This is a genomic window from Rahnella sp. JUb53 (genome assembly GCF_004346065.1).
In the GTDB taxonomy this organism is placed as follows: Bacteria; Pseudomonadota; Gammaproteobacteria; order Enterobacterales; family Enterobacteriaceae; genus Rahnella; species Rahnella variigena.
The window spans coordinates 1-57,671 of sequence record NZ_SLYT01000009.1 but is presented as its reverse complement, the minus strand read 5'-3'; the positions used below and the strand labels follow the sequence as shown (position 1 = coordinate 57,671).

Annotated in this window: 48 protein-coding genes, 3 tRNA genes and 1 other annotated feature (1 of these 52 running past the window's edge); of the genes, 19 read left to right on the top strand and 32 right to left on the bottom strand. The window is 51.8% G+C overall.

Features of this window, described 5'->3' with window-relative positions; translation table 11 throughout:
* The 3 genes from thrA to EC840_RS19285 form a co-directional block, all read right to left on the bottom strand.
* On the bottom strand, positions 1-2,081 hold the 5' portion of the coding sequence (thrA, locus tag EC840_RS19295; protein ID WP_112288870.1) for a bifunctional aspartate kinase/homoserine dehydrogenase I. It extends 379 nt beyond the left edge of the window; 2,081 of the gene's 2,460 nt are visible here — the first part of the coding sequence; it begins with the start codon at positions 2,079-2,081; the stop codon falls past the left edge of the window.
* A 34-nt stretch (positions 2,082-2,115) separates the two neighbouring features.
* Positions 2,116-2,232 (bottom strand) — a sequence feature (Thr leader region).
* On the bottom strand, positions 2,171-2,239 hold the full coding sequence (gene thrL, locus EC840_RS19290) for a thr operon leader peptide (protein WP_071823645.1): 69 nt from the start codon (positions 2,237-2,239) through the stop codon (positions 2,171-2,173). (Overlaps the previous feature by 62 nt.)
* Before the next feature lie 216 nt (positions 2,240-2,455).
* Positions 2,456-3,142 carry a tRNA/rRNA methyltransferase gene (locus tag EC840_RS19285; RefSeq protein WP_132966647.1) on the bottom strand — a complete coding sequence of 229 codons (687 nt, stop codon included), beginning with the start codon at positions 3,140-3,142 and terminating at the stop codon, positions 2,456-2,458.
* A 663-nt stretch (positions 3,143-3,805) separates the two neighbouring features.
* On the opposite strand from EC840_RS19285, the gene arcA reads away from it, so the two are divergent.
* Positions 3,806-4,522, top strand: a complete 717-nt coding sequence (gene arcA / locus EC840_RS19280; protein WP_112168192.1) for a two-component system response regulator ArcA — start codon at positions 3,806-3,808, stop codon at positions 4,520-4,522.
* 103 nt (positions 4,523-4,625) lie between these two features.
* Here the strand turns inward: arcA and creA are convergent, their stop codons facing one another.
* Positions 4,626-5,108 carry a protein CreA gene (gene creA, locus EC840_RS19275; protein WP_113876305.1) on the bottom strand — a complete coding sequence of 161 codons (483 nt, stop codon included), beginning with the start codon at positions 5,106-5,108 and terminating at the stop codon, positions 4,626-4,628.
* A 208-nt stretch (positions 5,109-5,316) separates the two neighbouring features.
* Here creA and robA point away from each other — a divergent pair, with 208 nt between their 5' ends.
* Complete coding sequence (gene robA, locus EC840_RS19270; protein ID WP_095924588.1) at positions 5,317-6,180, top strand: MDR efflux pump AcrAB transcriptional activator RobA; 864 nt, start codon at positions 5,317-5,319, stop codon at positions 6,178-6,180.
* Positions 6,181-6,192: 12 nt separating this feature from the next.
* Here the strand turns inward: robA and gpmB are convergent, their stop codons facing one another.
* A complete protein-coding gene (gene gpmB / locus EC840_RS19265; protein WP_113876304.1) occupies positions 6,193-6,840 on the bottom strand; it encodes a 2,3-diphosphoglycerate-dependent phosphoglycerate mutase GpmB in 648 nt (215 codons plus the stop codon).
* Positions 6,841-6,891: 51 nt separating this feature from the next.
* Between gpmB and yjjX the strand changes: the two genes are divergently transcribed.
* On the top strand, positions 6,892-7,425 hold the full coding sequence (gene yjjX, locus EC840_RS19260) for an inosine/xanthosine triphosphatase (RefSeq protein ID WP_112288874.1): 534 nt from the start codon (positions 6,892-6,894) through the stop codon (positions 7,423-7,425).
* Positions 7,426-7,448: 23 nt separating this feature from the next.
* On the opposite strand, the gene trpR is transcribed toward yjjX, so the two are convergent.
* Both trpR and sltY read right to left on the bottom strand, forming a co-directional pair.
* Positions 7,449-7,784, bottom strand: coding sequence for a trp operon repressor (trpR, locus tag EC840_RS19255; protein WP_112288875.1), 336 nt, complete (start codon positions 7,782-7,784; stop codon positions 7,449-7,451).
* A 54-nt stretch (positions 7,785-7,838) separates the two neighbouring features.
* The gene (gene sltY, locus EC840_RS19250) at positions 7,839-9,758 is read right to left on the bottom strand and encodes a murein transglycosylase (protein WP_181955513.1); all 1,920 of its coding nucleotides are present in this window, start codon (positions 9,756-9,758) and stop codon (positions 7,839-7,841) included.
* A gap of 594 nt (positions 9,759-10,352) precedes the next feature.
* Between sltY and EC840_RS19245 the strand changes: the two genes are divergently transcribed.
* The 3 genes from EC840_RS19245 (at position 10,353) to ettA (ending at position 15,957) form a co-directional block, all read left to right on the top strand.
* Positions 10,353-13,091 (top strand): cation-transporting P-type ATPase, encoded by a 2,739-nt coding sequence (locus tag EC840_RS19245; protein ID WP_132966645.1) that lies wholly within the window; start codon positions 10,353-10,355, stop codon positions 13,089-13,091.
* 318 nt (positions 13,092-13,409) lie between these two features.
* The gene (gene rcsA, locus EC840_RS19240) at positions 13,410-14,090 is read left to right on the top strand and encodes a transcriptional regulator RcsA (RefSeq protein ID WP_112288877.1); all 681 of its coding nucleotides are present in this window, start codon (positions 13,410-13,412) and stop codon (positions 14,088-14,090) included.
* A gap of 199 nt (positions 14,091-14,289) precedes the next feature.
* Positions 14,290-15,957: an energy-dependent translational throttle protein EttA gene (ettA, locus tag EC840_RS19235; protein ID WP_112288878.1), complete on the top strand. Its 1,668-nt coding sequence runs from the start codon at positions 14,290-14,292 to the stop codon at positions 15,955-15,957.
* 64 nt (positions 15,958-16,021) lie between these two features.
* Here the strand turns inward: ettA and EC840_RS19230 are convergent, their stop codons facing one another.
* Positions 16,022-16,930, bottom strand: a complete 909-nt coding sequence (locus tag EC840_RS19230; protein ID WP_112288879.1) for a LysR family transcriptional regulator — start codon at positions 16,928-16,930, stop codon at positions 16,022-16,024.
* 100 nt (positions 16,931-17,030) lie between these two features.
* Between EC840_RS19230 and EC840_RS19225 the strand changes: the two genes are divergently transcribed.
* Complete coding sequence (locus EC840_RS19225) at positions 17,031-18,032, top strand: zinc-binding alcohol dehydrogenase family protein (protein WP_132966643.1); 1,002 nt, start codon at positions 17,031-17,033, stop codon at positions 18,030-18,032.
* 66 nt (positions 18,033-18,098) lie between these two features.
* On the opposite strand, the gene EC840_RS19220 is transcribed toward EC840_RS19225, so the two are convergent.
* The 5 genes from EC840_RS19220 to serB all read right to left on the bottom strand — a co-directional run bounded on the left by EC840_RS19220 (position 18,099) and on the right by serB (position 24,647).
* Positions 18,099-18,956 carry a DUF2950 domain-containing protein gene (locus EC840_RS19220; protein ID WP_129639687.1) on the bottom strand — a complete coding sequence of 286 codons (858 nt, stop codon included), beginning with the start codon at positions 18,954-18,956 and terminating at the stop codon, positions 18,099-18,101.
* A gap of 17 nt (positions 18,957-18,973) precedes the next feature.
* On the bottom strand, positions 18,974-20,557 hold the full coding sequence (locus EC840_RS19215; RefSeq protein ID WP_132966641.1) for a DUF3300 domain-containing protein: 1,584 nt from the start codon (positions 20,555-20,557) through the stop codon (positions 18,974-18,976).
* 348 nt (positions 20,558-20,905) lie between these two features.
* Positions 20,906-22,165 (bottom strand): multifunctional transcriptional regulator/nicotinamide-nucleotide adenylyltransferase/ribosylnicotinamide kinase NadR, encoded by a 1,260-nt coding sequence (gene nadR / locus EC840_RS19210; protein ID WP_112289022.1) that lies wholly within the window; start codon positions 22,163-22,165, stop codon positions 20,906-20,908.
* Positions 22,166-22,266: 101 nt separating this feature from the next.
* Positions 22,267-23,649 carry a DNA repair protein RadA gene (gene radA, locus EC840_RS19205; protein ID WP_113876300.1) on the bottom strand — a complete coding sequence of 461 codons (1,383 nt, stop codon included), beginning with the start codon at positions 23,647-23,649 and terminating at the stop codon, positions 22,267-22,269.
* Positions 23,650-23,678: 29 nt separating this feature from the next.
* The gene (gene serB / locus EC840_RS19200) at positions 23,679-24,647 is read right to left on the bottom strand and encodes a phosphoserine phosphatase (protein WP_113876299.1); all 969 of its coding nucleotides are present in this window, start codon (positions 24,645-24,647) and stop codon (positions 23,679-23,681) included.
* Between the two features lie 246 nt (positions 24,648-24,893).
* On the opposite strand from serB, the gene EC840_RS19195 reads away from it, so the two are divergent.
* Complete coding sequence (locus EC840_RS19195; RefSeq protein ID WP_112289025.1) at positions 24,894-25,682, top strand: YtjB family periplasmic protein; 789 nt, start codon at positions 24,894-24,896, stop codon at positions 25,680-25,682.
* Between the two features lies 1 nt (position 25,683).
* Here the strand turns inward: EC840_RS19195 and yjjJ are convergent, their stop codons facing one another.
* The 15 genes from yjjJ to EC840_RS19120 form a co-directional block, all read right to left on the bottom strand.
* Positions 25,684-27,030 carry a type II toxin-antitoxin system HipA family toxin YjjJ gene (yjjJ, locus tag EC840_RS19190; protein WP_132966639.1) on the bottom strand — a complete coding sequence of 449 codons (1,347 nt, stop codon included), beginning with the start codon at positions 27,028-27,030 and terminating at the stop codon, positions 25,684-25,686.
* Positions 27,031-27,226: 196 nt separating this feature from the next.
* Entirely contained in the window at positions 27,227-27,946 is a 720-nt protein-coding gene (deoD, locus tag EC840_RS19185; RefSeq protein WP_013577098.1) for a purine-nucleoside phosphorylase, read from the bottom strand.
* Between the two features lie 83 nt (positions 27,947-28,029).
* Positions 28,030-29,253: a phosphopentomutase gene (deoB, locus tag EC840_RS19180; RefSeq protein WP_112289027.1), complete on the bottom strand. Its 1,224-nt coding sequence runs from the start codon at positions 29,251-29,253 to the stop codon at positions 28,030-28,032.
* A gap of 88 nt (positions 29,254-29,341) precedes the next feature.
* The gene (gene deoA, locus EC840_RS19175) at positions 29,342-30,670 is read right to left on the bottom strand and encodes a thymidine phosphorylase (RefSeq protein ID WP_112289028.1); all 1,329 of its coding nucleotides are present in this window, start codon (positions 30,668-30,670) and stop codon (positions 29,342-29,344) included.
* A gap of 90 nt (positions 30,671-30,760) precedes the next feature.
* On the bottom strand, positions 30,761-31,540 hold the full coding sequence (deoC, locus tag EC840_RS19170) for a deoxyribose-phosphate aldolase (RefSeq protein ID WP_112289029.1): 780 nt from the start codon (positions 31,538-31,540) through the stop codon (positions 30,761-30,763).
* Between the two features lie 548 nt (positions 31,541-32,088).
* On the bottom strand, positions 32,089-32,874 hold the full coding sequence (locus EC840_RS19165; RefSeq protein ID WP_132966637.1) for a TatD family hydrolase: 786 nt from the start codon (positions 32,872-32,874) through the stop codon (positions 32,089-32,091).
* Positions 32,871-34,100: a patatin family protein gene (locus EC840_RS19160; RefSeq protein WP_129639683.1), complete on the bottom strand. Its 1,230-nt coding sequence runs from the start codon at positions 34,098-34,100 to the stop codon at positions 32,871-32,873. Before EC840_RS19160 ends, EC840_RS19165 begins: the two co-directional genes overlap by 4 nt.
* A 211-nt stretch (positions 34,101-34,311) precedes the next feature.
* Positions 34,312-34,473, bottom strand: coding sequence for a DUF1328 domain-containing protein (locus EC840_RS19155; protein ID WP_013577105.1), 162 nt, complete (start codon positions 34,471-34,473; stop codon positions 34,312-34,314).
* Between the two features lie 347 nt (positions 34,474-34,820).
* Entirely contained in the window at positions 34,821-35,411 is a 591-nt protein-coding gene (osmY, locus tag EC840_RS19150) for a molecular chaperone OsmY (protein WP_112289032.1), read from the bottom strand.
* A gap of 435 nt (positions 35,412-35,846) precedes the next feature.
* Complete coding sequence (locus EC840_RS25690; protein WP_132966635.1) at positions 35,847-38,402, bottom strand: glycosyl hydrolase family 18 protein; 2,556 nt, start codon at positions 38,400-38,402, stop codon at positions 35,847-35,849.
* Positions 38,403-38,814: 412 nt separating this feature from the next.
* Positions 38,815-40,404 (bottom strand): peptide chain release factor 3, encoded by a 1,590-nt coding sequence (gene prfC, locus EC840_RS19140; protein WP_112289034.1) that lies wholly within the window; start codon positions 40,402-40,404, stop codon positions 38,815-38,817.
* 163 nt (positions 40,405-40,567) lie between these two features.
* The gene (locus EC840_RS19135) at positions 40,568-41,827 is read right to left on the bottom strand and encodes a type II toxin-antitoxin system HipA family toxin (protein WP_132966633.1); all 1,260 of its coding nucleotides are present in this window, start codon (positions 41,825-41,827) and stop codon (positions 40,568-40,570) included.
* A 2-nt stretch (positions 41,828-41,829) separates the two neighbouring features.
* Complete coding sequence (locus EC840_RS19130) at positions 41,830-42,135, bottom strand: helix-turn-helix domain-containing protein (RefSeq protein WP_120161979.1); 306 nt, start codon at positions 42,133-42,135, stop codon at positions 41,830-41,832.
* 103 nt (positions 42,136-42,238) lie between these two features.
* Positions 42,239-42,682 (bottom strand): ribosomal protein S18-alanine N-acetyltransferase, encoded by a 444-nt coding sequence (gene rimI / locus EC840_RS19125; RefSeq protein ID WP_129639680.1) that lies wholly within the window; start codon positions 42,680-42,682, stop codon positions 42,239-42,241.
* Positions 42,651-43,064 carry a DNA polymerase III subunit psi gene (locus EC840_RS19120; RefSeq protein ID WP_112289038.1) on the bottom strand — a complete coding sequence of 138 codons (414 nt, stop codon included), beginning with the start codon at positions 43,062-43,064 and terminating at the stop codon, positions 42,651-42,653. The genes rimI and EC840_RS19120 overlap by 32 nt, the downstream gene beginning before the upstream one ends.
* Before the next feature lie 139 nt (positions 43,065-43,203).
* Here EC840_RS19120 and rsmC point away from each other — a divergent pair, with 139 nt between their 5' ends.
* Positions 43,204-44,250 carry a 16S rRNA (guanine(1207)-N(2))-methyltransferase RsmC gene (rsmC, locus tag EC840_RS19115; protein ID WP_112289039.1) on the top strand — a complete coding sequence of 349 codons (1,047 nt, stop codon included), beginning with the start codon at positions 43,204-43,206 and terminating at the stop codon, positions 44,248-44,250.
* A 4-nt stretch (positions 44,251-44,254) separates the two neighbouring features.
* Here rsmC and EC840_RS19110 read toward each other — a convergent pair whose 3' ends face one another.
* Positions 44,255-45,247, bottom strand: a complete 993-nt coding sequence (locus EC840_RS19110) for an aldo/keto reductase (RefSeq protein WP_113876292.1) — start codon at positions 45,245-45,247, stop codon at positions 44,255-44,257.
* A gap of 124 nt (positions 45,248-45,371) precedes the next feature.
* Between EC840_RS19110 and EC840_RS19105 the strand changes: the two genes are divergently transcribed.
* From EC840_RS19105 to EC840_RS19090, 4 genes are all read left to right on the top strand, one after another.
* Positions 45,372-46,310, top strand: coding sequence for a LysR family transcriptional regulator (locus tag EC840_RS19105; protein WP_129639678.1), 939 nt, complete (start codon positions 45,372-45,374; stop codon positions 46,308-46,310).
* A 193-nt stretch (positions 46,311-46,503) separates the two neighbouring features.
* Positions 46,504-46,589 (top strand) — tRNA-Leu (locus tag EC840_RS19100).
* A 36-nt stretch (positions 46,590-46,625) separates the two neighbouring features.
* Positions 46,626-46,711: transfer RNA gene (locus EC840_RS19095), tRNA-Leu, on the top strand.
* Between the two features lie 45 nt (positions 46,712-46,756).
* Positions 46,757-46,843: transfer RNA gene (locus EC840_RS19090), tRNA-Leu, on the top strand.
* A 133-nt stretch (positions 46,844-46,976) separates the two neighbouring features.
* Here the strand turns inward: EC840_RS19090 and EC840_RS19085 are convergent.
* Positions 46,977-47,258: a DUF1435 domain-containing protein gene (locus EC840_RS19085; RefSeq protein WP_132966631.1), complete on the bottom strand. Its 282-nt coding sequence runs from the start codon at positions 47,256-47,258 to the stop codon at positions 46,977-46,979.
* Between the two features lie 302 nt (positions 47,259-47,560).
* Here EC840_RS19085 and EC840_RS19080 point away from each other — a divergent pair, with 302 nt between their 5' ends.
* Positions 47,561-48,652: a GGDEF domain-containing protein gene (locus EC840_RS19080; protein ID WP_113876291.1), complete on the top strand. Its 1,092-nt coding sequence runs from the start codon at positions 47,561-47,563 to the stop codon at positions 48,650-48,652.
* Positions 48,653-49,250: 598 nt separating this feature from the next.
* The gene (rhaT, locus tag EC840_RS19075; protein WP_112289043.1) at positions 49,251-50,285 is read left to right on the top strand and encodes an L-rhamnose/proton symporter RhaT; all 1,035 of its coding nucleotides are present in this window, start codon (positions 49,251-49,253) and stop codon (positions 50,283-50,285) included.
* Between the two features lie 46 nt (positions 50,286-50,331).
* Here the strand turns inward: rhaT and rhaR are convergent, their stop codons facing one another.
* Both rhaR and rhaS read right to left on the bottom strand, forming a co-directional pair.
* Positions 50,332-51,204, bottom strand: coding sequence for an HTH-type transcriptional activator RhaR (gene rhaR, locus EC840_RS19070; RefSeq protein WP_113876290.1), 873 nt, complete (start codon positions 51,202-51,204; stop codon positions 50,332-50,334).
* Between the two features lie 81 nt (positions 51,205-51,285).
* A complete protein-coding gene (rhaS, locus tag EC840_RS19065; protein ID WP_113876289.1) occupies positions 51,286-52,113 on the bottom strand; it encodes an HTH-type transcriptional activator RhaS in 828 nt (275 codons plus the stop codon).
* Positions 52,114-52,453: 340 nt separating this feature from the next.
* Here rhaS and rhaB point away from each other — a divergent pair, with 340 nt between their 5' ends.
* The 4 genes from rhaB (at position 52,454) to fucO (ending at position 57,483) form a co-directional block, all read left to right on the top strand.
* Complete coding sequence (gene rhaB, locus EC840_RS19060; protein ID WP_132966629.1) at positions 52,454-53,938, top strand: rhamnulokinase; 1,485 nt, start codon at positions 52,454-52,456, stop codon at positions 53,936-53,938.
* Positions 53,935-55,191 (top strand): L-rhamnose isomerase, encoded by a 1,257-nt coding sequence (locus EC840_RS19055; RefSeq protein WP_112289046.1) that lies wholly within the window; start codon positions 53,935-53,937, stop codon positions 55,189-55,191. The genes rhaB and EC840_RS19055 overlap by 4 nt, the downstream gene beginning before the upstream one ends.
* A 71-nt stretch (positions 55,192-55,262) precedes the next feature.
* Positions 55,263-56,087, top strand: coding sequence for a rhamnulose-1-phosphate aldolase (gene rhaD / locus EC840_RS19050; RefSeq protein ID WP_129639675.1), 825 nt, complete (start codon positions 55,263-55,265; stop codon positions 56,085-56,087).
* Between the two features lie 247 nt (positions 56,088-56,334).
* The gene (gene fucO / locus EC840_RS19045; protein ID WP_129639674.1) at positions 56,335-57,483 is read left to right on the top strand and encodes a lactaldehyde reductase; all 1,149 of its coding nucleotides are present in this window, start codon (positions 56,335-56,337) and stop codon (positions 57,481-57,483) included.
* Positions 57,484-57,671 lie beyond the last annotated feature (188 nt).

Below are 57,671 nucleotides of genomic sequence, written 5' to 3'. Positions count from 1 at the left end.
AGTTTGTAACCGGCTTCACGCGCCAGGATCAGCAACTTACGCGCCACGTCCATACCGGACAAATCATCACGGGGATCCGGTTCGGTATAGCCCATTTCCTTCGCCTGCAAGGTCGCGGCGGACAGCGACATGCCTTCGTCCAGCTTACCAAAGATGAAGGACAGAGAACCGGACAGAATACCGGAGAAACGGAGCAGTTCATCACCGGCATTCAGCAGGTTTTGCAGGTTTTCAATAACCGGTAAACCCGCGCCGACATTGGTGTCGTAAAGGAACTTACGGCGTGAACCATCAGCCGCTTTGCGCAGCTGATGGTAGTAGTTCATTGAAGACGTGTTGGCCTTTTTGTTTGGCGTGACCACGTGGAAACCGTCGGCGAGGAAATCGGCATACTGATCGGCCACTTCCTGACTGGACGTACAGTCGACGATCACCGGATTCAGCAGGTGATATTCTTTCACCAGACGGATCAGACGCCCCAGATTTAGCGGTTCTTTCGCAGCAGCGAGTTCATCACGCCAGGTTTCCAGTGCAATACCGTGAACGTTGGTCAGTAACGCGCGGGAGTTAGCGATGCCACACACGCGCAGATCGATGTGTTTGGTTTTCAGCCACGCCTGCTGACGGCGGATCTGTTCGATCAATGCCCCGCCCACACCGCCGACGCCGATCAGGAATACTTCGATCACCTGATCGGTATTGAACAGCATCTGATGGCTGACGCGCACGCCGGTGGTCGCATCGTCATTATTGACGACCACGGAGATAGAACGTTCGGAAGAGCCCTGAGCGATCGCCACAATGTTGATATTGGCGCGGGCCAGAGCCGAGAAAAATTTCGCTGAAATGCCGCGCAGCGTGCGCATACCGTCGCCGACCACGGAAATCACCGCCAGCTTTTCCATGACGTCCAGCGGCTCGAGCAGGCCGTCTTTCAGCTCAAGATAGAACTCGTCTTCCAGCGCTTTACGGGCGCGTTGCAGCTCGCTTTGCGGCACACAGAAACTGATGCTGTATTCGGAAGAAGACTGCGTGATCAGCACCACGGAAATGCCGGAACGGGACATCACGGCAAACACACGCGCTGCCATGCCGATCATCCCTTTCATTCCCGGACCGGAAACGTTGATCATCGCCATGTTATTCAGATTAGTGATGCCTTTTACCGGCGTGCTGTCATCAAGGCTTTCGCTGCCAATCAGGGTACCCGGCGCCTGCGGGTTTGTGGTGTTTTTAATCAGGCAAGGGATCTGGAACTGGGCAATCGGCAGGATGGTACGCGGGTGAAGGACTTTCGCGCCAAAATACGAAAGCTCCATCGCTTCCTGATACGACATCGATTTCAGCAAGCGGGCATCGGGTACAGTGCGCGGGTCACAGGTATAAACGCCATCGACATCAGTCCAGATCTCGCAACAGTCAGCGCGTAAACAGGCAGCCAGTACGGCGGCTGAATAGTCGGAGCCGTTACGGCCCAGCACCACCAGTTCGCCCTTTTCATTACCGGCAGTGAAACCGGCCATCAGCACAATGTGATCGGCAGGGATGGCGCTGGCGGCGATACGGCGGGTGGATTCGTTGATATCCACGGTGGATTCAAGGTAATGCCCCTGTGCGAGCAACTTTTCAACCGGATTGATGACGGTGACGCCGAAGCCTTTCGCCAGAAATACCGCTTCCATGATGGCAATGGAAAGTTTTTCACCACGACAGATAATGGACGCATTCACACTGTCCGGACATTGGCCCAGCAGGGTAATGCCATGCATCAGTTGTTTGAGCTGAGCGAATTCGTGATCGACAAATGCTTTCACCTTTGGCAAATCAAAACCCGGCTGCGCCGCTGCCAGACCGGTAATCAGCTGACCAAAAATGTTTTCTGCATCGCTCATGATGGTTTGAATGTCCTGTCCTGCGACAGTTCGCTCAATCATGGCCACCAGATAGTTGGTAATTTTGGCAGGCGCGGATAAAACCGTTGCGACCTGTCCCTGACGCGCATTGCTTTCCATAATGTCCGCAACCCGCAAGAAGCGTTCTGCGTTTGCTACCGAGGTCCCGCCAAATTTCAACACTCGCATTTCTGGTACTCTCCTGAAGCTCTCGTTTAAATGTAAAAAAAAAGCCCGCACTGGTTAGGTGCGGGCTTTTTTTCTTTTTCCTGTACGCGTCAGCCCGCCCCGTTACCTGTGGTATCGGTGGTGGTAATAATTGTTGTATTCAGGCTGATGATTCGCATTTTTATTTTCTGTCTGTCTTAGGGTTTGTACTCTGTCTGCCTCTATTAGCTAAAGCATAAGGCACGACAAGTCAATTTTTTTCTATCTTTCACCGCTTAGTCACGGACAAAATCAACTGTATAATCGTCTGCCTTTAAAACCCTTTCCAGTGTGATCGCCACCTGTGTTCCCATCACGCCGGATATCGAACTGTTCAGGCCGAAAATCCCCTCACATCATGAGGTCAGCTTTTTTTCGATGTCATGCAGCAAAGTATGCAGCATTGCGGCGTCACGCTGCTGCAAAAGACCCAGGCGCTGATGCAACCAGTCGGACAATTTCTGGTCATCTTCTGCCCCGACATTTTCAAGCAAACGCCCGACTCTGGCACGCAACGCGGAAAGCTGTCCTGCTTCGGCAATTTCAGGTTTTGCCGAGGTCACATGATTCAGCGAAGATAGCTGATAACAGAACACCATCACCGCCTGCCCCAGATTGAGTGACGGATAATCGGCCACCATCGGTACGCCGGTCAGCACATCCGCCAGTTCCAGCTCTTCATTCGTCAGACCGGAATCTTCACGACCAAAGACCAGCGCGGCATGATTGACCCACTGGCTCTTTTCTTCGAGCTGCACCTGCAATTCCTGCGGCGTGCAGTAATAGTGAAATTTAGCCCGGCTGCGGGCAGTTGTGGCTACCGTAAAATCGATATCAGCCAGCGCATGCTCAAGCGTATTAAAATGGAGAGCATTTTGCAGGATCTCCTGCGAACCATGCGCAACCCAGCCAGCTTCCGGCCTGAGATGCGCCTCACTGTCGACAATACGTAACGATGCGAAACCCATGGTTTTCATTGCACGAGCTGCCGCACCGACATTTTCCGGGCGAGCCGGCGAAACTAAAATAATATGAAGTTGCATATCGGGCCTTTGCAAAAGGGAAAGAATTGACGTCAGTATTTAAGCGATGAAATTTTACCCTGCTCCAAATCTATTCATGGCTTATATTCTTCACAAGAACTTAACAGTCGGCTGAATATATTCCTTTATTTTATCGGAAAACCTTACCTTGCAGGTAAAAAAGGTGCTGGCCCGATTAAGCAAACAGGAAAGAAAAATTTATCATTATTTTTCATATGGATATATAATAAGGAATCATCACCATTTTGCATTTATCTCCCGATTCTTAATCATTTGCTGAATCGTGTACAATAAATGCTGAAATGTGACTCAAGCGTGCATTCTTGTAAGTGTTTTTCACTGTTCTGTTACCGTGCTACAATTGAACTTGATATATGTCAACAAACCGTAATTTTGTTGAGTGGTAATTTCGGCACTCGCTGTTATATTGCTGTTAATAGGGTTAGGATATGCGCCGCTTTAGGACCCCGTGGAACTGCAGAAAGTGGAATCCCTGACCGAGCTTGCGATGTTGTTGTCGTTGATGGAAATTGCATCGAGAACGCGTTTACGTACTTTAGTCATGTAACGAGTGAGATGCCCAATAAAGCATCAAAATTCTCTGGGATAACAAGGACTTCTGTACTCCTATTTTCTATTTGTTGGCAATCTTAGGTAGCAATCATGCAGACCCCTCACATTCTGATCGTCGAAGACGAGTTAGTGACACGTAATACGTTAAAGAGCATTTTTGAAGCAGAAGGCTACATGGTACATGAAGCTAATGATGGCGCAGAAATGCACCATATTCTGTCCGAAAATGACATCAATCTGGTTATCATGGACATCAACCTGCCAGGCAAAAACGGCCTGCTGCTGGCACGCGAATTACGCGAACAAGCCAGCGTTGCTTTGATGTTCCTGACTGGCCGCGATAACGAAGTTGATAAAATTCTGGGTCTGGAAATCGGCGCTGATGATTACATCACTAAGCCTTTCAACCCACGCGAACTGACTATCCGCGCACGCAACCTGCTGTCCCGCACCATGAATCTGGGCACCACCGGCGAAGAACGCCGTCTGGTTGAAAGCTACAAATTCAATGGCTGGGAACTCGATATCAACAGCCGTTCGCTGGTGAGCCCGCAAGGTGAGCAGTACAAGTTACCGCGCAGCGAATTCCGCGCCATGCTGCACTTCTGCGAAAACCCGGGCAAGATCCAAACCCGTGGCGATTTGCTGAAGAAAATGACCGGCCGTGAGCTGAAGCCTCATGACCGTACCGTTGACGTCACTATCCGTCGCATCCGTAAACATTTCGAAGCGACGCCTGATACCCCGGAAATCATCGCCACCATTCATGGTGAAGGCTATCGTTTCTGCGGTGATCTGGAAGACTGATACAGAAGGTTGCCAACCGCACTGCATCCGGTGAGACGGTACCCAAACAAACGTTAAAGGCCAGCGAAAGCTGGCCTTTTGTTTTTTGCGCAGTGCTGAGAACTCACGGAGCGGTGTGCGCCCACGGAATAATCGGTACCGCGCTCAATGCGTTTTTCGGTGAACCATCCACCACTTTATCGGAGTAGCTCAGATAAATAAGTGCGTTGCGATTCGCGTCATAAAAACGGACCACCTGCAGCTTTTTAAACACCAGCGATGTGCGTTTCTGAAAAACAACCGTTCCTTTGTCTTTGCCTTGCTTAATCTTGTCGCTCAACTCAATCGGGCCCACCTGCTGACAGGAAATCGCGGCATCAGCAGTATCTTCTGCCAGCCCTAAACCGCCCTTGATGCCACCGGTTTTCGCACGACTGATATAACAAGTTACATTTTTAATATCAGGATCATCAAAGGCCTCGACGACAATTTTATGGTCGGGACCGAAGAGTTTGAAGACGGTATCGACCGAACCCACCTGCTCTGCATGTACCGCTGAAGAACAAAAAGCAAACATCGAAAAAACAAAAATCCAACATCTATTCATTAAGTTACTCCACGTCATCAGCATGACGTTGTTTTGCAAAGAAACCCTGCGGGGAAAGCGTGTATTCACACTTTCGGAATGAAATACTCTGTAACACAGGCAAATAGCACAGATAGCCAAAAAAATCTTAGGAAGTCTTATCGGTAAAAAGTTGCTATTATGCCGCCCATCATTCTGTGCATTTATCTTAGTTCAACGAGGACGATCTATGGATCAAGCAGGAATCATTCGTGACCTTCTTAGCTGGTTAGAAACCCATTTAGACCAGCCCTTGTCACTCGACAATGTCGCAGCCAAGGCCGGCTATTCCAAGTGGCACCTGCAGCGCATGTTTAAAGATGTCACTAATAATGCCATTGGCGCTTATATTCGTGCCCGCCGTTTGTCGAAAGCGGCCGTTGCCTTGCGTCTCACCAGTCGCCCGATTTTAGATATCGCCCTTCAGTATCGTTTTGATTCTCAACAAACATTTACCCGGGCATTCAAAAAACAATTTGCACAAACACCGGCACTGTATCGTCGTGCTGAAGACTGGCATTCGTTTGGAATTTGTCCGCCAATCCGTCTGGGCGCTTTTATTCTGCCGCAGCCGGAATATATCTCACTGCCGGAACAACATCTGGTCGGGATGACACAGAGTTACGCCTGTACGCTGGAGCAAATCACCACGTATCGAAACGAGATGCGTCGTCATTTCTGGCGTCAATATATTGGTGAAGCAAAAACGCTGCCACCAATACTTTATGGCCTGCACCATTCGCGTCCAAGCCAGGAAAAAGATGACGAGCAGGAAGTATTGTACACGACCGCGCTGGAAGCTCAGCACCTGCCGGAAAACGTTGAAGGTCAGCCGATTGTGTTGCAGCACGGCGAATATGCCATGTTCCACTACAATGGCACGCCGGAGCATTTGCAGGAGTTTATTCTGACGCTGTACAGCACCTGTCTGCCGACATTGAAACTGACCCGCAGAAAGGGACAGGATATCGAACGCTTTTACACGAATGGCCGTGCCCCGGGCACTACGCCAACCGAACTACAGTGTGATTACCTGATCCCAATCCGCCGCTAACGCCTTCTGGCGTTAGCGTTGCAACTCGTCTAACGCGGGCAGTTCCAGATGTGATACATCGCCCGCTGTTTCCACAATCCAGCCATTAGCCAGCCATGCACTTTGCTGGTGATCGACACGCGATAAAGAACAGTTACGCAGACGCAGACGACGTTCCGCATAAGCAGGCAGCCCGAGGATGGTACTGATCAGGCAACCCAGTGCAATACCGTGACTGACCAGCAAAGGCTTACTGCCTTCCGGCAAATCCAGACAGCTGTCGAGTGCTGCACGCATACGCTCAGCCAGTTCCGTCATCGTTTCACCTTCAGGAATACGCCCTTTCGGTGAACCATCGACCATCTGCTTACGCCATACTTCTTCCTGCTCTGTCAGGCCGTCCAGAATACGTTCTTCCAGCACGCCCATATGTAATTCGCGCAAACGCGGCTCATTGATCACTTCACACCCGCAGGCATCAGCGATAATCTGCGCCGTATGGCGGGTACGTCCTAAGTCACTGGTGATGACGTGGGTGATCCCTTCATTACGCACACGCTCAGCAACCTGACGCGCCTGATAAAGACCTTTGGCCGTCAGCGGGCTGTCTGATTGCCCCTGAATACGGCGTGCGGCGTTCCATTCTGTTTCGCCGTGACGGACGAGATATACCTGTAACATGAGTGTTTTCCGTTATACTGCGTGAAATTTGCTAAAGGATGCTAAAACTCTATGTACCATGTTGTCGCTGCAACCACTAACCCGGCAAAGATCAAAGCTATCGCCATGGCTTTTGAAGACATTTTCGGCGCTGAGGCATTCCGCATTGAAGGCGTTGACGTCGACAGTGGTGTTCCCAGTCAACCTATCGGCAGTAATGAAACCCGTACCGGTGCGCGCCATCGCGTTATCGGCGCCCGCCAGGTTCGCCCCGAGGCAGACTTCTGGGTCGGCGTGGAAGCGGGTATCGAAGACAATATGACCTTCGCCTGGATGGTGATTGAGAATATGCACCAGCGTGGTGAATCCCGTTCAGCGAGCCTGATGTTACCTGAAATTATTTTACAAGGAATTAACCAGGGCAGCGAACTGGGAGATGAGATGGAAAAACTGACGGGTATCACAGAAGTAAAACGTAAAGGCGGCGCGATCGGAGTCTTTACAGCAGGAAAATTGACCCGCACCAGCGTTTATCATCAGGCGCTGGTACTGGCTTTAGCGCCTTTTCATAATTCGGTGTATCAGGTCAGAACCCAAACACACTAAAATATCAGACGATAACGGACGCTTCAGTCGTCCGTTTTGTCTGTCAGCAGGTGCTCACTCAGCCATTCCTTAAGCTCCGCCGGTGCTGTTTTCAGGCCATTCGATCCACGTGTTATCGTGGCGATACCCGCTCCCAGCTGGCTTTTCAGCTCACGCTGACTCAACTCTCCGCGCATCAGTTCCTGAATAATCCGCACCCGTGTACCCAGCGCCGCACGTTCGTCGGGCGTAAGCAGCAGTTGCAACAAATCCTGATGCAGATTTTCAGCAAAAGAATGCTGCAGCAATGCCAGAAAGCATTGCCAGTCCTCATTGCCTTGTTGGGAAAGAGCAGGGTCATTGATTGGTCGTTGGGTCATGATGGCTGCCATACTATTAAACTAGTACAGCAGCTTACCATAAACGACGAAGGATCAGTAACGCCTCTGCCATTCGGCATCCGTCAAAATCTTGGCGGGTTGATGTAAAAAATAGCGATAAAACGCATCATATGCCAACACATTTTTAACATATCGACGAGTTTCAGAGAAAGGGATACTCTCGATAAACGCCACCGAATCCACCCGGCCCGCGCTGTTACCTAACCAGGTATTTACGCGTGAAGGCCCGGCGTTATATGCCGCGCTGGACAAAATACGGTTGCGCCCAAACATCTGATAGACATATTCCAGATAACTGGTGCCGATCGTTATGTTCATCTGCGGATCCAGTAATTGCCCCGGATTGCTGTAGCCCTGCAACCCAAACATATCGACGGTATGTTGCGCAGTCGCAGGCATCACCTGCATCAGACCGGCTGCGCCCACCGGCGAACGGGCTTTCGGATTCCACGCACTTTCCTGACGGGCAATCGCCATCGCGTAGCTTTGCGTGATGCCCTTATCGTTGGTCGCACGACGGAATTCATCCGGCCACGCCAGCGGGAAACGCTCTTCGAGATAATCCCACAGCTTGCCGGTAATGGTGGCTTGCACGCTGAGATCCGGCCATTTTTGCTCGAACGCATAACGCGCCAGCGCCGACTGCTGCGATTCCGTGCGGCTGCTGACCAGATAACTCCATTCGGTACGCGCCAGATTGTCCATCTGCCAGTACATCAGCTCACGCACACGCGCCACTTCCGGCAATTTCGCAATACTTGAATCTGGCTTAGCCGCGACAGAAATCTGCATCGGATAAGTCACGTTCAGCTTTTGCGCCGCTGCCATCGGATAGAATCCGCGGCCTTTCATTAACGTACGCAGCATCGCTTCGCCCTGCGAGCGCTGACCGTTGTCAATCATCACTGACGCACGCCAGTACTGCCATTCATCTTCCTGCAGGGCATCCGACGGCAAGCGTTGCAGCCACTGGTTCAGCCCCTGGCGATCTCCGGCGGCCAGCGCCATACGGATGCGGCGTTCGACAAGCGTGGTGGAATGGCTGCGCAAAATGACGTTATCGCGCCAGGCGGCCTGTTCCGGTGTGGCGTCGCTGCCCATATAACGCCAGGCAACGGCTTCTTCCAGTTCGAGCCGGTCGCTGTCACTCATCTTCTGCAAGCGCACAAGCACCGGGATCATCGAACGGGCATTCTCGGAATCATCACGGGCAATGCGCGCGAAGGTAATGCTGGTCGCGTTACGGGTAAAATCAGTCGGACCGACATTGCGCGCAAAGCTTTCGAGGGTATTCGGATTATTTTGCAGATCGACAAGCGCATCGCGCATGGTCTGATAATCCGGCGGCAACTGCTTTGCCAGATAACTGACCAGACTGGTGTTCCCCGCTTTCATCGCCAGGCCAATTCGTTGCAGCGTCGTCAGCGCGGTCTGATTGCCTGCGCCCTGCCAGACCGAGAACAATTTATCGCAGGTATTGGGCAGTGATGTGCCGGTCAGCCAGATGTCTTTCGCACCATCAAACGCGGTTTTCTGATCGCCGGTCGCCCATTTGGCGTAATAGTAGTTACAGCGCGCCGCCACCGGTTTCGGCGGTTGCGGGCTGAATGAAAGCAAACTGTTCCAGTCCTGACGGCGCGCCAGTTCATTGACAAAGCGGGCTGGCAAAGAACGCGCAGGCGGCAATGTCGGGTTCGCTTTCACAAATGCGTTCACCTGCGCCGGTGTCGCGTCCCCCAGTTCCTGCGTCAGCTGCCGGTATTCGAGATAAGGATAAAGAGGATAGTCTTCCAGCGTCGGCATCAGCTGGCTGACAACGTCCATCTGATTGTTATCCCATGCCTGTTTAATCTGCATATAGTGCTGGCGCTGTGCGTCCAGCGAGTCCGCTTTCGCCACGCCCGATGCTGTTACCAGCAGCACGCTCAGTGCCAGAGAATGCCATTTGTCCACCTTGACCATACTTACCTTTATCCTCGCGGGTTGTGCCGAAACTGTTCTGCATTGTGTAGACAGCTACTACGCTAATCGATTCATTTTTAAAATTGAAGCGATGCGGAGACAGCATCACAAACTTTACACAGTGTGGTGCAAGCGTCCGGCACTTACCAGACGGCGGCAGATCTATTTTCTGTCACAGAACATCGCGGCAGGAATAATTTGAGCGGACATTATACCCGCAGATAATTAACGGGTATTCACCTGTTAATTACAAATAGATAGCAGCCTTACAATTCGAAATTAAATAGCCACACTGACAAAACTCAGCTTTATTTACATCAATTTACCCAGACAACCACTTCCTAAACAAACGTTAAATAAAATGGGAATAATACGCAAATTCCTAACTCATATAAGCCAATGTTTTTTAATGATTTTCATTATTTAATTAGCTACAAAAAGTATTTATTGGCTCAGATCAAATTTATTTACGCTCAATTAATTATGATTACTCCCTATTGTAAAATTGATTAATTGATATTCGCTATTTCGCCGTCAGGATTGAAATATTAATAACAGCCCAGTTCTTCGCTTATGGAAAAGTATATGACTCATTCAACTTCATCGGTAAAAACGAATGCCAGCCCTTCTTCCTCTGCCGCAGCAGAAAACAAAAACTGGTATCAGATTAGTAGTAACGACGCTATGCAGCGCCTTGAAACCGGCGAAAATGGCCTGACGCGGCAGGAAGCCAGCGAGCGCCTGAATAAATATGGCCCGAACGCATTACCGGAAAAACAATCCAAAAGTGCCCTGATGCGTTTTCTGGCGCACTTCAATGATGTCCTGATTTACATCCTGCTCGCCGCCGCCGTCGTGACCGGTGCTATGGGACACTGGGTCGATACCTTTGTCATCCTGGGCGTAGCGGTGATCAATGCGCTGATTGGTTTTCTGCAGGAAAATAGCGCCGAAAAATCACTGAAAAGTATTCAAAACATGCTGTCCAGTCAGGCCGTAGTGATGCGTGACGGACAAGTTCAAACCATTAATGCCGACCAGCTGGTGCCCGGCGATATCGTGCAACTGCGTCCCGGTGACAAAATCCCGGCAGACATCCGTATCGTCAGCGCGCATAACCTGCAGGTCGAAGAAGCTATCCTCACCGGCGAATCCACCGTCGTCATCAAAAACGCTCAGGTCATCGATGATGACGTCATGATCGGCGATCGCCACAACTTGCTGTTCTCCGGCACCATGATCAGCGGCGGCACCGCCACCGGTGTGGTTTATGCCACCGGTCAGGACACAGAGCTGGGCCACATCAGCCAGATGATGTCAGCGATTAAAGCGCAGCGTACTCCGCTGTTGCAGCAAATCGACAAACTGGGTAAAGGCATCTTCGCGCTGATCCTGCTGATGATGGCTTTCCTGTTTGTGTTCGCTTTTATCCTGCGTGATATGCCGCTGGGCGAACTGCTGCTGTCGCTGATCAGTCTGGCTGTCGCATCGGTTCCGGAAGGTTTACCGGCAATTATCTCGATTATTCTGTCGCTGGGCGTGCAGTCGATGGCGCGTAATCATGCCATTATCCGCAAACTGCCGACCGTCGAAACGCTGGGCTCAATGACCGTCATTTGCTCGGATAAAACCGGCACGCTGACCATGAATGAAATGACTGTGAAAGCGGTGATTCTGGCAGACCGTGCTTACGATGTGGAAGGGGAAAGCTACCAGCCGAAAGGCCGCATCGTGGATGCCCACACGCAGCGCCAGGTGGATGTCATCAGTATGCCGGTGCTCAACACCTTCATCACTGCCGTGGATATCTGTAACGACAGTCAGCTGATGCAGGACGAAAGAGGTCACTGGGGAATTACCGGCGGGCCGACGTCCGGAGCACTGAAAGTGCTGGCAGCGAAAGCCAGTCTGCATACCGGTCAGGTTGAATCTCTGGATAAAATCCCGTTTGATTCCAAACATAAATACATGGCGACCTTGCAGCGCATCGGCGGCAAAACCCAGTTGTTTGTGACCGGCGCACCGGATGTTTTGTTCTCCTTAGCCAAGCTTGAGCTGACCGAAAACGGCGTCCAGCCTTTCCGCCGTGAGTACTGGGAAGAAGAGATGGCGCGCTATGCCCGTCAGGGTCTGCGCATGGTGGCTGCGGCTATCAAAGATGAGCCGGAAATTGCAGGCGATCTGAACCATGACCACCTGCAGGAAGGACTGGTGTTCACCGGGATTGCCGCCATGATGGATCCGCCACGCCCTGAAGCCATTGATGCAATTGCACAGTGTCAGCAGGCCGGGATCCGCGTGAAGATGATCACCGGTGACCATCAGGAAACAGCGATGGCTATCGGCAAAATGTTAGGCATCGGCAACAGCGGTGACTCCATCACCGGTTACCAGCTTGAGCATATGGATGACGCTGAACTGGCCGTCGCTGCCAGCCAGTACGATATTTTTGCCCGTACCAGCCCTGAGCATAAATTGCGTCTGGTCAAAGCCTTGCAGGAAAACGGCGAAGTAGTCGGGATGACCGGCGATGGCGTGAATGACGCGCCAGCGCTGAAACAGGCCGACGTCGGTATCGCAATGGGTATCAAAGGCACCGAAGTCACCAAAGAAGCCGCAGACATGGTTCTGACCGATGACAACTTCGCGACCATCGCCAGTGCGGTAAAAGAAGGACGTCGCGTTTACGACAACCTGAAGAAAACGATTCTGTTTATTCTGCCGACTAACCTCGCGCAGGGGCTGCTGATTATCCTGGCGATTCTGGCCGGTGCGGTGATCCCGCTGACGCCGGTGCAGATCTTATGGATGAACATGGCGACCTCCACCACGCTGTCGTTCGGTCTGGCCTTCGAGCCGGGTGAGAAAGGCATGATGCGTCGCCGTCCTCGCGCACCAGGCCAGCACGTACTGGACCTGCATGCCGTCTGGCGTATCGCTTTCGTCGGTATTTTGATTGCCTGCAGCGCCTTCGTTCTTGAAGCCTGGATGCAGCCGCGCGGCTACAGCAGCGATTTAATCCGCACCGTGCTGTTACAGACGCTGGTTACCGCGCAGTGGGTGTATATGTTTAACTGCCGCGTGATGGACCGCTTCCCGCTGACCCGCGAAGTGTTCGTTAACAAAGGATTGTGGATTGTTTCCGGCGTATTACTGGTGCTGCAACTGGCGCTGATCTATCTGCCAGTCATGAACCAGTTGTTCGGCACCGTGCCGATGCCGCTGAAATTCTGGGGCATCACGCTGGTGGTCGGTGCGATGATCTTCGTGATTGTCGAAATCGAGAAATGGCTGGTTAACCGCTTCATCCGCAAGAAAGTCTGACGATTTATCCTTATGCCGGGTTACCTTCTGTAGCCCGGCGTTTTACGATAAAAAACGTCACAATTCTGAAACTTTACTCTTTTCCGCTCTCAATTCGTCTCAAAGATCTCACAAAACGTTCCAAAACCCATTCTGCTGATTTACATCAATCTCTTACCGCTTTATTACTCTCGCCAGGGGTATCCCTTTACACAGCAATGTTAGTTTTGCCGGCGACCGGCAACTTTCACGAGAATGCCCTATCGCTGTAGGGTCACTTTTATAAAAACGAGCTTCTCTGCACTGCAGTCATACAGAGGCCAAAAACAGGTAAACCCAATGTCATCGCTCATTGTAGATAAGTGTTTTTACACACAGCTGGCATTGCATTCGCTCTTGCAACTTAACGGACAACACCAGAAAGATATTCTTTCGCTCAAGGACATCAACGAACTGCAAGCCACATGCAATTCCCTGACGCCTGAAATCATCTTTGTGAATGAAGATTGTTTTACGTCTGATGCGCCTTCCGGTCACGCCCTCAGGGCGGTGATCGACGCGCATCCCGGCACGCTTTTCTTTGTCTTTATCTCCAGAGAGAATCTCAATTATCAGAACTATGTGCCGATCCGCAAAAACATCATCATTTTGTCGAAATCTGTCAGGACGACCACGATTTATCAGCTGATCGCCCACAACCTGCAGCTCTCGCGTGCGGGTGAAACGGAACAATCACTGGATCTTACGCCGGTCAGCCTGAGCCGGACGGAATCGAGCATTCTGAAAATGTGGATGTCAGGACTGAATACGCAAATCATTTCCGAACATCTCAATATCAAACAGAAAACCGTGGCTTCACACAAAGGTAATATCAAACGTAAGGTGAAGACACAAAATAAACAGGCGATATATCATGTTGTTAAGCTCACCGACATCCTGACTTCCGGCATGTTTGTGGGGCGCGTCCAGCCATTACGTCCGGCGAGTGAACCGGATGAGTTCACTATCCCTTTCGGCTGAAAGCCTCCTCTCCTGTCCGCAGCCGGCAACATTCTTGCCTTACTGTGAACCTGATGGTTGGGTACACGACTGAAACACGCTAAACTTCGCAGTCGGAACCCTTATCAGTCATGCCGCAGTCAGGCGGGGCTGCTTACTATGCCGCAGCGCCTGCCCTTCGCAGAAAGCGCGCGGCCCGCAGAAAGAGGCTCAAAACAACGTGGCTCAATACGTATATTCCATGCATCGCCTCGGCAAAGTTGTTCCGCCGAAGCGTCATATTCTTAAGAACATCTCCCTGAGTTTCTTCCCTGGTGCCAAAATCGGTGTTCTGGGTCTGAACGGTTCAGGTAAATCCACCCTGCTGCGCATCATGGCCGGTATCGATACCGACATCGAAGGTGAAGCACGTCCTCAGCCTGATCTGAAAATCGGTTATCTGCCGCAGGAACCTCAGCTGAACATGGAACACACCGTGCGTGAGTCCGTGGAAGAAGCCGTTTCTGAAGTCGTCGGCGCGTTAAAACGTCTTGATGAAGTCTATGCGCTGTACGCAGAGCCGGAAGCTGATTTCGACAAACTGGCCGCTGAACAGGGCAGACTGGAAGAGATCATTCAGGCGCATGATGGCCATAACCTGAACAGCCAGCTTGAACGTGCTGCTGATGCACTGCGTCTGCCAGACTGGGATGCAAAAGTCGCCACGCTGTCCGGTGGTGAACGCCGCCGTGTGGCACTGTGCCGCCTGCTGCTGGAAAAACCAGACATGCTGCTTCTCGACGAACCGACCAACCACCTGGATGCAGAATCCGTGGCATGGCTGGAACGCTTCCTGCACGACTTCGAAGGTACCGTTGTGGCGATTACCCATGACCGTTACTTCCTCGATAACGTTGCCGGTTGGATCCTTGAGCTTGACCGCGGTGAAGGTATTCCGTGGGAAGGTAACTACTCCACCTGGCTGGAACAAAAAGATGAACGTCTGGCGCAGGAAGCTTCTTCTGAAGCGGCCCGTCGTAAGTCTATTGAGAAAGAGCTTGAGTGGGTTCGTCAGGGTGCAAAAGGCCGTCAGTCTAAAGGCAAGGCACGTCTGGCACGCTTTGAAGAGCTGAACAACACCGAATACCAGAAACGTAACGAAACCAACGAACTGTTCATTCCACCAGGTCCACGCCTGGGCGACAAAGTTGTCGAAGTGAAAAACCTGAGCAAGTCTTATGGTGATCGCGTTCTGATCGACGACCTGTCCTTCTCCGTGCCGAAAGGCGCTATCGTTGGCATTATCGGCCCGAACGGCGCCGGTAAATCAACCCTGTTCCGCATGATGTCGGGTCAGGAAGAAGCCAACGGCGGCACTATCGAGCTGGGCGATACCGTGAAACTGGCGTCTGTGGATCAGTTCCGTGATTCGATGGACAACAGCAAAACCGTGTGGGAAGAAGTATCCGGTGGTCAGGACATCATGCGCATCGGCACCACTGAAATGCCAAGCCGTGCTTACGTCGGCCGCTTCAACTTCAAAGGTGTCGATCAGGGCAAACGCGTAGGCGAGTTGTCCGGTGGTGAGCGTGGCCGTCTGCATCTGGCAAAACTGCTGCAGGTCGGCGGTAACATGTTGCTGCTCGATGAACCGACCAACGACCTCGACATCGAAACCCTGCGCGCACTGGAAAACGCCTTACTGGAGTTCCCGGGCTGCGCAATGGTCATTTCCCATGACCGCTGGTTCCTCGACCGTATCGCGACCCACATCCTCGATTATCAGGATGAAGGTAAAGTCGAATTCTTCGAAGGTAACTTCACCGAATACGAAGAATACAAAAAACGTACTTTAGGTGCCGAAGCGTTAGAGCCGAAGCGCATCAAGTACAAAAAGATGATCAAGTAATCGTCTTTATAAAATCGCTAAGGCCCGGAAACGGGCCTTTTTTATGGCTGTCATTCCCTGAAATTTATCCCGCCAGCGCCTCGCTGTAGCTCTTCGCAAAACCATACTCTTCCAGCATAAACGCAATGAAACAGGCCAGCGCCGGCGAATTCAGTTTCCGCCCCGGATAGACCAGATACAGATCATTGCCCTCGGCTTCCCATTCTGGCAACACGCGCACCAGCGTGCCATTTGCCACTTCGCCGTGACATAAAAAGGCCGGTAACAGCGTGATGCCTGCGCCCGCCAGCGCGCATTCCCGCGCATACAGCAGATTGTCGGTAGTATGCGCGGAAGGCAACAGCCAGCGGTGATAGGTTTCGCCATGATGCAACACCCATTCCGACCAAGCCCGGTGCGCAATGCAGTGATGTGATGCAAGCTGTTGCGGCGTTTCAATCGCCGGATGCTGCGCCAGATACGCCGGTGACGCCAGCAGATAACGCGGACTGTGCCCCAGTTCACGACCAATCAGCGAGGAATCCTGCGGTTTACCGGTACGCAGCGCGATATCAAAACCTTCCTGCACCAGATCCACCATCGCATCGGAAACTGACACTTCCAGCGACACGTCGGGATAGCGTTTCTGAAATTCAACATTCACCCGTGCCAGCAACGTTGCCCCCAGACCGGCGGGACTGGTGATCCGCAAACGTCCGCTCGGGTTATCGCGCAAACGGCGGATGGCCAGTTCAGCCCGTTCGCTGGCCTGCATCATTTCCTGACAGTGGATCAGATAGCGTTCTCCGGCAAAGGTCAGGTTCAGCTGCCGCGTCGTGCGGTTCAGCAACCGCAGGCCGATGGATTTCTCCAGCTGACTGATACGCTGACTGACGCTGGATTTGGGTAATCCGGCCCGGCTGGCAGCCTGCGTGAAGCTGCCGCATTCCGCCACCAGCGCAAAGAGCGCCATATCCTGCAACTGTTTAAACATGATTGTTCACCTCAGCCGAACACTTTGTTAGTTATTGTCCATCTTATCAGCTTACGTCATGACGACTAGACTGTCTGTATACCTAACGGAGGCAGAAAACATGACCATTAAAGCAATCGCAGTAAATCCAAAAGACCCGGCTCACTTTATCGCTGTTGAATTACCACAGCCTGTCGCGAAAGATTACGACCTGCTGGTGGAAGTGAAAGCGGTGTCGATCAATCCGGTCGATACCAAAGTGCACAAAGGCGTGCAGAAAAGCGGTCTGGATGCACCAAAAGTACTGGGCTGGGATGCCAGCGGTATCGTCAAATCCGTCGGCAGCGCAGTGAAAAATTTCAAAGCGGGTGATGAAGTCTGGTACGCCGGGGATATCACCCGTTCTGGCAGCAATGCAACGGAACAGCTGATCGACTCACGTATTGTGTCCGTCAAACCGAAAAGCCTGGACTGGGCACAGGCCGCTGCCATGCCACTGACCACGCTGACCGCATGGGAAGCACTGTTCGAGCATCTGAAAATTCAGGATGCCTCTGCGGATAAAACCCTGCTGATCATCGGCGGTGCCGGTGGCGTCGGATCACTGGCGATCCCGTTCGCGTCACTGCGCAGCAAAGTAAAAGTGATCGCAACGGCCTCCCGTCCGGCATCGGCACAATGGTGTCTGGATCGCGGTGCGGATCTGACTGTGAATTACAAAGATCTGAAAGGTGAACTGGCGAAGCACGATATCAAACAGGTGGATTTTATTCTGTGTCTGAACGACACCGACGGCCACTGGGAAGCCATTTCTGACCTGATCGCACCGATGGGCCACATCTGTACCATCGTTGAAAACGAACATCCGCTGGACATGAACAAGCTGAAGCTGAAAAGCGCCGCACTGCACTGGGAACTGATGTATACCCGCAGCATGTTCACCACACCGGATATTGCCGAACAGGGCGAGATCCTCAAACAAGTCGCCGCGCTGGTGGATGAAGGTAAAGTACAAACCACACTGAGCGAAACCCTTCACGGCCTGACCGTGGAAAGCATCGAAGCGGCCCACGCCAAAGTGCTCGACGGCCATATGCAGGGCAAAGTCGTCGTCTCTTTCTAAATACGCTGTCGCCTAAAAAAAGCCCCGTCACTTTCATACCGGGGCTTTTTCATTCACATATTTCCACTATTCGCCGTCGTCCACTTTCTGCCATTTAGCATCGGGGTCAAATGTCGTGATCGCTTTTGCCGCGGCATCAGTATTCTCGCCTAAATCCTGCTGATACACCTCGCCCTGCTGATTGATCATAAAACTGGTGACACCGGTATGACCGTACGCCGCCGGCCAGGCGATCAGCGCAAAACCTTTGGTCATCTTGCCATTTTCGATATAACTCAAGGCACCGCCGCTGGCATTCGCCCCCTGCGACGTCAGAATGCGATAGTAATAGCCGTGATAATCAGACCCCGCCTTCGCATCACCAAAGGCTGGCCCCAGCGGACTTGGCGCTTCGCCCTCTTTCACCGGCCAGTAAAGGCCATCGTGTTGTCCTTCAGTGCTGACAAAGCGCTGGGCATATTGCCCGGTAATCTGCTGATACTCGTGCTGGGCATCCGCATACGCTGACACGACCTGAATGGCAGAAAGCTCATTGCGACCAATCGTACGGGTTTCAATTTCAGCAGCACCGGCGGCCATATCAAATGACCAGCCCTGCGCCGTATGTTTCATCGGGATCGGCAACTGCCAGTTCTCCGGCCCGACATTCAGGTGAGCAATCTCACCCTGTTTGGCAATCTTGTGACTGATATTCCAGTCCCGCAGAAAGCGAGCAACCTCATCCGGATCCACACCTTTTGGCGGCAGATAGACCTGCCAGTCATTACCGAGAAGTTGTTCAAGTGACGCATCATCGTGTGCCTCAATGGCTTTGACCAGCGCCTGCGCGGCCAGCTCAGGGCTGGTAAATGTCTGCTGCGCGAAACCCGTTAAGGGCAGTAACAGCAGGCCTGCGGAAATCAAAATATTACGCAATCTCTTCATTACCTTTCCTCGTCAGTCTAGCGACGGTGTAAATGAGCTGGCTCTGCATTCGCAGGGCGTGACCGCTGGAAGTTCTGCATATGTTCGCGGCTCTGATTACCCCGCGATTGCTGCTGTTGCCACGACGGACTACGACTGGAATTGCCACTGAATGCTGTGCTGTGTGATGCATTCAGATTCTGTCGCTGATGCTGATTCAATTGCTGCGACGGCTGGCGGTTCGTATTGTGCTGAGACAACGACTGCTGATGCTGAGGCAACTGATGCCCCGTGACATTGTGTGTACCGGCACGTTCTGCGGCACTGGCTGCGGGGGCCGAACGCGGCAGATTTCGCTGCTGTGTATGCGCCTGCTTCTGCGGGGTGTTCTGATGCTGATTCATCACCGACGCGGCCTGCTGACGGCGCTGATCCAGATTCTGATTCTGCACACCGCCGCCGTTGTGTCCGACGGCATTATTGTTGCTGATACCACGCGTGTCGTTGTCGAAACCACGATAGTTATTACGCTGCGCCGCGTTATTCAGTGCGCGGTTTTGCGTCGCCCCGTTGAGGTTCGCAGTGCGGTTCGGCAAACCGGCGTTGTAGGCCGGATTATGCTGCCAGCCTGCGGTATTCGATGCGCCCGGATGATTTAGCCCGTTGTTGTTGTTGCCGGAGATACGGTTGTAATTATTAACGTTCACATTGACGTAATTATTCTGCGAACCGCCGTGATGCCCGTCATCGTGGTGATCGTCGTGATGATGATCGTCATCCCAGTCGATGCTGCCAAAGATCGCATACGTCGCTGCCACGCCGACACCAAATCCGATCCCCGATGCCATGCCGTTCACAAACTGTTGTCCCGGAGGCGGTGGCAGATATACCGGCGGATAGGCCGGTGTCGGCCAGGCACCGTAAACCACATTCGGGTTGTAACTCGGCACATACACTACCTGCGGATCCGCAGATTCAATCACAATGGTTTGCTGCGCCGGCGCACTTTTCACCACCGTTGTTGAAGCCGGTTTCGGTTTAACGGTCACCGTCTGCTGCGGCGTGCTTTTCAGCGCCCCGCTCTTTTGCGCCACTTCGCGAAATTTCTGCACAGTGTTCATCACGTCATCCGGTTGCGCCAGAAAAGCGTTCCCAAGATTCTGTACCCATGCCGGATCTTCACCCAGCAGCGCCAGCAGTTGCGGAAAAGCGACCAGCGATTTTACACTCGGATCCCAGGGTTCGTTCGCGACCTGAGTGACGGCGGCATCCCCCTGACTTTGCGGATGGTCACGCGACCATTGCACAGCCTGAATCACGTTAGTCGGATAAGTCGACGCCATCAGCACCTGCGAAAGCAGGCTGTCAGGATAAAGCGCGACTGGCGCGACCCATTGATCGAGCTGAGCTTGTGTAAATGCCGCAGGGGCAACGGATGCAGCAACAGGGGTTGCTGGTGGCGGCGGTGCGGCGGCGGGTGCAGGCACAGGCGCAGTCTGCGTCGTGGTTTCGGCCTGACTGCTGACCGGAAGCCAGCCTTGCATAAACATCACACTCGCCAGAGCAAATGCCCCCACGCCGCACAAGACTGCGATACCCCAGGGCTTGAATGATAAATTCATTCGGATCACCTTAGAAAGCCTCAGCGGGAATGAGAGGCATAATGAATGAGTATAATCGGAGAAATAAATCTCAACGGCCGCCACTTTATTTTTATTTCAGGTCAGATATTTACACATAAAATGCGTAATAAAATCCCTAAAAAAGGGGTATCACTCAATCCTATGAATAAAAAGAGAATTTTATTTTACAGCGTTACAAAATGAATTAATAAAATCACACAGAAAGATAATCAGATGAATTCATTAATAATTATATAAAATGCATTTTTAATTTATCATTCACCACATGAATGATAAATTAAAAAAAGCGCGTATCCCGGAGAATACACGCTCTTTATTTGTGCCCGGTCAGATAACAGGCGGCTCGTTTAACCGGCTGGTATCGGCTGCCAGCATGTTCTGCACCAGTTCCACACATTCGAGAAAACGCTGATCGTAATCTGAAGATTCAACATGTACGTAATCCACGTTGTTTTCTTTCAGCATCTCGATGAGCAAATTCTGGAAAGACATCCGGTCGGTGGTACTGCCTAAACTGCGCAGGCCGTCGGCCACCCACGGCGTGTTATTTTCCAGCAGGATCACCAGATCGAATTTGTATTCGTCCATCAGCGCCTGCACGAACGGATGTTCACGCCCCTCGTATTTTTTACAAAAGGCCTGAGTGGTCAGAAAATCGGTATCAATAAAGGCCACTTTATTGGCATATTTCACCGCGAAATCGATGTACTGCGCCTGACCCAACGCGATCTTGTCATAGTCAGAATACTGCAGCGCCATTTCATCGCCGCCCAGGTGCGAGAACACATAATCGCGGCCATATTCCCAGGCGCTGGTGGTATTAAAAATGTTAGCCAGCTTATTCACCAGCGTCGATTTCCCGCTGGATTCTCCGCCGAGGATCGCCACGGTCCGCACGAAGAATGGCTTCACTTCTGTCGGAATATAATCCCAGTAACGGAACGGATCATGACGGATCTGACGACCGCTGATATTCATAAACGAACGTTTCGGGTCGATCAGCACAGTCTCAATCCCGAGATGTTCGCGGTATTGCGGCGCATCAGCCTCTTCGCTGGAATAAATGGTATTGGGTTCAATGCCTTTCTGGCTCATGAACTCTTTAATGCCACGTCCCCAGACGTCCCAGCCATGCGGATAGGGTTCCATCCCCTCTTCGTTAAAGGCATGAATACGGATGTTTTTCTGGTATTTGAACGTCTGCAGTAACCAGCGCAGGCGGTCGCTGACCGTCGGCTGCTGGGACATGGAACTGTTTTCAAACAGCTCGCGATCGCGCGGCTCGTCATAGCCCATGATGATATGCAGTTCATCGACCTGGCTACAGGCGCGCTGGATCAGATAGATATGGCCGGTGTGCAGCGGATAAAACTTGCCGAACACCACGCCGATATTCTTTTCACGACGGGGAAACTCAAGATCGAGGAAGCGGTGCAAAGCCTCCAGCTTCTGAGCACTGGGACTTTTTATCTTTGCATTCAACAACTGGCTAAGATAACCCTTGGTCATCCCGCTGGCTTCGGCCACCTGTTGCAGCGTGCGTCCCTGTTGTTTTATCGCGGTTTTTAGATAGTCGAACTGTGACATGCCTTGTCCCCAGGTTTGCTGTACTAAACAAAATAGCTAAACAAAAAATAGCACAAAGGCAGCCCCGAATTACAGCGGAGAAAAGCTACAGCATAGAACAGTTACAAATCGTCGAGGATCGCCAGCGCATCAGCCAGCTTTTTGACGCCAAATACCTGCATACCCGCCGGGACTTTCTTCGGCACGTTGGCATGCGGCACAATCGCACGCTTAAAGCCGTGCTTTGCCGCTTCGGTAATACGTTCCTGACCGCTCGGCACCGGACGAATTTCACCTGCCAGCCCGACTTCACCGAAGACCACTAAATCCTGCGGCAACGGACGGTCACGCAGACTGGAGACAAGAGAGAGCAGCAGCGCCAGATCCGCGCTGGTTTCGGTGACTTTCACACCGCCAACTACGTTGACGAACACATCCTGATCCGCCATCTGCAAACCGCCGTGACGATGCAAGACCGCCAGTAAAATGGCTAGACGGTTTTGTTCAAGGCCAACCGCCACGCGACGCGGATTGCCCATCATCGACTGATCAACCAGCGCCTGCACCTCAACCAGCAACGGACGCGTTCCCTCCCACAGCACCATCACGGAACTGCCAGAGGTAATTTCATCACCACGGCTGAGGAAAATTGCTGAAGGATTGCTGACTTCGCGCAGCCCCTGCTCGGTCATGGCGAACACGCCCAGTTCGTTCACGGCACCAAAGCGGTTTTTATGGCTGCGCAACGTACGGAAACGCGAATCAGCATCACCGTCGAGCAGCACGGAACAGTCGATACAGTGCTCGAGCACTTTCGGCCCCGCCAGTGAACCATCTTTGGTCACATGGCCCACCATCACGATCGCCACGCCACGCGTTTTGGCGAAACGGGTCAGATACGCCGCCGTTTCACGGACCTGCGCAACCGTGCCCGGTGACGACTGGATATCCGCCATGTGCATCACCTGAATGGAGTCGATCACCATCAGTTTAGGCTGTTCAATATCTGCAATTTCGCAAATCTGTTCGATGCTGGTTTCCGACAACATATTCATATTGGCTGTCGGTAAACCCAGACGGTGCGCACGCATCGCCACCTGCTGCAAAGATTCTTCGCCGGTGACGTACAGGGTTTTCATGTTTTCGCTGAGATGACATAGAATTTGCAGCAGCAGCGTACTTTTACCTGCGCCTGGATTCCCCCCAATCAGGATCGCACTACCGGGCACCACGCCGCCGCCCAGCACGCGATCGAATTCTTTGAAACCGGTGCTGAAACGCGGAAGTTCATCAAGGCTGATATCGGAAAGTTTCTGCACACGACTGACGCCTGCATCACCGGCGTAACCGGTCAGACGCTCGTTACGCGCCACTGTCGGGGAAGCCGCCAAACGGATTTCAGTAATGCTGTTCCAGGCCTGACAGGCACTACACTGCCCTTGCCAGCGCGGATAATCTGCGCCACATTCATTACACACAAATGCACGTTTTGCTGCTTTTGCCACAACTTACCTCGATGATATTTATAAGAAATTTATAATGCCTGACTGCCGCTAAAAATACACAACACCCCAAGCAGATCCGCATGCCGGATACAAACTGAAGCCTGTTCATACACTTTGGGCTTTGCGTGATACGCAATGCCCAAACCGGCCACCGCCATCATTTTCAGGTCATTGGCGCCGTCGCCAATCGCAATGGTTTGTTCCTGAGGAATCCCCAGTTTTTCCGCCAGCTTCAGCAAGGTATCTGCTTTATATTGCGCATCGACGACAGGGCCAATCACACGCCCGGTCAGTTTGCCATCGCGTATTTCCAGCTCGTTCGCCGCGACATCAATCAGATTCAGCTTATCGCGCAGGTATTCGGCGTAATAGGTAAAGCCGCCGGAAGCAATTGCAACGTGCCACCCTGCTTCCTGTAAACGCTGGACCATCACGGTCAGTCCCGGCATCAGCGGCAGGGTTTCGCGCACCTGCTCAAGAATACCCGCGTCTGCATCTTTCAGGGTCGCCACGCGCTGGCGCAGGCTGGCGGAGAAATCCAGTTCGCCACGCATCGCACGCTCAGTGACTTCCGCCACCTGTTCACCGACGCCTGCCAGTTTGGCAATTTCGTCGATGCATTCAATCTCAATCGCGGTAGAATCCATGTCCATCACCAGCAGACCTGGCGTGCGCAGATAAGGCACTTTGCCAAGCTGGGTGACATCAAATTCGAAAGATTCCGCCAGCTGTTGCGCATCAGTCGTGAGTGAACCGGCAAGGCGCACAACCTGATAACCTTCCACCGCCCAGGCGCTGACAATCACCAGAGCACGACCTAACTGGCGCTGAAACTGCGTAATGCTCGTTTTATCGAGTTTTCTACCATAGAGCAGCCATCCGGTATGTCCGGCCCGGTAATCCAGCGGCATGACCTCGTCACCGCTCAATGAAAGGGGAAGTCCCGGCCATTGGTGGATCTCCGCAGGAAGATCGCAATAGGTCAGACTGTTTGGCATGATGGCTCCTGTAGGGCGTTATGGCATTAGGAAAACAAATATCACTATTTACCCAAAATCATTCGAGTTGCATCAAGGCAGCAACTGAATGAATCTCCGGGAGCTGACACAGGTCAGTGACCGGAGTGAATGAAGGCAGCCAACGCAGAGGCAGCTTGAAGGATGCAGGGTAAAATGAGGCATCAAGCTACCTTATCGTGACGTCTTCTGGCAACATAAAGTCTTCGAAAAACGCAAGGAAACAGAATGGCCAAGGCCAAACTCAAATTTCGCCTGCACCGCGCTGCTATCGTATTGATTAGCCTGGCGTTATTAGTCATTCTGATGCAAGGCGCATCCTATTTCAGTCTGGGACACCAACTGGCACGCTCGACGCAGGTGGAACAGCTTGCCCAGACGCTCGCCAAACAGGTGGCGTTTTCGCTCGCGCCGCTGATGGACAGCACTAATGATGGCGCCGATATCGCACAAATTTCCACTATTTTGAGCCAGCTTACCGACGGAAGCCGCATTCTTGATGCCAGCGTTTATGAGTCAGATGGCTCTCTGGTCGCCCATGCAGGCGAACAGGTGCCGGTACGCGACAGATTATCGCTCGATGGTAAACGCGCAGGCAGCTACTTCAATCATCAGATTGTGGTGCCTATTGAGGATAAAAACGGTCCGAGCGGATTTTTACGTATCACGCTGGATACGCACGTACTGGCGACTGAATCCAAGCAGGTAGATAACACCACCAATCTGTTACGTCTGATGATGCTCGCTGCGCTGGGTGTCGGTATTATTCTGGCCCGCACGCTGCTGCAAGGCCGTCGTTCGCGCTGGCAGCAATCGCCGTTCCTGCTGACCGCCAGCAAACCGCTCAAAGAAGATGACGAACAGGAAGATGAGCCGGACGAGTTCGGCCCGCCGCCGGTACTGAACATTCCTGAGCCGGAATCTGAGGTCGCACCGGCAAAACCGGCGACCGAAGCGCAAACCAAAGAAGCCGCACAGGCCGCTTACCGCAGCCTCAAAAGAAGCCGGCCGAAGTGAGTCAGGCCAGCCGCTGAATCGGCGATGTTAACTCTTCCACCTGCGCCAGCATTCCGCTGGCAAGGTGGCGGAATTCAACACTGATGGCCATGTCGCTTTCTACATTCCGCCAGAATTCGCTCGCCCATTTTTGCGCATTCAACCACTTTTCTTTTGACACCAAAGGATCAAGCGTCAAAGGCACAGTTTCACGGCGCATCGTCCCGGCGTTGGTCGGGGCAAAGGCCATCGGCAGCATGTCATACACTGGTGATATCGAAAGAGCCTGCTTTAAGGGATCAGTGGCAGGGTCGATAAACGACAGATTTCCCTGATGCATATCGCTGTTGGCGATCAGTTTTCCGAAGGCATAAATCTGCTCAATTCTTTCCAGCGTAGCTGAGGTGATCACCCGACTGCGGCGTAACTGCTGCGCGGTCAAAAACCAGTTGCTGTTGCCCCCGCCAAACTCAGCAGAGACGGCTTCCAGTGACACCAACCCGCGCCGTCCGCGCTCACCGACCCGGTCAAACCGTTCAACCTCGAGGAAAACCTCGCCCTTTCTTCCGATAAAGATATCGGCCATCGCAGCCGGAATGCCTGCCGCTTGCAAAACATGTAACGCATGGGCTTCAGAGCGCAATAAATCCCCCCAGCGACAGGCGTTTTCATTAATCGCCGGAGGAGAAAATTTTACCAGAACCTGCGAGGCGTCCCGGTCTTCATGTTCTGTATAGCAGCTGAATTTAGGCTGTTCACCGCCCGCAGATGATCCGATTTCTTCTCCTGCCAGACTTCTCTGCGCCAGCCTTTCGTAGACCTGAACTTTATCCTCACGGGGAACGGGAATATCTTCCGGCTTATGAAACCATTGGTGATAGGCGATTTCCCCAATAACAAAATTACCCACCGTTTCATCACCCGCTCTGGCTAAAGCCACCAACGTCTGGGATTCGGTCCATATTTTTATGTCATCAGAAAAATGCAGTGCGGCGTTAATATCACGTCCCCACGCACGGCCTAAAAAACCCTGGGGCCGCATATCGGTGATAAACCAGGGCAGACCGTCATAAATCAGCGACTGGCCGCTGGCTGTTTCTACCGCACAACTCTCACCCGGCCAGATGGAATACAAGGTTCCGGCTTTTTCGGCATTTCCGGCCTCATTAATCTGGTACAGAGGAAAGCTCCACTGGTTATCCAGAGGACGCGGCAAAATATAACGGGTCGAGCGACTTTTTCCGATTTTGATAATTTCAGGGACTCTGGCCAGCCGTCTGGAAAGCGTTGGCTGGGTGATTCGCAGACGTTCAGTGATCTCTTTCGCCGTCAGACTGCCCTGACGCAGTAAATCAACAAGTTCAGACATGAGCAGCTCAGTGATGAATAGAAAAATGCATAGCTAATAGCATAGCTGAATAGCAAGAATGTTGATATCAAGATATCTTGATATCAAAGAGATGAAGATATTGCGAAGTTAAAAATAGAGAAATTACCCCCTTAAAACGCATAGCAAAACGGGCGCCATCCGGCGCCCGTTTCAGTTACTGCAATATCTGCAGAATTTATTCTTTGTCGCCCAGCAGAACGGATTCCAGCGCGATTTCAATCATGTCGTTGAAGGTCGTCTGACGTTCAGCGGCAGTAGTTTGTTCGTGAGTACGGATATGGTCGGAAACGGTACAGATGGTCAGCGCTTTTGCACCGAATTCTGCTGCCACGCCGTAAATACCAGCGGCTTCCATTTCGACACCCAGAATGCCGTATTTTTCCATCACGTCGAACATCTGCGGGTCTGGTGTGTAGAACAGGTCAGCGGAGAAGATGTTACCCACGCGGGCATTGATGCCTTTGGCTTTCGCTGCATCAGCCGCGTTACGCACCATGTCGTAATCGGCGATAGCCGCGTAATCGTGGTCTTTGAATCGCATGCGGTTCACTTTGGAATCGGTGCAGGCACCCATACCGATCACGATATCGCGCAGTTTGATATCAGCACGCACAGCACCACAAGAACCCACGCGGATGATTTTTTTCACGCCGAATTCAGTGATCAATTCTTTGGCATAAATTGAGCAGGAAGGAATGCCCATGCCGTGACCCATAACAGAGATTTTGCGGCCTTTATAAGTGCCGGTGAAGCCCAACATGCCACGCACGTCGTTCACCTGCTTAACATCCTGAAGGAAAGTTTCCGCGATGTGCTTGGCGCGCAGCGGATCACCCGGCATCAGCACTACGTCAGCGAAGTCGCCCATTTCAGCATTAATGTGTGGAGTTGCCATCTTCTTATTCCTTAGTCAGCGAGGTGTCATATTCATGATAAAAAACGCGGCCAGTATAAGAGACTGGCCGCGTAAGAAAAGTATCAGAGCATTGATTTGCCGTAATCCATCGGTGTCAGATCGAAGTATTTAGCAACAGTCTGACCGATGTCCGCGAAGGTATCGCGGTGGCCCAATGAGCCCGGTTTCACTTTCGGGCCATAGATTAATACCGGAATGTGCTCACGGGTATGATCCGTGCCGCGCCAGGTCGGGTCACAACCGTGGTCAGCGGTGAAGATAATGATGTCGTCTTCTTTCACCAGCTCCAGCAGTTCCGGCATACGGCGGTCGAACAGTTCCAGCGCCGCAGCGTAGCCCGGCACATCACGGCGGTGGCCGTAAGAGGAGTCGAAATCAACAAAGTTGGTGAAGACGATGGTCTTGTCACCCGCTTCTTTCATCTCTTTGATTGTCGCGTCAAACAACGCATCCAGACCGGTGGCCTTCACTTTTTTAGTGATACCGACCTGCGCGTAGATATCGGCGATTTTACCGACAGACACCACGTGGCCGTCTTTTTCATCAACCAGTTTTTTCAGGATGGTCGGTGCCGGTGGCTCAACCGCTAAATCGTGACGGTTACCGGTACGCTCGAAGTTACCGGCTTTGTCACCGATGAACGGACGGGCAATCACACGGCCAATGTTGTATCCGCCTTCAGTCAGTTCTTCACGGGCGATTTCGCACAGTTCATACAGGCGATCCAGTCCGAAGGTTTCTTCGTGACAGGCAATCTGGAAGACGGAGTCAGCGGAAGTGTAGAAAATCGGCTTGCCGGTTTTCATGTGTTCTTCGCCCAAATCGTCCAGTACCACGGTACCGGAAGAGTGGCAGTTGCCGAGATAGCCCGGCAGATTGGCGCGTTCCACCAGTTTATCCAGCAGTTCCTGCGGGAAGCTGTTGGTGGTGTCGCTGAAATAACCCCAGTCGAAAAGAACAGGCACACCGGCGATTTCCCAGTGGCCTGACGGGGTGTCTTTGCCGGAAGACAATTCGCTGGCGTAAGCATACGCACCGGTAATTTCAGAATTACCGTCCATACCGTCAGGAATTTTACCGGTGGATTCTTCAGCGGCTTTCGCCAGCCCCAGACGGGTCAGGTTCGGCAGATTCAGGGGACCTTTACGGCCTTTGTCTGCATCGCCACGCGCACAGGCAGCCGCGATATGGCCCAATGTATCAGAACCAGCATCGCCAAAGCGCTCGGCATCTTCACTGGCACCGATACCGAATGAGTCTAACACCATGATAAATGTACGTTTCATTTTGCTCTCCTGCGAATGGTTACGCATTGGGTCACGCGGAACTGCCGCGCACCTGATCAATCTTAAATGGGGGCGATTTAGCCTGAAATCAAGCTTTGCCGCTGATACGGCGATAAACCACCGGCGTGCTTTCCGGCGCTTTGTCACTCAGTACAATCGCCGCCCGCACTTCCTGCGCCGCCTGTTGCCAGGCCGCTTCACTGTTCGCGTGGATCATCGCCAGTGGCTGACGGGTATCCACTTGCTGGCCGAGTTGCGCCATGTGGGTCAGACCAACGCTGTAGTCGATAGCATCGCTGGCACGGCGACGACCGCCACCCAGTGAAACGACCGCCATCCCCAGCGCGCGGGTATCCATTGCGCTGACAATGCCGTTGGTTTCAGCGTAAACCGGTTTGCTCAGCGTGGCCTGTTGCAGATAATTGTCGTAATTTTCGATGAAATCGGTCGGGCCTTTTTGCGCGGCAATCATGCGGCCAAAGACTTCCGCTGCTTTGCCGTTATCCAGCACTGCCTGCAACTGACTGCGGGCGTCGGCGTCATCTTTCGCCAGTCCGCCAGACAGCAGCATTTCAACGCACAGCGCCATCGTGACCTCCAGCAGACGCGGATTACGGTATTCGCCGGTCAGGAAACGCACGGCTTCACGCACTTCCACCGCATTACCGGCACTGGATGCCAGCACCTGATTCATGTCAGTCAGCAGCGCCGTGGTTTTACAACCCGCGCCATTCGCCACATCCACGATCGCCTGAGCCAGATCTTCGGACAGCTGATAAGTTGGCATAAATGCACCGGAACCGACTTTAACATCCATCACCAACGCATCCAGACCTTCGGCCAGTTTTTTGGCGAGGATCGAAGCAGTGATCAGCGGAATAGAGTCAACGGTTGCGGTGATATCGCGTGTCGCGTAGAAGCGTTTATCCGCCGGTGCCAGCGAGCTGGTCTGGCCGATAATAGCCACGCCGACGTCCTGAATGATGCTGCGGAAACGGCTGTCATCCGGGAAAATATCAAACCCAGGAATAGCTTCGAGTTTATCGAGCGTACCGCCGGTATGACCGAGGCCACGGCCTGAAATCATCGGGACATAGCCGCCGCATGCCGCCACCATCGGGCCTAGCATCAGGGAGGTCACATCACCTACACCGCCGGTCGAATGTTTGTCGACAATCGGACCGTTCAGATTGAGGCTTTTCCAGTCGAGCACGGTCCCTGAATCACGCATCGCCATGGTCAGCGAAACACGTTCTTTCATGGTCATGTCGTTGAAATAGATAGTCATTGCCAGTGCGGCAATTTGTCCTTCAGAAACCTGACTGTCACGAATACCATTAATAAAGAAACGAATTTCTTCGTCGCTTAAAGGCTGACCGTCACGTTTTTTACGAATAATTTCTTGTGCGAGAAACAAGGTATCCCCCTGCCTGAGCTGAACGCTAAATGTGAACGCCAGTACCGGACGCTGTAAAACAGCGCCACGGCACAGGCATAACAACAGTGATTAATAGCTGCTGGTGGCTTTCTGGCCAGCGTGACCCAATGTGGTCAGCAGGCTTGCCAGCAGGCTGGAAGCACCGAAACGGAAGTGACGTGCGTCAGCCCATTCACGGCCCAGCAGGCGGTCAGCCAGTGCCAGATATTGCGCAGCATCTTCAGCGGTTTTCACGCCACCGGCCGGTTTGAAACCAACGGCTTTGCCGACGCCCATTTCAGCAATCACGCTCATCATCAGTTCAGCGCTGTGCAAAGTGGCGTTTTCAGGCACTTTACCGGTAGAGGTTTTGATGAAGTCAGCGCCCGCTTTAATCGCGATCTCGGAGGCTTTGCGGATCAGCGCATCTTGCTTCAGTTCACCGGTTTCGATGATCACTTTCAGCAGAACGTTAGCGGCAGCACAGGCTTCTTTGCACTGTTTAACCATCTCAAAACCGATCTGCTCGTTACCGGCGATCAGTGCGCGGTACGGGAATACCACGTCAACTTCATCGGCACCGTAAGCGATCGCCGCGCGGGTTTCTGCCAGCGCAATATCAAGATCATCGTTACCGTGTGGGAAGTTAGTGACAGTCGCAATGCGGATATCAGGCGTACCTTGCTCACGCAGAGTTTTGCGGGCAACAGGAATAAAACGAGGATAAATACAGACAGCAGCGGTGTTACCTGCCGGGCTTTTCGCCTGGTGACAAAGCGCGATCACTTTTGCATCAGTATCGTCTTCGTTCAGGGTGGTTAAATCCATCAGGTTCAGCGCACGTTGCGCTGCGGCGGTTAAATCGGTCATATAACTCTCCAACAATTTTCAATTCCAGCGACCGGCCAGAACTGAGCATACAGTCATGAATTCGTTCCGGCGGAGTCCGACGGGAAATGAATTCTGCACGGTTGGCGAGCGGACTTGGTTCCTTGAAGATAGCGTGCGTAAGCAGCGTGTCGTGGCTTACGCGGCAACTGAGATCCTTCTCACCGCGCTTTGATTGGCTGACGCCAAGTCGTTGTGACTATTTGAACACGTCACATCAGGTTCCTGTGTGCAGTATTTCACACAAAATGAAAACCGTTTGCAACGTTGCTTAGTGAAATGAGATCTAAATCACATTTCACTGGCGTTATGCTCAGTATTTGGTCCAGATAAGAGTGTATACCCGATTCATGACAAACGGAGTGCGCACGGATATACAGCGATCACCGACCGGCGATCTTACGAGCAATGTTATAATAATAACATTTTAAAGAGAACATAAATTACATAGCCTGAAGAAACCCTTTTAAAGAAAAGCATGAAAGGTAAATGGGAATGTTATTTAAATCACAAAACCAGGAGGAGACGGATTACAAAGCGGATAAATTGAAGATACGACGGGTGTTGTCGAGCAATGCGGCGGCAATCTGTTCTGGGGTTTCACTGCGCAGGCTGCACAGTATGTCGAACACGTTAGCAGCACGCTCCGGACGATTGGGCTGGCCCTGAAAACCCTGCAACGGCATATCTGGTGCATCGGTTTCCAGAAGCAAAGAAGAAAGCGGTAATTGCGCCATCACATGACGGGTTTTCTGCGCGCGTTCATAACTGATAGTGCCGCCCACGCCTATCGCAAAACCCAGTTTGATAAACGCCTGCGCCTGCGAAAGACTGCCTGCAAAGCCATGTACCACGCCGGTAGCAGGCAATTTAGCCTGCCGTAACATTGCCGCCAGCTGATCGTGACTGCGCCGCGAATGCAGAATCACCGGCAGCATTTCACGCTTTGCCATGGCGAATTGCGCTTTGAGCACCCGCTGTTGTTGCTCAAATCGCGGCGTTTCCATGTATAAGTCCAGCCCGATTTCACCGACCGCCACCAGGTGCGGATCCCGGTGAGTTAGCAATGAATCCAGTAATTCCAGGCAACTGTCTTTGTGCTCGCTGATATAAAGGGGATGTAAACCCAGCGCCGCGTGCAGCTGCGGGAATTTTTTTGCCAGTGAGAGAATGCCGCGGAATCGATCTGACGTAACCGACGGAACGATGATATGCCGGACGCCCGCTTCTCCGGCGAGACGCAAACTTTCGGCTTCCGCGCCGGTAAACGGCGGAAAATCGAAATGGCAGTGCGTATCGACGAAGGTATGACTCACAACTTATCACCCTCACTGGCGGGATAGGTTTCTGATGCACCGTTTTCTACCGGTGGCATATCAGATGCCACGCGTTTCGGCTGCGGATCATGAACCACGTTGTCTTTAAAGGCGGCCGGACGCACAACGCCGCCGTCGGCGACCATATCCGTCAGCACGGCGGGATCCAAAATGATCTGCTCCACCGTGCTGGCTGAAGCAGCCAGCGGGATCACGTTTTCCGGTTCGTCCTGAGGTATGACAACCCGCTGAGGGCGACGTGTCACGCGGGGTTCGATATGCGGATAAGGCCGTTCATTTTCACGCGGCAACAGCCAGTGCGCCGCAGCTGACAGGAAATAACGCCCGCAGCGGCGCCCAAGATGGTAATCCTGATTCAGCGCGGGCAGGCGACTGCCGAGCGCGTGGCTGGCTAAAGGTTTTGGCGGGAAGATTTCAAAAATACGCACATCGTCCGGCGGATTCTCGATGAACTGCTGGATGCGGTGATAGCTTTCTTCGTGATGCTGCATCATGCGCACCAGCTGTTGCAGGCTGCTTTCGCTCAGCCATTGCTCCATGCGTTTCATCCATTGCGGCGTATAGAACATCGCCGAAGGAACGGTGCGGATCACCACGATCGTATCGGCGCCACGGCGATAAGCTTCCTCAACCGGGATCGCATCGCTGATACCGCCGTCCTGATAACTCACGCCATCAAGATCGACGCCCATACGGTAAAAGCCCGGAATGGCGCTGGAGGCTTTGATCACCGGCAGCCAGTTATCGCGCGTCGGAGCAAAGTAATTCGCTGAATAATCATCACTGCGGCAGGCGCACATCAGAAACTCACGCCCGTCGATCAGCAGCTTTTCAGCGGTTTCCATCGCCAGCGGCATGTTTTTAGCCGTTTGTTCCACCAGCCAGTCGAGATCGATAAGGTGCCCGCCGCGCACAAAACGCAGAGGATTGAAAAAGTCGGGGCTGGTGGTATAGCGGGTAATGACTCTTCTGGCATAACCAGGTTGTCCGCAGACAAAAGCAGAGAGATTTTGTGCGCCGGCAGACGTGCCCAGATATAAATCAAAGGGATTAAAGCGCGCGCGTTGAAACTCATCCAGCACACCAGCTGTAAAAATGCCCCGCTGTCCGCCGCCTTCGCACACCAGTGCTATTTTGCCGGGTGTATACGGTTTATACGCCAGTGGTTCTATGTTCCCCAGCGTGACAGGTATTCTGTATCCCAACGGGCTATCCTCACAAAATCGGCCTCACTCAGCGGCCTTCATTTCTGAGCATACCTTGTCTGACTGATTTACGTGAAATTCTTGCCAAATTTCAGCGATAAAATCGTTACGTCCTGTTAACAGCCAGATCGCACATAAAAAGAATCGCCCCCTTCATTGAAGGGGGCGATGTCATTCATTAACACTTTTTGGCATCAAATCATTGATGCGGTCAGAGTCGTTTACGACCGGTAAACAGGCTGACCAGGAACAGAATGATACCGACTACGAAGACGATTTTTGCAGCCCAGGCAGCTGTACCCGCCAAACCACCGAAACCGAGAGCCGCCGCGATTAACGCGATGATTAGAAAAATAATGCCCCAACGAAACATAAGCTTCTCCTTTATACCCTATTTTCACTTTGCCAGTTTAAAAGGTGGTGCCCCGCTTCGGGCCGGACTCACTGTTAAACATCTGCCTTTTGATAATTTATCTCCCGACCGTGTGCCGGGAACAAAAACTTCTTACTTAATAAAGGTAGTCGAAAAATTAAAGTGTTAGAGCTTACGACACGATATTTTTCCGAAATCAGGCAAATCTTATCCGTCCCGAATATTCAGCGGGCAACACAAATATTGTTATGCGTTATTCAAAATATGAGGCGCCCGCCCGTGAGAAGGCGCCTAGTACTTCAGGTCTTGTACTACAGGTCTTGTACTACAGGTAGAGCAGAATATCGTTACGGTGCGACTTTCAGGTCATTTTTGACGCTTTTCACGCCATCAACGGTTTTCGCAACGCTTTCAGCACGGTCAGACTGTGCCTGGTCTTTCACTGCACCGGAAAGCTGTACTACGCCGTCGGTGGTTTCAACTTTTACATTACGTGAAGGGACAATGTCATCGGCCAGCAGTTTTGCTTTCACAGACGCTGTTGTTGCGCTGTCGCCCGCATAGCCTTTCACGCTCTGGTCTTTGCTGTCTTTAGTGTGCAGTTTGTCACTGACAGATTTCACACCTTCAACTTTAGTTGCGGCAGCAACCGCCTGCTCAGCTTCAGCCTGTGAACCAACGAAACCGCTCAGCGTAACAACGCCTGCATTGGTGGTCACGGAAATGTCGCTGCTTTTGATGGCTTTATCATCCACCAGTGCACTTTTTACTTTCGCTGTGATGGCGCTGTCGCCCATGTAGTTATCAACTTTCTTCATGGAGCTATCGATTTTTGCACCTGCGCTATCTGTAGTCGTCGCAGCCAGAGCGCTGCCGCTCATCAGTGCGGTACCCAGTACTACGGCCATCATGGAATAGGCAAATTTAGAGTTTTTCATCGATTTCTTCCTTTCGGTTTATAAGCCTTGATTTCGGCTCTGTACGTCACATTCTTGGTGACGCCTTCTAACAAATTGTATTGCTGCTGTTTTTACTGTCCTTGTAGCAGAGTACATCGTTTTATTCTGGCTTTTAATTGCCTCGCGATATAACTCTCTGTTGAGTGACTTTAATGTAGTGCTTTAAGCCACCATTTCCTGAACACACATTTAATATAGTCAAGAATGATCAAATGTGTAGGAAGATCGTCGAATAGGGACCCTAATGCAGACAAGTCCGAAGGTTTCCCCCTAAATTTGCACAAAATATCGGCATAGTGATAGGAAATATCTGGAGGCGGACACGCTTCAGATAAAAAAATGGCTCCTGTAAAAGGAGCCATTTGGCATTATTGGGTTAAAAATTTGCTTTAAAAATCAGACTTTGGTTTTAGATTACTGCTTGTCCCATGCATCCTGCCAGTTAGTACCGGTAGCTGGTGCATAAGCCCAGGCCGCCTGACCACACCAGCCAGAGTATGGGAAAGGTTTGCACTGATAGATGCTGCCATCACTGCCTAATACCTTAGTACCCGCCACGTATTTCTCGCTGCTTTCCGGGTAAACATAGTCGTAACCTGCCGCCGCCGCTTTAGCTTTTACCAGAACCGTGGTGGTCGCGGTATCCGTTAAACCGGTGTTATCGGTCACGGTCACGTCAACAGTGAAGCGTGTATCAACGGTCACTTGTGGTGCATTAATGACTTCAGTATTGGATGCTGCACCCTGAGCCGGTGCGACTGGCAATCCAGCCGGATTAGTCCACTGATAATGCAAATCAGCAGCCTGCGTATCCGGATCGGTCACTTTAGCTGTCAGTGTCAGCGATTCACCTGAAGTCACGGTATACGTGGATTCAAGGGTAACGGACGGTGCGACAGGTTTAGAGGCATCAATCACATTCACGCTGGTTTGCGCCGTGGTGCTGCCTTCGCTGTCACTCACGGTCAGAGAGAAGGTGTACACCGCATTGGTCACCGGTTGCGCCACGCTGAATGTCGCTTTAGCTGAATTGCTGTTTTGCAGCGTCACTGCCGGGCCGGAAACTTGTTTCCACTGATAAGTCAGGCTGTCGCCGTCTTTATCGGTACTGGCCGAGCCATCCAGTGTAATCACGCCGATGCCGTTAACTTGCTGAGCCATACCCGCATTCGCGACCGGTGGCGTATTGGTTGCTACCGGTGCGACTGAACCGCTGGTGATTGGCGCAAAGATTTGGCTGTAAGCATAGAGCGGAGCCTGTTCCGGTGTCATACCACTGTGTTCTGCGGAAACTTGCCCAGAAACACCCGGCTGATCGCGAGCCATAGACCATGCACCAATCATACCCAGGCCATAATCTTTCGCCTGCTGGTAAACGAGACGGGCATCAGAAAGATAGAACACTTCGCCCTGCACGTCGTTATAGCCAATCATCGGGGTCGTACCCAGCATGGCGTAAACCTGCGCCGCGCTCTTCTCAGGGTATAAACCTTTCACCTGAGCAAACAGATTGTCGATAGCCGACGTCGCACATTTGCCATGGATATTCTGGCCTTCAGTGTTGGCTGACTGGCATTGAATGTTGCCGTAGTCCATCGCCATCACGTTTACACCAGTAAGCACCACGCCCTGATCTTTGGCATCCTGCAACACTTCCATCCCTTCATGGGTCAGACCGGTTGGCAGAACAGGCAAGGTATACCAGATACCGATGTGACGGCCTTCGGCAGCCCAACGATCCTGCACCAATTTGACGGCAGCATTGCGACGCTGGATAGATTCTTTATCCGCCAGCCAGTTGCCTTCGATATCGAAATCAAGCACCTGAAGATTAAGGTTCTCAACGATATCGTAATAATGCTGGGCCAGATCATTCACGTTATTACAGGCAGCAGCCAGTGGTGCATTGTTCGCGCCGCCGATCGATACCATGATATCGCCGCCCGCTTCGCGCAATGCTTTGATTTTGCTGTATTGTGCATAGTTGGTGACGCTGTAAGCAGTGCCCCACGTCGGTACACAGGTATTAGCATCTTTAGCGACCATAAAGGCCATGGTGAAGTGGTTAACGTTCTGGTTTTTCGCCAGACCTACCAGGTCAGGTTGCATGTTTAAGGTAAAATCGACATATGGCGCATAGAACTGGGCAGGCCATGGATTCTTCGGCGTACCCACTCGCTCTTTGGTGCCGCTCCAGTCCATATAAACAGCCCATGGTGTTACATCGTCTGGTTTCACTTTCTGAACGATGACAGCAGACTGATAATTCTTGCCGTTATATTTCACCAATGAATTAGCAGGATATAAGGTATTAATATCCAACGTTGGCGCGTTATCAATTTGATCCTGAGAATAGGTTTGAACCGGACCTAACGGTTTCCACGGATGGCCGTTATTTCCCTCAGGGTTTTGATTGGCTGCCAGAGACGGATCATTATTAACGGTGTAGAACAGAGCTTCATACATCACACCGTCTTTCTGAACTTTATCACCCTGATTATAGGTTGTGCTGCTGCTCCAGACCGGCGTCGGTGCATAAGCTACCCACGGGTTATTTTCTGCTGGTGCGAAACTGTGTGCAGGCGTTGCTTTAGACGTTTTGTACGTCATGCCATTTGCCAGGACAATATCACCGGCTAAATAATCACGGCTGCTGTCATAATTGACATAATTATTCTGGGTACCGTCACCGGCGATCTCACAAACTGTCGGGTTGCCATACTGGCTCATTTCAGTCGCGGATGCGTCGCGTACTTTACGCCACGGGTTGGCACCCTGATCTTGTTCAGCCGTGCCCGGGCAATTGGTGGCACCGACCCACCAGGCGTTAGAGTAAACGCCGCCGTCGAAGATAACTTCATAGGTGTCGCCGCCTTCCTGTCCATTCCACGCTTCAAGCGCAAAGGCGCTGGCAGAGGCCATCGTCAGACCGGCAACACACAACATCTGTGTGATTTTATTCATTTTCATAACTTACATTCCTTATATATATATCATTGCCACGGCGGGGTATTCATAGAATACATATATGTTTTACGAGAAAACGTATTTGAAACTATGGTGAATTGAGAATTTATTTATTAATCCATAAATGCAAAGCATGTGTTGATTGCGATACATATCAAATAAATATGAAGTAATTTGTGGCATGCGTATAATGACATATCTATTAGGAAACAAACTAATCAAAAACTAATAGATCGCACTAATAATTACAATTAAGATTATTTAATAAGCCAGACATATTCTCTGCATTTAAACATACAGGAATGTAATAATAGAGCGCGATTAAGCAAGTGAATTAATATATATTTAGTTAATGTTAAATTCAGAAGTAATAAAAAAGGCGACATAAATGTCGCCTTTCCAGAAACAGAACAGATTAATGTTCGCGGGTTTTACGGAATTTCACTTCAGGATAACGCTCTGAAGCCAGATTCAGGTTCACCATGGTTGGGGCGATGTAGGCCAGATTATCGCCGCCATCGAGCGCCAGATTGGTTTCGTTCTTGCGTTTGAATTCTTCGAACTTCTTCACGTCGTTGCATTCAACCCAACGGGCGGTAGAAACGTTCACGGATTCGTAAATCGCTTCAACGTTGTATTCGCTTTTCAGACGCGCCACGACCACTTCAAACTGCAGCACACCGACCGCACCAACGATTAAGTCGTTATTAGAGATCGGACGGAACACCTGCACCGCGCCTTCTTCTGAAAGCTGTACCAGCCCTTTCAGCAACTGTTTCTGCTTCAGCGGGTCGCGCAGGCGGATACGACGGAACAGTTCAGGGGCAAAGTTAGGAATGCCGGTGAACTTCATGTTCTCACCCTGAGTAAAGGTGTCGCCAATCTGAATCGTGCCGTGGTTGTGCAGGCCGATGATATCGCCCGGATAGGCTTCTTCAACGTGTGAACGGTCGCCGGCCATAAAGGTCAGCGCGTCAGAAATCACCACGTCTTTACCCGTACGCACCTGACGCAGTTTCATGCCTTTTTCATACTTACCGGACACCACACGCATGAATGCCACGCGGTCACGGTGTTTCGGATCCATATTGGCCTGAATCTTAAATACAAACCCGGTGAATTTCTCGTCATCGGCTTTCACTTCACGCAGGTCCGTTTTACGTGGCATCGGCGCAGGCGCCCAGTCCACCAGACCGTCGAGCATGTGATCAACACCAAAGTTACCGAGTGCAGTACCGAAGAATACCGGCGTCAGTTCGCCCTGCAGGAACGCTTCGTGATCGAATTCATGGGATGCACCCTGAACCAGTTCCAGCTCTTCACGCAGTTGCACAGCCAGATCTTCGCCGACAGCAGCATCCAGCTCAGGGTTATCCAGGCCCTTAACGACGCGAACTTCCTGAATGGTGTGACCTTTACCGGTCTGGTACAGATACACTTCATCTTTATAGAGGTGGTAAACCCCTTTGAACAATTTACCGCAGCCGATCGGCCAGGTAATCGGAGAACAGGCAATTTTCAGCTCGCGCTCCACTTCGTCCATCACTTCCATCGGGTCACGGATGTCACGGTCGAGTTTGTTCATGAAAGTCAGGATCGGCGTATCACGCAGACGGGTGACTTCCATCAGTTTACGGGTCCTGTCTTCAACACCTTTCGCAGCGTCGATCACCATCAGGCAGCAGTCAACCGCGGTCAGGGTACGGTAGGTATCTTCGGAGAAGTCCTCGTGCCCCGGGGTGTCTAGCAGGTTAACCAGACACTGTTTGTACGGGAACTGCATCACGGACGTAGTGATGGAGATACCACGTTGTTTTTCCATTTCCATCCAGTCGGATTTGGCATGATGGCTGGAGCCGCGGCCTTTTACTGTACCGGCGGTCTGAATGGCCTGTCCGAATAGCAGAACTTTTTCAGTAATCGTAGTTTTACCGGCATCGGGGTGAGAGATGATGGCAAATGTGCGGCGCTTGGCCACTTCAAGGGCGTATTCACTTGGAGACATGTTTTTCACGTTTCTGCGGTTGGTCCGCCCTGCATAGGATTTAACATCACGTCAGAAGATGACGTCAGGCAAAGCGGTAATAAAAGTTATAGCCGGCTATTTTCACTGATTTAGCCGGGATGGGCAATCAATGGTTTTTTTGTATGGTGTGTGCGAGAAAAACTCAGAGTTTGAAGTCAGAAGGCAATGAAGCCCAATGGCGTCGCAAAATCACTTTATGCGCATCGGCCATAGGGAGCGAATCAAGCCTGTCTTGCCATTCTTTGCGAGCAATACTCAGCACATCATTCAAATGCACTTTTATCGCAGGCCATGACACCCCGATTCGGTATGTCCATTTTTCAAAAGTAGCGAAATCGATCACAGCCCAGCGTTTTTCCCGGGCCATATTCAGTGCCACTCCTTGTTCATCCTGCATATAAATTCGCGTGCTCACGATGTCATAAGCCGGAGAGAGTCGGGCATTTATTCCGTCAGGATAGATAACCGACCAGTTTTTCAAATGCGCATCGCCATTTCCCAGCAGGATATTGACCAGTAACCGGCGTGCCATTTGCTGCACATCAGCCAACCCGGCAGAACCAACACGATCAAGCACCGCTGCGATTTGTTCATAGTTATGGCGCCCGTATTTCCGATGGGCATACACCTCAAAAATTTGAGCAAAATCTTCCGTGTGTATACGCCCGGCAGGACTGCGGTCAAAACGCTTAATGCTAAAAGCAAAAGGCTCATCAGGAAGGCGAATGTCGGGCAAGTTATCGATTTCAGAAAGACGGATCAGCTTGATCTCAGGGATTTCAACCCCCGCACTTGCCGCAAGTGTCATGGCAGTGAATTCATTCTCCGCGAGCGAAGGATGCACTACCGAAGGCGTTTTGATTATCCAGCTATCTTCGCCGATTTCAGCGCTGACGTTGAAGCGTCCTTGTTCCTGCTGTACAGAAAACTTCAGCTGAACGCCAGCCAGCGAAAACTTATCGGCCTGCTGACTAACATCTATCTGAACAGGCTCAAGCCGGTCGCCACGAGACACTTTAGCCCAGGCTGGCATTTCATCTCTGAGGACGGGTCTGACCCGCAATGCACCCGGAAGATTTTTTCCCGCATACGCCAGTAAAGGGAATTCTGAATCGTGATGGATTTTTAGTGACTGCGTCATCCATGCCCGCAAAGCCCCTTCCGGTAACAAATTAGAAAGTACAGGGGGTAAACGGAGAGAAGAAACCAGCGGGCGATGCAAGTAATCAGAGTGTGACTTTTGTGACAATGTAAAAACCGGCTTATCCTCCCAAGATAAAGCCGCATAAGCAGGGTCGAAAGTCAGGATATTTCGGCTGCCGGAATAATGAGCCAGTACGCCAATCCGCTGATCATGTAAATATAAAGCCAGTGCTTCGACAGACTCTGTTTGTTTTGTCATGGCTAATCGTCCAGATCATGCAGAAGGTCATTCCAGCTGTCTGGTTGGCTTTCATTCACCGTCAGTCTCGACGTCCCCTCCAGTAATGCCTCAATTTCCTGCACCCGCTGACGCGGCACCAGCATCATTTCCAGATCCATACCCTCCAGAATGCGTAGAAGAGTCGAAAGTCGCGGATCGGCCCCGGCTTCAATACGCTGGTACTGTTGCTGAGACATACCGATTCGCATCAGCATATCCTTCTGATTCAGATCCAGTTGTATTCTTCTTTGTTTCAGAAGTTCCGGGAGTTGCTTGAGGGTTTTCATGAGGCTGTCCGTTCGCATGGCTTAACAACAGATTAGTTGTCATAGCACATCAATACAACTTATTAGATGTATTGATGTGTAGATTACAACAAGTTAGCTGTTTTTACCCCAGCGGGAGCGCCATCATAATGGCATCTTCGCGGCCTTGTGCGGCGGGATAGTAATTGCGGCGAACGGAGAGTTCGTTAAAACCGAGGCTTTCATAGAGCGCGATAGCCTTAGCGTTAGAGGCGCGGACTTCGAGCCATAACGTGAAAACATCTTTCTGCTCAAGCTGTTGTATCACTTCTTCCAGCAATGTGCGGCCTAAGCCCTGACGCTGAAAAGCGGGATCGATGGCAATATTGAAAAGCGTCGCTTCGTCGAGAACGATTTGGGTGATAGCAAAACCGGCCATCACGTCGCCCTGCATGATCTTGAGATTCAGATAGCGCTCGCCCTGATTGCTGGCCAGCGTTTTTTCCGTCCACGGAAAGGCATGGCTGGCCTGCTCAATTTCAAATGCGCGGGGAAGATCAGCGATGGTCAGGATAGAAATGTTGTTCATTTTCACAGATCTGCTGCCAGAGCGCGCGTTTTGCGCCGGCGTCTTGATAGAGTTCGGCCAGAGCCGGACTGGATAACTGCGGACCGGCGAGAGTTAGCGGTTCGCTTAACCCCAGTCGCCAGACATTGCAGCGGGTATCTTCAGGCAACATGGCGACCTGTTCCGGCGTCAGGCGATAAACCTGATGAGCACCCAGTGCCAGACTGCGTAAAACATCGGTGACCAGCGGGTCATCTTCCGCAGGAGGAACATCTGCCACAATCAGCAGTTTAGTGTCCGCAGGCAGGCTGACCGCCACTTCGCCCTGTAAAACCGCGGGCCGGCGCAGCGTCCACTGGGTGATCCCCAGTTGCTGTAACAGTGTGTCTCGTCTGGATGCCATGCCTGTTTCCTGCCGGTTGAAGTGCGAAAAGCCCGGCTATGCTAGCAAACACAGCGAATATGCGCCAATAAAGCTCGATTACTCAATCAGAGGCGAAGAGTATATAATCCCGCGTTCATTCCTGAGGAGCCTCACCCTGATGTCTGCATTAACTCCGGCCAGCGAAGTCATACTGCGCCATAGCGAAGAATTCGAAGGCCGCCGCGTATTGTTCGCCGGCGACTTACAAGACAATCTGCCAGCTGAAATTGACGCCGAAGAAGTCCGCGTTCACACCAATATGTATCATCACTGGCAGATGCTCAGCAAAAGTCTGGGCGAAAACGTTCAGTTCGGTTTACTGGCTGACGCTGAGCTTATCGCGCCTTGCGATGTGCTGGTGTATTACTGGCCGAAAAGCAAACTGGAAGCGAAATTCCAGCTGTTCAACTTACTTTCACAGTTGCCGGTCGGCATTGACGTGTTTGTCATCGGTGAAAACCGCAGTGGCGTACGCAGCGCTGAAACCACGCTGGAAGGTCTGTGTGAACTGAGCAAAATCGACAGCGCGCGTCGTTGCGGTTTGTATCATGGTCGTCTGGAAAAACAGCCTGAATTTGATGCCGACGGCTGGTGGGATCAGTACATGGTCGAAGAAGTGACCATCAAAACCCTGCCGGGCGTGTTCAGCCGTGAAGGTCTGGACAGCGGAAGCCTGCTGCTGATCAACACGTTTGAAGAACCGGTGAAAGGCAAAGTGCTGGATGTGGCTTGCGGTTCCGGCGTGCTGGCTTCGGTACTTGCCATGTACTCGCCGAAGATGAAAGTCACGCTCAGTGATGTGAGCGCTGCCGCTATAGAAGCCAGCCGCGCCACACTGGCGGCGAACGACCTGCCGGGCGAAGTGATCGCCAGCAACGTCTATTCCGACATTGCCGGTCGTTTTGACATGATCATCTCCAACCCGCCATTCCACGAAGGTCTGCAAACCAGCCTGACAGCGGCTGAGCAGCTGATCCGTGGCGCAGTGGGCCATCTGAACATTGGCGGTGAACTGCGCATTGTGGCTAACGCCTTCCTGCCGTATGCCGCCCTGCTCGATGATGCTTTTGGCAGCCATGAAGTGCTGGCACAGAACGGCCGCTTTAAGGTTTACAGAGCCGTCCGTGGCCGTCCACCGCGCGATTTGAAAAAGAAAAAACGTTAATCAGTCAGACGCTGAGGATACGCATCATTTCTGCATTGTAGCGGTCACCCGCTGCTACGCGGAAAGGAAACACTGCTTCGATCGCCGCGATTTCGGCTTCACTCAGGGAGACATCAAGCGCGGCGATGTTTTCCTCAAGATAATGACGACGCTTGGTGCCAGGGATCGGCACCATGTTGTCGCCACGTGAAAGTACCCATGCCAGCGCCAGCTGCGACGGTTTCACGCCTTTCTCCTGCGCCAGTTCCCCGATTTTTTCCGCCAGTTGCAGATTCTTCGCGAAGTTTTCGCCCTGAAAACGCGGACTTTCACGACGGTAATCGTCTGCATCCAGATCATCCACTGAACGGATTTGTCCGGTCAGAAAGCCTCGACCCAGCGGGCTGTAAGGCACGAAACCGATCCCAAGCCGTTCACACGCCGGTAAAATATCGGCTTCCACATCCCGCGACCAGAGTGAATATTCCGTCTGCAACGCGGTGACCGGATGAACTTTATGCGCCCTTTCCAGAATACTCACCGGCACTTCGCTCAGCCCGATATAACGGATCTTCCCTTCACGCACCAGATCGGACAGCGCGCCCATGGTGTCTTCAACCGGCACGGTGGGATCCGGACGGTGTTGATAATAAAGGTCGATAACCTCGGTGCCCAGACGCTTCAGGCTACCCTCTACCGACTTTCGGACATAATCAGGGTGACCATTGGTCCCGCGCGCCTGCGGGTTAGCCGGGTCGCGCACAATACCGAATTTGGTGGCTAAAAAGACCTGATTGCGACGCCCTTTCAGAAAGCGCCCGAGCAGTTCTTCATTGGTATACGGCCCGTAAACATCGGCGGTATCAAACATCGTGACGCCTATTTCGAGCGCCCGCTCCAGCGTTGCCATCGATTCTTTATGATCCTGACCGGTGGTATAGAAATCGCTCATGCCCATGCAACCCAGTCCCAGTGCAGACACCATCGGACCGTTTTTACCCAACTGACGTTGTTTCATCGGATTTTCCTTTTGACTCTAAGAGGGAAGTAACGAAGTGAAGTGTGGTTGTTATGTCAGGAAAGATAAATCAGTGAAAACGTGCAACACTGTTCATAAATCGCAAACAATCAGCGGGGAAGTGATGGACCAAATTCTGGCGATGAAAATTTTTATCCGTATTGCCGAACTGGAAAGTTTTAGCCGTGCAGCGGAAGACCTGAATCTGCCACGGGCGACAGTCAGCACGACCCTTAAACGGCTGGAACAGAAGCTCGGGGTTCGCCTGTTTTTACGCACCACGCGGCAGGTGAAAATCACCGACGAAGGCAAAATTTACTACCAGCGCTGTCTGCAACTGATCTCGGCGCTGGAAGAATCCGACGCCCTGTTTGCACATCACAAAAATCAGCCCACAGGCATTGTGCGCATCGATATGCCGCATTCTCTGGCACGCGTGATGGTAATCCCCGCGTTACCGGCGTTTTACCAGCGCTACCCGCAAATTACCCTGAGCGTCAGCGCCAATGACAACGCCATCAATCTGCTCGATCAGGGTGTGGATTGTGTGGTGCGCGCCTGGCCTTCAGAAGATGACAATTTGCAGTCGCGCCATCTGGTGGATTTGAAACAAATCACCTGTGCCTCGCCTGAGTATTTAGCGAAATTCGGTATACCCGAAACGCCGGAAGATCTCGCCGGACATCAGGCTGTCGGCTACTTTTTTGCCCATCAGCGGGCTGATTCGCATCTGGATTTCATGACTGACGGAAAGGTTGAAAAGCGACAATTACCCAGCAAACTGACCGTCAGCGGCGCTGACGCTTATGTCGCTGCCGCAAAAGCCGGTTTCGGACTGATACAGGCTTCAGAACTGGCGATGGCGCAGGAACTGGAAAAGGGCGAACTGGTAGAAGTATTGCATCAGCATCTTCCACCGCCGATGCCGTTATACATCATGTACCCGCCCGGCCGTTTCCTTGCGCCAAGGATCCGTGTGCTGCTTGACTGGCTGATCACCCTGTTTTCCAGCCCCGTTCAACCGGACAATCAGAAAGCCATTCCGGGAAAAATCGTTGATTAAACCATCGATTACCCTGAGGACTCTCTGGCACACTGAACCATTCACGGTGAATATGCTGTTTTTTACATCAAACGTCCGAAATGGGGGAAATAACTATTGACGCCTGTGGGAAAATCTCTAGAATTCGCCCCCGTGGTTGTGTTACTTGCTGATGACATTCCGATGAATGCATCAACACAGTAATCAATTGGAAGCGATGGTGGCGGAATTGGTAGACGCGCTAGCTTCAGGTGTTAGTGTCCTTTGGATGTGAGGGTTCGAGTCCCTCCCTTCGCACCAAAACAACCACAAGATTTATATTGCACGGCACGGTACGCGATGGTGGCGGAATTGGTAGACGCGCTAGCTTCAGGTGTTAGTGTCCTTCGGATGTGAGGGTTCGAGTCCCTCCCTTCGCACCACTCCGGTGATATAAATCAAATCAGCAGTAAGCAGAAATCATCTGTGCGAAGGTGGCGGAATTGGTAGACGCGCTAGCTTCAGGTGTTAGTGTTCTTACGGACGTGAGGGTTCAAGTCCCTCTCTTCGCACCACATGATTCTGTTCTCCGGCTTTTCCTTCCTGTATCAACTCTCTCGCTTTCAGAAAATAAAAAATCCCTGCGGCTTTACTGTGCTTCCTGTTTTTCATCTCTTTTGATTCCTTTTCTGTAACAATCACTTATCACTATAGACTAAAATTCAACGTGACCGCAGCCAGTCCGCCTGCCAGCGCCATAAATGACGGCAACAGCATATAGTGACGTAACGTGCGATGAAACAACATGACCAGCGTCGCCAGCATTGCGACTACCACGAGCATCCGTAGCTGGTCGAGCGTCATATGCGTCAGCGTCAGCAAAGGCATCAGCGCACAGGGCAGCAACACACCCCAGCCACTGGTGAGACGCTTACCCAGTATCCAGACAACCGCCCAGATCCCACATGCTATGACAATCGCCGGTATCATAACCTTGCTCCAAACGTTGATAATGAGAACCAATATCATATAGGATTTTTTCTCATTTACCACCTATTTGCAGCGGTACCCTCCCTTAGGGTGACACCTGTCGACAAAAGTGCTAATTTTGAAGCCGTAAAACAAATTAGCCATGCAGCCCTACAAAATAGTGACACTAATAACGATATTTATTGAATTCTAATAATTACCCATTTGAACTATTAGCCTGTTTACACGGAATACACCCGCGGTATAAGGCGATAAAACACTTTATCTATTCAGACCAACACACGCTAAATAGAGTAAATTTGATGATATCTCATTCCTATGATGAGCTGCTGAAAAGCAAACATCGGCTGGCGATGTTGCTATTCTTTTTTTTAAATAGTGCCACTGCGCTATTTTCCATGGTTTATCCGCCAGAAGGCGCATCGTCAATGCCTTTTCCGCTGGTACTGATTTTTGGTCTTTGCGGAGCAGGATTAATATTTTCATTTTTCAGTAAGAAAAATTATTCTGCGCATCTGAATATGTGTTCTGTCATCGTCGGGCTGTTATGGGGATGGCAAATTGCATTTCGTTTTGCTGAAATTAGTCAGACAGATAAAAATTATCTGCTGGTCAGTTTGCTCAGTATATTCTTTATCAGTGCTATCGCTTTATCAGATAATTTTCTGGCTTTTTGCCTCCACGCAGTACCTTCGACTATTTGCGTCATCTTTCTCGACGATTTTCAACATATCGGGCGTATCTTATTTACCGTTTCCCTGCCGCTGATAGGCCTGTGGTTGCATCACCTGATGTTAAAACGCAGCGATGAATTTACACGCAGAATGCTATCCAACCTTTACAGCGAGCGGGAGAAATTCAGCGACCTGAGTATGCTGGATCCGCTCACTGGCCTGTACAACCGGCGCGGACTGCAAAACAAACTGGAAACCCTGTTTAATCAGGCCTCCGGCCACTACGTCATGCTGCTGGATATCGATCACTTCAAAGCCTACAACGACAACTATGGCCATACGATGGGCGACCAGGCGCTGGTGCGCGTGTCTGCTGCCATCCGTGATGCCGTGCGCTCGCGCGACGTAGTTGTGCGCTACGGGGGAGAAGAATTTCTGGTGCTGATGTCCAATGTAAAACAGGAACACGCCGTTCGCATGGCCGAACGTATCCAGAATAAAGTCCTCGGGTTGAATATCCCGCATTTGTTTAATGCGCAGGTATCGACCCACGTCACAGTAAGTGCCGGACTGGCTGCACTGGATGAAGGCGACTTTATTCAGGCTTTAGGTAAAGCAGATACCTCTCTCTATAACGCAAAAAATAGCGGCCGCAATAAGATATTTTATGCGTGGGAAGAGGAAACCGTTGAGGCATCCATTGAAGAAAGAATGGCCTGATAGTGTTTGAAAGTAACAATGATAACAGAGTGTTTATTGTTTTTATTTTCCTGTGACATATTTAAAGTGGACAGATAGTCTTTATTAAAGGCCGGACATTCATTTCTGTTGCATAATCATTCAGCTTTTAGCCAGATTCACGATTCTGGCTAAAAGCGAAACAGCTTATTTATCATGTCGAATGTTACTGAAAAATGTTACTTTTCGATTTCATCAATCTGCTTAAATAATCCATTGTCATCTTTCAGCCCTGCCTTAATAACCCCGATAAAGATAATCCTAAACACCCTCGTTTCAATGTACTGACCGACCTGCCAGCTGCATTCATCCTTCTCATTCCCTGCGTCAAAAAAACACGCTACTCTGTTGTTTTAACACCATTATTCTCTCCATTTCTTAATCTGTGAACTGACTCACCCTGACCTTCCGGCGAGTGCCAGCGCTCATTTGCCCGTGGCACTGACCGGAAGGTTGCTCTGCCGGACACTTCTTACACTAACGGCCAGCCGCAGCCCTGATTTCTGAAGGAACAGTTAGGCGTGGCATTTATTACTTATCTCTTCACCAGTACGTTTCTCTACATAAAAAGGTCCGGTGTATGAACAGTTCGATAGCTTTAGGGATTATCTGGCATCTGATAGGAGCAGCCAGCGCAGCTTGCTTCTATGCGCCATTCAAACAAGTAAAACATTGGTCATGGGAAACCATGTGGTCGCTGGGCGGCTTCTTTTCATGGATCATCCTGCCGTGGGCAGTCAGCTACGTCCTGCTGCCTGATTTTTGGGCCTATTACGGATCATTCACCTTCGCAACCCTGCTGCCCATTTTCCTTTTTGGCGCGATGTGGGGCATCGGCAATATCAACTATGGCCTGACCATGCGCTATCTTGGCATGTCGATGGGGATCGGCATCGCCATCGGTATCACCTTGATTATCGGTACGCTGATGACCCCTATTCTTCAGGGCAAAATCGGCATGCTGTTCGGCACAACAGGCGGCCAGCTTACGCTGCTCGGTGTATTTGTTGCGGTCATCGGCGTAGCTATTGTCAGCTATGCAGGCTTCCTGAAAGAAAAAGCACTGGGCATTAAAGCTGAAGAGTTCAATCTGCGTAAGGGGCTGATTCTGGCGGTGATGTGTGGGATTTTCTCCGCCGGTATGTCTTTTGCCATGAGTGCCGCTGTCCCGATGCACGAGGCCGCACGCGCATTGGGCATTGACCCGCTGTATGTCGCACTGCCAAGTTACGTCGTTATCATGGGAGGCGGCGCCATCGTGAACCTGGGCTTCTGCTTCGTCCGCCTGGCAACCCGCAAAACCATTTCGTTCCGGGCTGATATGTCTGTGGCGAAATCCCTGCTGCTCACCAATGCCATTTTCTCCATTATCGGCGGCGTGATGTGGTATCTGCAGTTCTTCTTCTACGCCTGGGGTCATGCCAGCATTCCGGCAGAATATGATTATATGAGCTGGATGTTGCACATGAGCTTCTACGTACTGTGCGGCGGCATCGTGGGTCTGGTGCTGAAAGAATGGCTTGGTGTCGGGAAAAAACCGGTGCGCGTTCTGTGTATCGGCGCGCTGGTGATTATTCTGGCTGCTAATATCGTCGGTCTGGGAATGGCATTGTAAATCCACTACACACTTCAAAAGACCACTCATTAAAAGACGGCAGAAATTATTCTGCCGTCATCAGTGACAAAGATATCTTCCCACCCTGCCCGATAAAACGCTGCCGGTAATCACGGGGTGATACTCCACAGGCGCGACTGAAGACCACCGAGAAGTAATTACTGTCATCGAAGCCGCATTCAGCCGCCACATCACTGATCGTCATGCTGCCATAGCGCAACAGACTCATTGCCCGGCAAATCCTCAGCTGACGCAAATAATGACTCACATTCATACCGGTGTGCTGCTTGAACAACGAGCGTAAAGCACGGGGATTCAGCGCATGCTGCTGGCAGAAGGTCTCCAGATGGAATGATTCAGCGATGTTTGCTCGCAGTGCCATCAGCAATAAATCCAGCTGATGTGCATCGGGTAATGCCCCGCTGTCAGGACGCTGGCGAAAACGTAGTAATAAGAGTGCCAGTTGCATCAGTAACGCTTCACTCAGTTGCACGGAAAGCGGCTCAGACTTCATACATTCTTTCGCCAGTTCATCCACTTTATCGCGTAAAACCGACATTCCAAGCGTGCTCAGCCGCCAGTAGCGTTGCTCCTGACTGACATTCTCATCGGGCAATAATTGCGACCAGTCTGCCGCCAGTCCGAAGCGCTCACGGCAAAAGAGTACGTTATCCAGCGCCAGCTCGTTGACCGATTCGTAACTGTGGCGATCCCGCGAACTAATATAAAACAGGTCACCGCAAGTGATGGGATAAGGGATATCGTTCCAGATATGCAGGCCGTTGCCGCGCCAGACAATCACCAGCTCGTCAAAATCATGATCGTGACTGGGGAAATCCGCCTGCGGATGACGTTCCGCCACCACAACCGAATTTATTCCCGTCAGAAAGAAGTCATTTTTAAAAAGTCTTAGTGACATAGCGGCAATCTCATACCCGTTTGACGACAAAATAAACGAGGCAGTTCAGATAAACATACCCGAAACTGCGAGAGGTGCCGTTTAACGCATCTGATCACGCATGAGTTTTGGCGACACCGAAAACTCCCGACGGAATTGTGTCGAGAAGTGGTTACTGTCACTGAACCCGCAGGCATAGGCGATATCGGTAATACTTTGATCGCTATGATGTAAACGACGGCGCGCTTCGAGTAAACGCAGCCGGTTGAGATAACGCTGCGGTGTCATGCCCGTGTAATGCTTCATCTGCCGGTGCAGGGTTCGCAGTGCCAGCGAAAAACGTTCTGCGGCTTCAGTCCAGTTAACGTCCTCACTGTAATGTGACTGGAGCCATTGCAAAAGCTGATTGACCCGGTTTTCCGAGGTATCTCGCAATTGTGGCTGGAAACAATCCTGATAAAGCAAAATCAGCAGTTGTAAAAACAGACTTTCGCGCGTAGCGATGTGTTCCATCTCAACGCTGTCCGGTAATGCTTCCAGCTGAGTAATGCAGTTCAATACCTGCTGGAACACGCAAGGGCTGAGCTGCCAGTGGATCTGCGACTGATAATGATGTTCCTGCGGCAAAAAATGACCGACGTCCTGAATAAAACGGAACGCTTTCGGTGAACGGAACAACACATTGGTCAGACGAAGATTATCAACATTTTCAAAAAGATGGTGATCGCTGGCACGGACAAAACAGACCGTACCGGCGGTCAGAGTGTAGGGATTGTCATTAAAAATGTGCACACCCGATCCGCTTTCCACCAGCATAATCTCGTGAAAATCATGGTAGTGCTCCGGGAATACGTCTTGCGGAAGCCGCCGCTCAACCGTCACGGTCAGTTCAGGTGCCGCAAAATAATCATCACCTCTCAGTAACGTCATTTATCGCCTCCGGTTCAAAATCATTGTGTTTCGGGAAACAACCCTACCTTGTGCCCCGCTTTCTTACCTTCAAACCGCAGCGTTAAAAACGTCATAAACGGTCATATTTTAAAGATTCCCCCAGCCTTGATGCAGATCTGCGGCAACGATCACAATCGCCTGCCCCGCATTACTCAGACGCGGTAATTCACAGTTTCAGCCAGCTTTGAACCGTTATGTGATCTGCCTCGCATCTACCTTTTTAATGCTGCCATCCCGCCAAAACCCGTGGCAATCACCGGAAGGTGCCCCCACAACGCCTCCCCTACACTGGCCACATATTCAATAAGGAATGGCCGCTATGAGAACTCACCATCTTGCCGCTATTGACCTCGGCGCTTCCAGCGGCCGGGTGATGCTGGCGACGTTTACCCGTCAGGATCCGCAGCCGGCAGCGACGCTGACACTGAAAGAGATCCACCGTTTTCCTAATAACTTGATCCGCGTTGATGGCCACGAAACCTGGGATCTGGATGCGCTGGAAAAACACATTCTTGAGGGGCTGAATCGCCTCGACGCATCCGGCGTTCAGCTTGACGGTATCGGCATTGATACCTGGGGTGTGGATTACGTGCTGCTTGATGAACAGGGGCAGCGGGTCGGTTTGCCAGTGGCTTATCGTGACAACCGTACCGAAGGCGTGATGGCGCGAATGGAGCAGCAGTTTGGCCGCGAGAATTTGTACCAAAAAACCGGTATTCAGTTCATGCCGTTTAACACGCTTTACCAGTTGCGTGCGCTGAGCGAACAACAGCCTGAAATCGTCCGTAAAGCGGCACACATGCTGATGATCCCGGATTATTTTCTTTACCGCCTCACCGGCAACATGAACTGGGAATACACCAACGCCAGCACCACACAAATGCTCAATCTCGCCACCGGCGACTGGGACGAAGATTTGCTGAAACTGGCCGGTGTGCCACGCCGCTGGTTGCAAAAACCGACACAGCCGGGCAACTCTCCGGGGGTGTGGAAAAGCCCTCGCGGACGCAGTGTACCGGTGTTCAGCGTGGCAACACACGACACCGCCAGTGCGGTGGTTGCCGCTCCGCTCACCAGTTCACGCAGCGCCTATCTCAGCTCCGGCACCTGGTCGCTGATGGGCATCGAAAGCCCGAAAGCGTTCAACCATGCGCAGGCACTCCACGACAACATCACCAACGAAGGCGGCATCAACGGCAGCTATCGGGTGTTGAAAAATATCATGGGCTTATGGTTGTTCCAGCGTGTTTGCCGCGAACTGAACATTCAGGATTTGCCGTCCTTAATCACACTGGCTAAACACGTCACACCGTTCACTTATCTGATTAACCCGAACGAAGATTGTTTTATTAATCCGCCCTCCATGGTGGATGCCATTCGCGATGCCTGCCGTCAGGCCGGTGATCCGGTGCCGGAGTCACCTGCAGAGCTGGCGCGCTGTATTTTCGACAGCCTTGCCATGTTGTACCGCAAAATCGCATTGCAACTTGCTGATTTACAAGGCTCGCCGCTGGAAGATATTCACATCGTCGGCGGTGGCAGCCAGAACCAGTTTCTGAACCAGCTTTGTGCTGATATCTGCCAGGTCAGCGTCAGCGCAGGTCCGGTTGAAGCGTCAACTCTGGGCAATATCGGTTGCCAGCTTATGGCGCTGAACGCCGTCAAAGATAACGCTGAATTTCGTCGCATCGTCGCCACGAATTTTGAGCAACACCACTACATTCCACGTATACACGCGGATTTCGCTATTCACTGGCGCCGTTTCCAGGCGCTCTGTCACGTCAATGAGGAACTCGCAGTATGACTTCATCTATCGATCAAGCATGGACACTTGCCAAAGAACGCTTTGCACAGCTGGGTATTGATGCCGAAGCTGCAATCAAACAACTCGATACCCTGCCCGTTTCTATCCATTGCTGGCAGGGGGATGATGTCGCTGGCTTCGAAAACCCGGAAGGCAATCTGACCGGTGGTATCCAGGCGACCGGTAATTATCCCGGGAAAGCGCGTAATGCTCAGCAGCTTCGGGCTGATTTAGAGCTGGCCATTTCGATGATTCCTGGCCCTAACCGGCTGAACCTGCATGCGATTTATCTGGAATCCGATCAGCCCGTTGCGCGTAATGAAATCGAGCCAAAGCATTTTGCTAACTGGGTGGACTGGGCGAAGAAAAACAAACTTGGGCTGGATTTCAATCCTTCCTGCTTCTCACACCCGATGAGTGCCGACGGCTTTACGCTCTCCAGCGCGAACCCGGAAGTCCGTCAGTTCTGGATTGAACACTGCCAGGCCAGCCGCCGCGTCTCTGCCTCATTTGGTCGCGCACTGGGCACGCCTTCCGTGATGAATATCTGGGTACCGGACGGTATGAAAGACCTCACGGTGGATCGTCTTGCACCACGTGAGCGTCTGATGACTGCACTGGATGAAGTGATTTCTGAGAAGTTTGCCCTGAGCGAACACATTGACGCTGTCGAAAGCAAACTGTTCGGTATCGGCTCAGAAAGCTACACCGTGGGCTCAAACGAATTCTATCTCGGTTACGCCGCAAGCCGTGGTACCGCGCTGTGCCTTGATGCCGGTCACTTCCATCCGACTGAAGTGATTTCCGACAAAATTTCCGCCGCCATGCTGTATGTACCACGCCTGCTGCTGCACGTCAGCCGTCCGGTACGCTGGGACAGCGACCATGTGGTGTTGCTTGACGACGAAACGCAGGCCATCGCCAGCGAAATTGTCCGCCACAACCTGTTTAACCGCGTTCATATCGGGCTGGATTTCTTTGATGCCTCGATCAACCGCATCGCTGCCTGGGTTATCGGCACACGCAACATGAAAAAAGCCCTGCTTAAAGCGCTGCTGGAACCGACAGATTTACTGAAAAAACTGGAAGTTGAAGGCGATTACACCGCGCGTCTGGCACTGCTGGAAGAACAGAAATCCCTGCCATGGCAGGCCGTGTGGGATATGTATTGCCAGCGCCACGACGTACCGGTCGGCGGCCAGTGGTTGGATACCGTTCGCCATTACGAAACCAGCGTGCTGGCTAAACGCTAAGGTTTGATAAACCCAAAGTATTGCTGACAGCACCGAAGAAAAGCATTCACCTTATTTGCAGGAAAGAACTGATGAAAACATTATTTACCTCGTGGTTTGTGCAGGGCATGGTTAAAGCGACCACTGATATGTGGTTGAAAGGCTGGGATGAGCGCAACGGCGGCAACGTCAGTATGCGACTGCTGCCAGAAGATATTGCACCTTATAAGAACGATTTTTACGCCCAGCCGCGTACGGTTGAACTGACACAGCACGCGCCGGATTTGGCAAACGAATACTTCATCGTGACCGGTTCCGGTAAATTCTTCCGTAACGTGCAACTCGCACCTTCAGAAGCGCTGACCGTTATTCAGCTCGATGATAAAGGCGCCAGCTATAAAATCCTCTGGGGCCTGACCGCGGGTGGTCTGCCGACGTCAGAACTGGCATCGCATCTGCAATCTCACGCCGTGCGTAAACGTGTCACTAACGGCCAGGATCGCGTGATCATGCATTGCCATGCGACCAACCTGATCGCACTGACGTACGTGCTTGAGCTCGACAGCGCCAAAATTACCCGCAAATTGTGGGAATGCAGCACTGAATGTCTGGTGGTCTTCCCTGACGGCGTGGGTATCGTGCCGTGGATGGTGCCGGGCACCGACGGCATCGGCGCCGCCACGTCCGACCGGATGCAACATCACAGCCTGGTGCTGTGGGCATTCCACGGCATCTTCGGCTGCGGCCCGACGCTGGATGACGCATTCGGCCTGATCGACACCGCTGAAAAATCGGCGGAAATCCTGGTGAAAGTGATTTCGATGGGTGGCATGAAACAAACCATCCAGACTGACGAACTGATTGCCCTCGGCAAACGTTTTGACGTCACGCCTTTCGAGGCTGCACTGAAAGCCTGATGTAAAAATCTGTTTAATAATTCTTCAACGGGGAGCAACGGATGCTCCTCGCTTAAGATCGGCAAAGACCAAAAACAGAGCATCGCAAGGTATGGATCATTTAACCTTTCCCTAAGTAATCCTGATTGCAGAAAGGCGGCAAGTGCAAGAATCCCGATGAGCTGACATGAGTCAGTGATTCGGGTTCTTAAACGCAGCCAACGCATCTGCAGTCTGGAGTACGACGGGAAAAATAGAGGGAATTTTTATGAGTTTCATGTTGGCACTTCCTAAAATCAGCCTTCACGGTCAGGGCGCAATCGAAGATATGGTTGCGATGCTGGCGACTAAACAACACGGCAAAGCGCTTATCGTCACCGACGGCCAGTTAATCGAACTGGGTCTGCTCGACAGTTTATTCTCCGCACTTAAACAGGCAGGAATGCCTTACGCCATTTACGGCGGCGTGGTGCCCAATCCGACCTCGGCTCATGTTGACGAAGGTTTCCGTCTGTATCAGGAAAACCAGTGCGATTATCTGATCGCTTTCGGCGGCGGCAGCCCGATTGATACCGCTAAAGGCATCAAGATTCTGACGGCCAATCCGGGACCAGCCACGATGTATTCCGGTGTCGGCAAAGTCACTAAACCGGGTGTATTCCTGGTCGCGATCAACACTACCGCGGGCACTGCCGCTGAACTCACCAGTAATGCGGTGATCATCGACAGTCAGCGTCAGGTGAAAGAAGTGATCATTGATGCGAATCTGATCCCCGATATCGCCGTTGACGATCCGTCGATTATGCTCAAGATCCCGGCAGGCATTACCGCGGCAACCGGTATGGACGCGCTGACGCACGCGATTGAAGCCTATGTATCTGTTGGCGCGCATCCGCTGACTGATCCGACTGCGCTCGCCGCTATTTCTACCATCACACAATGGCTGCCGAAAGCCGTCGATCACGGCGACGATATTGAAGCTCGCGAGAAAATGGCGCAGGGACAATATCTGGCTGGCATGGCATTTAACAGCGCCGGGCTTGGACTGGTCCATGCGATGGCGCATCAGCCAGGGGCGACGCATAATCTGCCGCACGGCGTGTGTAATGCGATTTTACTGCCAGTCATTGAAGAGTTTAACCGTTCCTCTGCCCCGCACCGTTTTGCCGATATCGCCCGCGCAATGGGTGTGCACACGCAAGGTATCAGCGAAACGCAAGCCAGCATGGCGGCTATTGACGCGATCCGTAAATTGTCCGCCCGCGTGGGGATCCCGTCCGGTTTCAAAGAGCTGGGGATTAAGGAATCCGACATTGAAGGCTGGCTGGATAAAGCCCTGGCTGATCCGTGTGCGCCATGTAATCCGCGTACGCCAACACGTGAAGAAGTTCGCGAGCTTTATCTGAAAGCGATGTAATTTTTAGCTTCTGCCTCTGTGAAGGGGAAGAAAAAGGTGTAATTTCCTTACTCCTCCCCCTGCGAAGGGGGAGGTTGGGAGGGGGTTTAGCAGTGTTCTGGTCTAATAATCGGTGACACCGACTTAAGAGGATATAATCCTTGAAACGGAGGTGCCTATGGCCAGAACTACACGCAAAAATTACAGCA

Coding starts and splice junctions, on each gene's coding strand:
- creA (WP_113876305.1), bottom strand. CDS start 5,108: ATGAATAGATGTTGGATTTTTGTTTTTTCGATGTTTGCTTTTTGTTCT.
- nadR (WP_112289022.1), bottom strand. CDS start 22,165: ATGTCACAGTTCGACTATCTAAAAACCGCGATAAAACAACAGGGACGC.
- EC840_RS19285 (WP_132966647.1), bottom strand. CDS start 3,142: ATGCAACTTCATATTATTTTAGTTTCGCCGGCTCGCCCGGAAAATGTC.
- EC840_RS19130 (WP_120161979.1), bottom strand. CDS start 42,135: ATGAAAACCCTCAAGCAACTCCCGGAACTTCTGAAACAAAGAAGAATA.
- EC840_RS19120 (WP_112289038.1), bottom strand. CDS start 43,064: ATGGCATCCAGACGAGACACACTGTTACAGCAACTGGGGATCACCCAG.
- EC840_RS19215 (WP_132966641.1), bottom strand. CDS start 20,557: ATGAATTTATCATTCAAGCCCTGGGGTATCGCAGTCTTGTGCGGCGTG.
- gpmB (WP_113876304.1), bottom strand. CDS start 6,840: ATGTTACAGGTATATCTCGTCCGTCACGGCGAAACAGAATGGAACGCC.
- deoC (WP_112289029.1), bottom strand. CDS start 31,540: ATGACCGATTTAACCGCCGCAGCGCAACGTGCGCTGAACCTGATGGAT.
- EC840_RS19085 (WP_132966631.1), bottom strand. CDS start 47,258: ATGATACCGGCGATTGTCATAGCATGTGGGATCTGGGCGGTTGTCTGG.
- trpR (WP_112288875.1), bottom strand. CDS start 7,784: ATGACCCAACGACCAATCAATGACCCTGCTCTTTCCCAACAAGGCAAT.
- EC840_RS19110 (WP_113876292.1), bottom strand. CDS start 45,247: ATGAAACAACGTCAGTTGGGTAAAAACGGTCCGATGGTGTCTGCACTG.
- prfC (WP_112289034.1), bottom strand. CDS start 40,404: ATGTCTCCAAGTGAATACGCCCTTGAAGTGGCCAAGCGCCGCACATTT.
- EC840_RS19155 (WP_013577105.1), bottom strand. CDS start 34,473: ATGTTTCGTTGGGGCATTATTTTTCTAATCATCGCGTTAATCGCGGCG.
- EC840_RS19135 (WP_132966633.1), bottom strand. CDS start 41,827: ATGACAAAACAAACAGAGTCTGTCGAAGCACTGGCTTTATATTTACAT.
- rimI (WP_129639680.1), bottom strand. CDS start 42,682: ATGAACAACATTTCTATCCTGACCATCGCTGATCTTCCCCGCGCATTT.
- rhaR (WP_113876290.1), bottom strand. CDS start 51,204: ATGTCACTAAGACTTTTTAAAAATGACTTCTTTCTGACGGGAATAAAT.
- deoD (WP_013577098.1), bottom strand. CDS start 27,946: ATGGCAACTCCACACATTAATGCTGAAATGGGCGACTTCGCTGACGTA.
- osmY (WP_112289032.1), bottom strand. CDS start 35,411: ATGAAAAACTCTAAATTTGCCTATTCCATGATGGCCGTAGTACTGGGT.
- yjjX (WP_112288874.1), top strand. CDS start 6,892: ATGTACCATGTTGTCGCTGCAACCACTAACCCGGCAAAGATCAAAGCT.
- yjjJ (WP_132966639.1), bottom strand. CDS start 27,030: ATGTCTGAACTTGTTGATTTACTGCGTCAGGGCAGTCTGACGGCGAAA.
- EC840_RS19230 (WP_112288879.1), bottom strand. CDS start 16,930: ATGTTTAAACAGTTGCAGGATATGGCGCTCTTTGCGCTGGTGGCGGAA.
- EC840_RS19225 (WP_132966643.1), top strand. CDS start 17,031: ATGACCATTAAAGCAATCGCAGTAAATCCAAAAGACCCGGCTCACTTT.
- EC840_RS19105 (WP_129639678.1), top strand. CDS start 45,372: ATGGACCAAATTCTGGCGATGAAAATTTTTATCCGTATTGCCGAACTG.
- fucO (WP_129639674.1), top strand. CDS start 56,335: ATGAGTTTCATGTTGGCACTTCCTAAAATCAGCCTTCACGGTCAGGGC.
- rsmC (WP_112289039.1), top strand. CDS start 43,204: ATGTCTGCATTAACTCCGGCCAGCGAAGTCATACTGCGCCATAGCGAA.
- serB (WP_113876299.1), bottom strand. CDS start 24,647: ATGCCAAACAGTCTGACCTATTGCGATCTTCCTGCGGAGATCCACCAA.
- arcA (WP_112168192.1), top strand. CDS start 3,806: ATGCAGACCCCTCACATTCTGATCGTCGAAGACGAGTTAGTGACACGT.
- EC840_RS19245 (WP_132966645.1), top strand. CDS start 10,353: ATGACTCATTCAACTTCATCGGTAAAAACGAATGCCAGCCCTTCTTCC.
- deoB (WP_112289027.1), bottom strand. CDS start 29,253: ATGAAACGTACATTTATCATGGTGTTAGACTCATTCGGTATCGGTGCC.
- EC840_RS19195 (WP_112289025.1), top strand. CDS start 24,894: ATGGCCAAGGCCAAACTCAAATTTCGCCTGCACCGCGCTGCTATCGTA.
- EC840_RS19220 (WP_129639687.1), bottom strand. CDS start 18,956: ATGAAGAGATTGCGTAATATTTTGATTTCCGCAGGCCTGCTGTTACTG.
- rhaT (WP_112289043.1), top strand. CDS start 49,251: ATGAACAGTTCGATAGCTTTAGGGATTATCTGGCATCTGATAGGAGCA.
- EC840_RS19080 (WP_113876291.1), top strand. CDS start 47,561: ATGATATCTCATTCCTATGATGAGCTGCTGAAAAGCAAACATCGGCTG.
- rhaD (WP_129639675.1), top strand. CDS start 55,263: ATGAAAACATTATTTACCTCGTGGTTTGTGCAGGGCATGGTTAAAGCG.
- robA (WP_095924588.1), top strand. CDS start 5,317: ATGGATCAAGCAGGAATCATTCGTGACCTTCTTAGCTGGTTAGAAACC.
- EC840_RS19055 (WP_112289046.1), top strand. CDS start 53,935: ATGACTTCATCTATCGATCAAGCATGGACACTTGCCAAAGAACGCTTT.
- rhaS (WP_113876289.1), bottom strand. CDS start 52,113: ATGACGTTACTGAGAGGTGATGATTATTTTGCGGCACCTGAACTGACC.
- rhaB (WP_132966629.1), top strand. CDS start 52,454: ATGAGAACTCACCATCTTGCCGCTATTGACCTCGGCGCTTCCAGCGGC.
- rcsA (WP_112288877.1), top strand. CDS start 13,410: ATGTCATCGCTCATTGTAGATAAGTGTTTTTACACACAGCTGGCATTG.
- EC840_RS25690 (WP_132966635.1), bottom strand. CDS start 38,402: ATGAAAATGAATAAAATCACACAGATGTTGTGTGTTGCCGGTCTGACG.